Source organism: Actinomadura sp. NTSP31 (assembly GCF_041951385.1).
GTDB classification, from domain to species: domain Bacteria; phylum Actinomycetota; class Actinomycetes; order Streptosporangiales; family Streptosporangiaceae; genus Spirillospora; species Spirillospora napierensis.
The window spans coordinates 1-53,953 of record NZ_JBGNUT010000017.1 but is presented as its reverse complement, the minus strand read 5'-3'; the positions used below and the strand labels follow the sequence as shown (position 1 = coordinate 53,953).

The 53,953-nt window shown below is 73.4% G+C and carries 59 protein-coding genes, 2 tRNA genes and 1 other RNA gene (1 of these 62 cut by a window edge); 31 read left to right on the top strand and 31 right to left on the bottom strand.

Annotation, left to right across the window (positions count from 1 at the left end):
- Positions 1-344, bottom strand: partial view of a GlxA family transcriptional regulator gene (locus tag ACA514_RS27285; protein ID WP_375044085.1) — the 5' portion only. 634 nt of this gene lie to the left of the window's left edge; 344 of the gene's 978 nt are visible here — the first part of the coding sequence; the start codon lies at positions 342-344; its stop codon lies beyond the left edge, outside the window.
- Between the two features lie 119 nt (positions 345-463).
- Between ACA514_RS27285 and ACA514_RS27280 the strand changes: the two genes are divergently transcribed.
- On the top strand, positions 464-1,366 hold the full coding sequence (locus tag ACA514_RS27280; protein ID WP_375044084.1) for a helix-turn-helix domain-containing protein: 903 nt from the start codon (positions 464-466) through the stop codon (positions 1,364-1,366).
- A 1-nt stretch (position 1,367) separates the two neighbouring features.
- Here ACA514_RS27280 and ACA514_RS27275 read toward each other — a convergent pair whose 3' ends face one another.
- On the bottom strand, positions 1,368-2,480 hold the full coding sequence (locus ACA514_RS27275; RefSeq protein ID WP_375044083.1) for a pyridoxal-phosphate dependent enzyme: 1,113 nt from the start codon (positions 2,478-2,480) through the stop codon (positions 1,368-1,370).
- A gap of 88 nt (positions 2,481-2,568) precedes the next feature.
- On the opposite strand from ACA514_RS27275, the gene ACA514_RS27270 reads away from it, so the two are divergent.
- The 7 genes from ACA514_RS27270 (at position 2,569) to ACA514_RS27240 (ending at position 9,058) form a co-directional block, all read left to right on the top strand.
- Positions 2,569-3,468: a LysR family transcriptional regulator gene (locus tag ACA514_RS27270; RefSeq protein WP_375044082.1), complete on the top strand. Its 900-nt coding sequence runs from the start codon at positions 2,569-2,571 to the stop codon at positions 3,466-3,468.
- Between the two features lie 308 nt (positions 3,469-3,776).
- Complete coding sequence (locus tag ACA514_RS27265) at positions 3,777-4,052, top strand: hypothetical protein (RefSeq protein ID WP_375044081.1); 276 nt, start codon at positions 3,777-3,779, stop codon at positions 4,050-4,052.
- A 64-nt stretch (positions 4,053-4,116) separates the two neighbouring features.
- Positions 4,117-4,284, top strand: coding sequence for a hypothetical protein (locus tag ACA514_RS27260; protein ID WP_375044080.1), 168 nt, complete (start codon positions 4,117-4,119; stop codon positions 4,282-4,284).
- Between the two features lie 52 nt (positions 4,285-4,336).
- Complete coding sequence (locus ACA514_RS27255) at positions 4,337-5,098, top strand: MerR family transcriptional regulator (RefSeq protein ID WP_375044079.1); 762 nt, start codon at positions 4,337-4,339, stop codon at positions 5,096-5,098.
- A 70-nt stretch (positions 5,099-5,168) separates the two neighbouring features.
- A complete protein-coding gene (locus ACA514_RS27250; protein WP_375044078.1) occupies positions 5,169-6,077 on the top strand; it encodes a serine hydrolase in 909 nt (302 codons plus the stop codon).
- A gap of 50 nt (positions 6,078-6,127) precedes the next feature.
- Entirely contained in the window at positions 6,128-7,891 is a 1,764-nt protein-coding gene (locus ACA514_RS27245) for a prolyl oligopeptidase family serine peptidase (RefSeq protein WP_375044077.1), read from the top strand.
- A 456-nt stretch (positions 7,892-8,347) separates the two neighbouring features.
- A complete protein-coding gene (locus tag ACA514_RS27240; protein WP_375044076.1) occupies positions 8,348-9,058 on the top strand; it encodes a hypothetical protein in 711 nt (236 codons plus the stop codon).
- Here the strand turns inward: ACA514_RS27240 and ACA514_RS27235 are convergent.
- The 3 genes from ACA514_RS27235 to ACA514_RS27225 form a co-directional block, all read right to left on the bottom strand.
- Entirely contained in the window at positions 9,055-9,723 is a 669-nt protein-coding gene (locus ACA514_RS27235) for a TetR family transcriptional regulator (RefSeq protein WP_344262786.1), read from the bottom strand. The two genes, ACA514_RS27240 and ACA514_RS27235, sit on opposite strands and share 4 nt — an antisense overlap.
- 52 nt (positions 9,724-9,775) lie before the next feature.
- Positions 9,776-10,867, bottom strand: a complete 1,092-nt coding sequence (locus tag ACA514_RS27230) for an aspartate-semialdehyde dehydrogenase (RefSeq protein WP_375044075.1) — start codon at positions 10,865-10,867, stop codon at positions 9,776-9,778.
- A gap of 260 nt (positions 10,868-11,127) precedes the next feature.
- The gene (locus tag ACA514_RS27225) at positions 11,128-12,402 is read right to left on the bottom strand and encodes an aspartate kinase (protein ID WP_344262782.1); all 1,275 of its coding nucleotides are present in this window, start codon (positions 12,400-12,402) and stop codon (positions 11,128-11,130) included.
- Positions 12,403-12,596: 194 nt separating this feature from the next.
- On the opposite strand from ACA514_RS27225, the gene ACA514_RS27220 reads away from it, so the two are divergent.
- Entirely contained in the window at positions 12,597-13,412 is an 816-nt protein-coding gene (locus ACA514_RS27220; protein WP_375044074.1) for an alpha/beta fold hydrolase, read from the top strand.
- Here ACA514_RS27220 and ACA514_RS27215 read toward each other — a convergent pair.
- The 3 genes from ACA514_RS27215 to ACA514_RS27205 all read right to left on the bottom strand — a co-directional run bounded on the left by ACA514_RS27215 (position 13,402) and on the right by ACA514_RS27205 (position 18,073).
- The gene (locus ACA514_RS27215; protein WP_375044073.1) at positions 13,402-14,304 is read right to left on the bottom strand and encodes a TIGR03620 family F420-dependent LLM class oxidoreductase; all 903 of its coding nucleotides are present in this window, start codon (positions 14,302-14,304) and stop codon (positions 13,402-13,404) included. The two genes, ACA514_RS27220 and ACA514_RS27215, sit on opposite strands and share 11 nt — an antisense overlap.
- A 102-nt stretch (positions 14,305-14,406) precedes the next feature.
- Positions 14,407-14,748: an ArsR/SmtB family transcription factor gene (locus ACA514_RS27210; protein WP_375044072.1), complete on the bottom strand. Its 342-nt coding sequence runs from the start codon at positions 14,746-14,748 to the stop codon at positions 14,407-14,409.
- Positions 14,749-14,794: 46 nt separating this feature from the next.
- Positions 14,795-18,073, bottom strand: a complete 3,279-nt coding sequence (locus ACA514_RS27205; RefSeq protein ID WP_375044071.1) for a DUF4132 domain-containing protein — start codon at positions 18,071-18,073, stop codon at positions 14,795-14,797.
- Positions 18,074-18,177: 104 nt separating this feature from the next.
- On the opposite strand from ACA514_RS27205, the gene ACA514_RS27200 reads away from it, so the two are divergent.
- Positions 18,178-18,747 carry a YciI family protein gene (locus ACA514_RS27200; RefSeq protein ID WP_375044070.1) on the top strand — a complete coding sequence of 190 codons (570 nt, stop codon included), beginning with the start codon at positions 18,178-18,180 and terminating at the stop codon, positions 18,745-18,747.
- 3 nt (positions 18,748-18,750) lie between these two features.
- Here ACA514_RS27200 and ACA514_RS27195 read toward each other — a convergent pair whose 3' ends face one another.
- Genes ACA514_RS27195 through ACA514_RS27185 form a run of 3 tightly spaced genes read right to left on the bottom strand, consistent with a single transcriptional unit; the run spans position 18,751 to position 20,308 of the window.
- Entirely contained in the window at positions 18,751-19,299 is a 549-nt protein-coding gene (locus ACA514_RS27195) for a DUF5063 domain-containing protein (protein ID WP_375044069.1), read from the bottom strand.
- Complete coding sequence (gene recR / locus ACA514_RS27190; protein ID WP_375044068.1) at positions 19,292-19,891, bottom strand: recombination mediator RecR; 600 nt, start codon at positions 19,889-19,891, stop codon at positions 19,292-19,294. The genes ACA514_RS27195 and recR overlap by 8 nt, the downstream gene beginning before the upstream one ends.
- A gap of 36 nt (positions 19,892-19,927) precedes the next feature.
- Positions 19,928-20,308 carry a YbaB/EbfC family nucleoid-associated protein gene (locus ACA514_RS27185; protein ID WP_375044220.1) on the bottom strand — a complete coding sequence of 127 codons (381 nt, stop codon included), beginning with the start codon at positions 20,306-20,308 and terminating at the stop codon, positions 19,928-19,930.
- Between the two features lie 343 nt (positions 20,309-20,651).
- Here ACA514_RS27185 and ACA514_RS27180 point away from each other — a divergent pair, with 343 nt between their 5' ends.
- The 5 genes from ACA514_RS27180 (at position 20,652) to hemC (ending at position 23,827) form a co-directional block, all read left to right on the top strand.
- Positions 20,652-21,131, top strand: a complete 480-nt coding sequence (locus ACA514_RS27180; protein WP_375044067.1) for a GntR family transcriptional regulator — start codon at positions 20,652-20,654, stop codon at positions 21,129-21,131.
- 45 nt (positions 21,132-21,176) lie between these two features.
- Positions 21,177-21,848: a GntR family transcriptional regulator gene (locus tag ACA514_RS27175; RefSeq protein WP_375044066.1), complete on the top strand. Its 672-nt coding sequence runs from the start codon at positions 21,177-21,179 to the stop codon at positions 21,846-21,848.
- 148 nt (positions 21,849-21,996) lie between these two features.
- Entirely contained in the window at positions 21,997-22,440 is a 444-nt protein-coding gene (locus ACA514_RS27170; RefSeq protein WP_375044065.1) for an ATP-binding protein, read from the top strand.
- 35 nt (positions 22,441-22,475) lie between these two features.
- Complete coding sequence (locus ACA514_RS27165) at positions 22,476-22,880, top strand: hypothetical protein (protein WP_375044064.1); 405 nt, start codon at positions 22,476-22,478, stop codon at positions 22,878-22,880.
- A complete protein-coding gene (gene hemC, locus ACA514_RS27160) occupies positions 22,769-23,827 on the top strand; it encodes a hydroxymethylbilane synthase (RefSeq protein ID WP_375044063.1) in 1,059 nt (352 codons plus the stop codon). Before ACA514_RS27165 ends, hemC begins: the two co-directional genes overlap by 112 nt.
- A gap of 7 nt (positions 23,828-23,834) precedes the next feature.
- On the opposite strand, the gene ACA514_RS27155 is transcribed toward hemC, so the two are convergent.
- Together ACA514_RS27155 and ffs are read right to left on the bottom strand one after the other, a co-directional pair.
- Positions 23,835-26,012, bottom strand: a complete 2,178-nt coding sequence (locus ACA514_RS27155; RefSeq protein ID WP_375044062.1) for a DNA polymerase III subunit gamma and tau — start codon at positions 26,010-26,012, stop codon at positions 23,835-23,837.
- Between the two features lie 55 nt (positions 26,013-26,067).
- Positions 26,068-26,163, bottom strand: an RNA gene (gene ffs / locus ACA514_RS27150) — signal recognition particle sRNA small type.
- A gap of 58 nt (positions 26,164-26,221) precedes the next feature.
- Between ffs and ACA514_RS27145 the strand changes: the two genes are divergently transcribed.
- Positions 26,222-26,566 (top strand): DUF952 domain-containing protein, encoded by a 345-nt coding sequence (locus ACA514_RS27145; RefSeq protein ID WP_375044061.1) that lies wholly within the window; start codon positions 26,222-26,224, stop codon positions 26,564-26,566.
- Between the two features lie 10 nt (positions 26,567-26,576).
- Positions 26,577-26,664, top strand: a tRNA-Ser gene (locus ACA514_RS27140).
- Positions 26,665-27,016: 352 nt separating this feature from the next.
- Here ACA514_RS27140 and ACA514_RS27135 read toward each other — a convergent pair.
- On the bottom strand, positions 27,017-27,208 hold the full coding sequence (locus ACA514_RS27135) for a DUF1059 domain-containing protein (RefSeq protein WP_375044060.1): 192 nt from the start codon (positions 27,206-27,208) through the stop codon (positions 27,017-27,019).
- Between the two features lie 139 nt (positions 27,209-27,347).
- Between ACA514_RS27135 and ACA514_RS27130 the strand changes: the two genes are divergently transcribed.
- A complete protein-coding gene (locus ACA514_RS27130) occupies positions 27,348-28,115 on the top strand; it encodes a LuxR C-terminal-related transcriptional regulator (protein WP_375044059.1) in 768 nt (255 codons plus the stop codon).
- 97 nt (positions 28,116-28,212) lie between these two features.
- The gene (locus ACA514_RS27125; protein WP_375044058.1) at positions 28,213-28,524 is read left to right on the top strand and encodes a type II toxin-antitoxin system VapB family antitoxin; all 312 of its coding nucleotides are present in this window, start codon (positions 28,213-28,215) and stop codon (positions 28,522-28,524) included.
- 10 nt (positions 28,525-28,534) lie between these two features.
- Here the strand turns inward: ACA514_RS27125 and ACA514_RS27120 are convergent, their stop codons facing one another.
- The 7 genes from ACA514_RS27120 to upp all read right to left on the bottom strand — a co-directional run bounded on the left by ACA514_RS27120 (position 28,535) and on the right by upp (position 35,118).
- A complete protein-coding gene (locus tag ACA514_RS27120; protein ID WP_375044057.1) occupies positions 28,535-29,809 on the bottom strand; it encodes a CynX/NimT family MFS transporter in 1,275 nt (424 codons plus the stop codon).
- A 130-nt stretch (positions 29,810-29,939) separates the two neighbouring features.
- Positions 29,940-30,656 (bottom strand): FadR/GntR family transcriptional regulator, encoded by a 717-nt coding sequence (locus ACA514_RS27115; RefSeq protein WP_375044056.1) that lies wholly within the window; start codon positions 30,654-30,656, stop codon positions 29,940-29,942.
- A gap of 138 nt (positions 30,657-30,794) precedes the next feature.
- Positions 30,795-32,267: a helix-turn-helix domain-containing protein gene (locus tag ACA514_RS27110; RefSeq protein ID WP_375044055.1), complete on the bottom strand. Its 1,473-nt coding sequence runs from the start codon at positions 32,265-32,267 to the stop codon at positions 30,795-30,797.
- A 230-nt stretch (positions 32,268-32,497) separates the two neighbouring features.
- Positions 32,498-33,289, bottom strand: coding sequence for an endonuclease/exonuclease/phosphatase family protein (locus ACA514_RS27105; protein ID WP_375044054.1), 792 nt, complete (start codon positions 33,287-33,289; stop codon positions 32,498-32,500).
- 53 nt (positions 33,290-33,342) lie between these two features.
- Positions 33,343-33,873, bottom strand: a complete 531-nt coding sequence (locus ACA514_RS27100) for a PH domain-containing protein (RefSeq protein WP_285913316.1) — start codon at positions 33,871-33,873, stop codon at positions 33,343-33,345.
- Positions 33,874-34,027: 154 nt separating this feature from the next.
- The gene (locus ACA514_RS27095) at positions 34,028-34,288 is read right to left on the bottom strand and encodes a hypothetical protein (RefSeq protein WP_344262748.1); all 261 of its coding nucleotides are present in this window, start codon (positions 34,286-34,288) and stop codon (positions 34,028-34,030) included.
- 191 nt (positions 34,289-34,479) lie between these two features.
- On the bottom strand, positions 34,480-35,118 hold the full coding sequence (upp, locus tag ACA514_RS27090; protein ID WP_375044053.1) for a uracil phosphoribosyltransferase: 639 nt from the start codon (positions 35,116-35,118) through the stop codon (positions 34,480-34,482).
- 85 nt (positions 35,119-35,203) lie between these two features.
- On the opposite strand from upp, the gene ACA514_RS27085 reads away from it, so the two are divergent.
- The gene (locus tag ACA514_RS27085) at positions 35,204-35,563 is read left to right on the top strand and encodes a hypothetical protein (RefSeq protein ID WP_375044052.1); all 360 of its coding nucleotides are present in this window, start codon (positions 35,204-35,206) and stop codon (positions 35,561-35,563) included.
- Positions 35,564-35,758: 195 nt separating this feature from the next.
- Entirely contained in the window at positions 35,759-36,244 is a 486-nt protein-coding gene (locus tag ACA514_RS27080) for a tRNA adenosine deaminase-associated protein (RefSeq protein ID WP_375044051.1), read from the top strand.
- A 27-nt stretch (positions 36,245-36,271) separates the two neighbouring features.
- Here ACA514_RS27080 and ACA514_RS27075 read toward each other — a convergent pair whose 3' ends face one another.
- Positions 36,272-37,570: an alkaline phosphatase family protein gene (locus ACA514_RS27075; protein ID WP_375044050.1), complete on the bottom strand. Its 1,299-nt coding sequence runs from the start codon at positions 37,568-37,570 to the stop codon at positions 36,272-36,274.
- A gap of 179 nt (positions 37,571-37,749) precedes the next feature.
- Positions 37,750-37,956, bottom strand: a complete 207-nt coding sequence (locus ACA514_RS27070; RefSeq protein ID WP_375044049.1) for an Arc family DNA-binding protein — start codon at positions 37,954-37,956, stop codon at positions 37,750-37,752.
- A 17-nt stretch (positions 37,957-37,973) separates the two neighbouring features.
- On the opposite strand from ACA514_RS27070, the gene ACA514_RS27065 reads away from it, so the two are divergent.
- The 4 genes from ACA514_RS27065 (at position 37,974) to ACA514_RS27050 (ending at position 40,261) form a co-directional block, all read left to right on the top strand.
- Positions 37,974-39,185 (top strand): RNA-guided endonuclease InsQ/TnpB family protein, encoded by a 1,212-nt coding sequence (locus ACA514_RS27065; protein WP_375044048.1) that lies wholly within the window; start codon positions 37,974-37,976, stop codon positions 39,183-39,185.
- A gap of 77 nt (positions 39,186-39,262) precedes the next feature.
- A complete protein-coding gene (locus tag ACA514_RS27060; RefSeq protein WP_375044047.1) occupies positions 39,263-39,700 on the top strand; it encodes a hypothetical protein in 438 nt (145 codons plus the stop codon).
- A gap of 25 nt (positions 39,701-39,725) precedes the next feature.
- A complete protein-coding gene (gene tadA, locus ACA514_RS27055; protein ID WP_375044219.1) occupies positions 39,726-40,163 on the top strand; it encodes a tRNA adenosine(34) deaminase TadA in 438 nt (145 codons plus the stop codon).
- A gap of 10 nt (positions 40,164-40,173) precedes the next feature.
- A tRNA-Ser gene (locus ACA514_RS27050) sits at positions 40,174-40,261 on the top strand.
- A gap of 73 nt (positions 40,262-40,334) precedes the next feature.
- Here ACA514_RS27050 and ACA514_RS27045 read toward each other — a convergent pair.
- The 4 genes from ACA514_RS27045 to ACA514_RS27030 form a co-directional block, all read right to left on the bottom strand.
- Positions 40,335-41,216 (bottom strand): EamA family transporter, encoded by an 882-nt coding sequence (locus tag ACA514_RS27045; protein ID WP_375044046.1) that lies wholly within the window; start codon positions 41,214-41,216, stop codon positions 40,335-40,337.
- Entirely contained in the window at positions 41,216-41,881 is a 666-nt protein-coding gene (locus ACA514_RS27040) for a B3/4 domain-containing protein (RefSeq protein WP_375044045.1), read from the bottom strand. The genes ACA514_RS27045 and ACA514_RS27040 overlap by 1 nt, the downstream gene beginning before the upstream one ends.
- A 144-nt stretch (positions 41,882-42,025) precedes the next feature.
- The gene (locus ACA514_RS27035; RefSeq protein ID WP_375044044.1) at positions 42,026-43,021 is read right to left on the bottom strand and encodes an RNA polymerase sigma-70 factor; all 996 of its coding nucleotides are present in this window, start codon (positions 43,019-43,021) and stop codon (positions 42,026-42,028) included.
- 106 nt (positions 43,022-43,127) lie between these two features.
- Positions 43,128-43,565: a MarR family winged helix-turn-helix transcriptional regulator gene (locus ACA514_RS27030; protein ID WP_375044043.1), complete on the bottom strand. Its 438-nt coding sequence runs from the start codon at positions 43,563-43,565 to the stop codon at positions 43,128-43,130.
- 87 nt (positions 43,566-43,652) lie between these two features.
- On the opposite strand from ACA514_RS27030, the gene ACA514_RS27025 reads away from it, so the two are divergent.
- Both ACA514_RS27025 and ACA514_RS27020 read left to right on the top strand, forming a co-directional pair.
- Positions 43,653-44,864, top strand: a complete 1,212-nt coding sequence (locus ACA514_RS27025; protein ID WP_375044042.1) for a hypothetical protein — start codon at positions 43,653-43,655, stop codon at positions 44,862-44,864.
- 93 nt (positions 44,865-44,957) lie between these two features.
- Positions 44,958-45,410 (top strand): iron chaperone, encoded by a 453-nt coding sequence (locus ACA514_RS27020; protein WP_375044041.1) that lies wholly within the window; start codon positions 44,958-44,960, stop codon positions 45,408-45,410.
- A gap of 31 nt (positions 45,411-45,441) precedes the next feature.
- Here the strand turns inward: ACA514_RS27020 and ACA514_RS27015 are convergent, their stop codons facing one another.
- Positions 45,442-48,240, bottom strand: coding sequence for a LuxR C-terminal-related transcriptional regulator (locus ACA514_RS27015; RefSeq protein WP_375044040.1), 2,799 nt, complete (start codon positions 48,238-48,240; stop codon positions 45,442-45,444).
- A gap of 128 nt (positions 48,241-48,368) precedes the next feature.
- Here ACA514_RS27015 and ACA514_RS27010 point away from each other — a divergent pair, with 128 nt between their 5' ends.
- From ACA514_RS27010 to ACA514_RS27000, 3 genes are all read left to right on the top strand, one after another.
- Complete coding sequence (locus tag ACA514_RS27010) at positions 48,369-48,821, top strand: pyridoxamine 5'-phosphate oxidase family protein (RefSeq protein ID WP_375044039.1); 453 nt, start codon at positions 48,369-48,371, stop codon at positions 48,819-48,821.
- 99 nt (positions 48,822-48,920) lie between these two features.
- Positions 48,921-49,484 (top strand): helix-turn-helix domain-containing protein, encoded by a 564-nt coding sequence (locus ACA514_RS27005; protein ID WP_375044038.1) that lies wholly within the window; start codon positions 48,921-48,923, stop codon positions 49,482-49,484.
- 125 nt (positions 49,485-49,609) lie between these two features.
- Positions 49,610-50,023 (top strand): nuclear transport factor 2 family protein, encoded by a 414-nt coding sequence (locus ACA514_RS27000; RefSeq protein ID WP_375044037.1) that lies wholly within the window; start codon positions 49,610-49,612, stop codon positions 50,021-50,023.
- A 34-nt stretch (positions 50,024-50,057) separates the two neighbouring features.
- Here ACA514_RS27000 and dnaN read toward each other — a convergent pair whose 3' ends face one another.
- The 3 genes from dnaN to ACA514_RS26985 all read right to left on the bottom strand — a co-directional run bounded on the left by dnaN (position 50,058) and on the right by ACA514_RS26985 (position 53,339).
- On the bottom strand, positions 50,058-51,209 hold the full coding sequence (gene dnaN, locus ACA514_RS26995) for a DNA polymerase III subunit beta (RefSeq protein ID WP_375044036.1): 1,152 nt from the start codon (positions 51,207-51,209) through the stop codon (positions 50,058-50,060).
- A gap of 133 nt (positions 51,210-51,342) precedes the next feature.
- A complete protein-coding gene (locus tag ACA514_RS26990) occupies positions 51,343-51,852 on the bottom strand; it encodes a methylated-DNA--[protein]-cysteine S-methyltransferase (RefSeq protein WP_375044035.1) in 510 nt (169 codons plus the stop codon).
- 14 nt (positions 51,853-51,866) lie between these two features.
- The gene (locus ACA514_RS26985) at positions 51,867-53,339 is read right to left on the bottom strand and encodes an AlkA N-terminal domain-containing protein (RefSeq protein ID WP_375044034.1); all 1,473 of its coding nucleotides are present in this window, start codon (positions 53,337-53,339) and stop codon (positions 51,867-51,869) included.
- A 187-nt stretch (positions 53,340-53,526) separates the two neighbouring features.
- Between ACA514_RS26985 and ACA514_RS26980 the strand changes: the two genes are divergently transcribed.
- Positions 53,527-53,889: a nuclear transport factor 2 family protein gene (locus tag ACA514_RS26980; RefSeq protein ID WP_375044033.1), complete on the top strand. Its 363-nt coding sequence runs from the start codon at positions 53,527-53,529 to the stop codon at positions 53,887-53,889.
- Positions 53,890-53,953: the final 64 nt, after the last annotated feature.

Sequence of the window (53,953 nt, the reverse complement as noted above, 5' to 3'; positions counted from 1 at the left end):
GCGAGCAGGTAGGACGCGGTGCAGATCGACACGATGCGGGTGCCGGGGCGCAGCCGGGCGAGCGCGGCGGCGACCGGCGGCGGGCACCAGTCGCGGTCCTCGACGGGGCCGCATCCGAACGGCGGGACGACCAGCGTGCCGGCGGTCCCGATGATGTCGCAGCCGTGCTCGACGGCGATCTGGAAGTCGGCGCTGGTGCGCACCGGACGCCCGTCGATCCCGCAGGTCAGCACCTCGTAGAGCGGGTCGCCACCGGGTGCGGTGGCCGAGCCGAAGATCCGCACGGGGATGCTCAGCTCGAAGGGGTACACGCCGTCGAGGGCGAGGACGACGACACGGTGCATGGCCGGAGTCTTTCACGCGGCGCGATGTGGCCGGAATGAGACTCTCGATGCCACTGCACGTGCATCTGCAAGTGCCGCTACTATCCCGGGGCAGGTCCCCCACCCCCCGAGGAGCGGCGTTGAGCGCAGGGCAGGATCCGGGGGCGGTACGGCCGGCGGACGGGGCCGTGCGGGGACCGGCGGCGCGCCGCATGCTGGTCGGCGCCCGCCTCCGCGACCTGCGCGAACGCAGCGGGCTGAGCCGCGAGCGGGCCGGCTACGCGATCCGCGGCAGCGCGTCGAAGATCAGCCGGATGGAGCTCGGCCGCACCTCGTTCGCCCGCCGCGACGTCGCCGACCTGCTCACCCTCTACGGGCTCCCGGACGGCCCGGAGCGCGAGGAGCTGATCCGGCTCGCGCAGGAGGCCAACGAGCGCGCCTGGTGGCACCGGCACGGCGAGCTGATCCCGGCCTGGACGCACCGGTTCCTCGACCTGGAGGAGACCGCCCGGCAGGTGCGGACCTACGAGCCGTGCCAGATCCCCGAGCTGCTGCAGACCGAGGAGTACACGCGCGCCAGCCTGGCGATCCGGGACGGGATCCGGGAGGGCGACCGGCGCATCGAGATCGACGAGCGGGCCGCCGTCCGCCGGCTGCGCCGCCGGCTGTTCGCGGACGACCCGGGCCGGGCCCTGACCGCCGTGCTGGACGAGGCCGCGCTGCGCCGCTTCGTCGGCGGGCCCGAGCTGATCCGCGGCCAGCTCGACCATCTGGCGGCGCTCGCCGGCTCCGGCCGCGTGGAGTTGCGGATCATCCCGGTCGGCGGGCGCCCGTTCCCCCTCGCGCACGGGTTCACGATCCTGAGCTTCGCGAGGCGGGCCCTACCCGACGTCGTCTACGTCGAGTACCTCACCACCGCGCTCTACCTGGACAAGCCCGCCGACGTCGCCGCCTACGCCGACGCCTGGGACCGCCTGGCCGCGGCGGCGCTGCCGCCGGACACCGGCCACTCCCTGCTCTGCGACCTGCGCGAACACCTCTGATTCAGGCCGTCGCCGGGTTCGCGGCCGCACCCTCGGTGCTCAGCAGGACGACGGTGTCCGCGGGTCCGAGGGCCAGGCCGGGCAGGGCGGCGCGCACGCCCGCCAGGGACGCGGCGCCGCACGGGCCCGCGGGAACGCCCAGGGCCGCCAGCTCGCGGGCGGCGACCGCGGCGTCCTCGTCCGCGACGCAGACGGCGGCGTCCACGCCGGAGCGCAGATAAGGCCAGGCCGGCGCGGACGGCGTGGCGCAGTTCAGGCCCGCCATGGCCGTCGTCCCCGTCTCGATGGTGACCGGCCGGTCACCAGCGAGGCTCGCCAGCACGCACGGCGCCGCGTCCGGCTCCACGGACAGCAGGGTCGGCGCGGACCCGCCGGACCGGTAGTGGATCACGGCGGCCTGGGCCAGCGACCCGACCCCCACCGGGACCGCCACGACGGCGGGCGGGCCGGCGCCGGCCGAGCGGAGCTGCCGGTCGATCTCGGTGAACAGGGTCGAGTAGCCCTCCACGATCCAGCCGGGCACGCGTTCGTACCCGGGCCAGCCCGTGTCCTGGACGAGCAGCGCCGACCCATCCGATGCGGAGTGTTCGGCGGCTCGCCGCACCGCTTCGTCATAGGACGCGGCGACGCGGACGACCCGCGCGCCTTCGGCCTCGATCGCGGCGAGCGCGGCGGGATGGACGCCGTCCGGGACGTAGACGTCCGCCGCGGCGCCGAGCATCCGGGCCATCGCGGCGACGGCCCGCCCGTGGTTCCCGTCCGTCGCGGTGACCAGCCGGAACGCCACGGCGTGCGCCCGGAGCACGCCGACCGGGTCCCCGGCCGGGACGGGGATGCCGAGGCGGTCGCACAGCGCCCGGCAGACGCCCCACGACGCGCCGAGGATCTTGAACGCGGGCAGCCCGAGGCGCGACGACTCGTCCTTCACGAACACCCGGCCGGCGCCGAGACCGGCGGCGAGGGCGGGCATCTCGACCAGCGGCGTCGGGGCGTACCCGGGCAGCGACGCGTGGAAGGCGGCGACCTCGCGCGGGGCGGGCGGGCACCTCCACTCCCTGGCGGCGGGACGCGAGAACCAGGAGGCCCGGGAGGCGGGATAGGCGGGAGCGACCATGCGGCCACGCTTCCGCAGCGGACATCCATCGGTCCAGCGAATGTTTCCGAGCGATAATCATCGGCAGAACCGACGAACGGAGCCCGCCATGCTCGATCTGCACCGGCTCCGCCTGCTGCGCGAACTCAAGCACCGCGGGACGCTCGCCGCCGTCGCCGAGGCCCTGTCCTACAGCCCGTCCTCGATCTCGCAGCAGCTGTCCGTCCTGGAGAGGGAGGCCGGGGTGCGGCTGCTGGAACCGGTCGGGCGCCGCGTCCGGCTGACCGCGCAGGCCGAGATCCTCGTCGCGCACACCGAGGCCGTGCTGGAACGCCTCGAACGCGCAGAAGCCGACCTCGCCGCGTCCCTGCGCGACATCACCGGGGTGCTCCGCGTCGCCGCGTTCCAGACCGCCGCGCTCGCCCTCGTCCCCGACGCCCTCACCGCGCTCCGCGACGCCCACCCCGCCCTGCGCGTCGAGGTCGCGCAGCGGGAGCCGGAGAGCGCGCTGCCCGCGCTGCTCGCCCGCGACTTCGACGTGGTCGTCACCGAGGAGTACCCGGGCGAGCCGCACCCCCGGCCCTCCGGCGTCGAGTACGAGGAGCTGGGCGCGGACGAGATCCGGCTCGCCCTGCCCGCCGCCGTCCCGCCGGGCACGCCGCTGCCCGATCTCGCGGACGTGCCGTGGGTGATGGAGCCCGCCGGGACCGCCGCCCGCGCCTGGGCGACCCGGCTGTGCCGCGACGCCGGCTTCGAACCCGACGTCCGGTTCGAGTCCAGCGACCTGCTGCTGCACCTGCGGCTCGTCGAGGGCGGGCACGCCGCCGCGCTGCTCCCCGGGCTCGTGTGGGCGGGCGGCCCGCCGACGGTCGCGCTGGCGCCGCTGCCCGCCGGGCGGCGCGTCCGGCGGCTGTTCACCGCCACCCGGCGCGGCGGCGGCGCGCATCCCGCCGTCCGCGCCTTCAGGAACGCGCTCGCGGGGGGTACGAGACCCGCGAAAGCGGACTAGCCTGGAACGAGTGAAGAACGTGTCGCGCCACGGGAGGCCTGTGGCCCATGGGGGCCGCGGTGCAGAGCTCGCCGAGCTGCTGCTCGAAGCCGCCCGTGCGCTCGGCGGCAAGGGCCTGGACGCGGCCCCTGCCACGCCGGCCCGCTGAGACTTCCCGCAACCCCGATCTCCGGAACGCTCCACCTACGGGAGTTCCAGGGGTGACCCCCACCTTCGGATGGGTGTTCTCCCCGATGGCGATGAGTCCGTCCCTGCGGCAGAGTCATATCAGACGGCAGGGGACGAACTTCCTCGCAGGAAGAAGGCACATGATGTCGAAGACGCCGCCCAATCCCTCTCTGACCACCACCGATCTCGCCGAGATCCTCTTCAGCTCCGGCCTGCAGGCCTCCGACCATCCGAGCGCCGACCGGGTCCGGACCGCCATCGAGGCCCTGTCGCGCACCTGCGGGGGCGACCCGTCCGCCTGCGCCGCGCGCGTCGCCCAGGAGGCCGGCGACCACCCCGACACCTTCGCGGTCCGGATGCGGTGGGCGCTCGACAGCGTCCACGACGCCTACGGCGACCTCACGACCGCGGCCTGACCGTCCCGCCGAGGGTTGACCGGACGCCCGTCCGGGAACCGCACCGGCAACAGGGAGGGATCCGATGCGCTCGACAGCGACGCGTTCGCGCTTCACCGAAAGGCGGGAGGACATCGTCCCCCGCACGCTCCGCGACCTGATCGCCGCCGACGCCGCGCGGCCGGGCGACGCGGCCGGCGAGGGCCGCCGTCGCCGCAGACGCCGCGCCACGGCCGTCCGCCGCGTCACCTAGCGGCGCCCGGGCCCGGGGCCGGTCGCGTGTCGTAGCGAACTATGCTTCTGCCGTGACCGAACAGCCGGCGGACGAGCAGGGCGCCCCCTCCGCGGGCGCGGGCCGCGAGTACCGGATCGGCGAGCTCGCACGCGCCGCCGATGTCCCCGTCCGGACCCTGCGCTACTACCAGGAACGCAAGCTGCTGCCCCCGCCGCGGCGCGCGGGCCGCATCGGCCTGTACTCCGAGGACCACCTCGCCCGCCTCCGCATGATCGGCAACCTGCTGGAGCGGGGCCACACGCTGGAGGGCATCCGCGAGCTGCTGTCGGCGTGGGAGCAGGGCCGCGACATCGGCACCGTCCTCGGCGTGGAGAAGGTGGCCACGGCCCCCTGGTCCAACGAGGTCCCCGTCACGATGACGCTGGACGAGCTGGCCGAGCTGTTCCCCGGCGAGGTCGGCCCGGAGTCCGTCGAGCGGGCGCTGTCGTCCGGGGTCATCGAGATGGACGGCGACCGCGTCACGCACTGGAGCCGCCGCCAGCTGGAGGCGACCGTCACGCTGGTGCGCGCGGGGGTGCCGCTCGCGGAGGTGCTGTCGGCCGGGCGGAAGCTCCAGGAGAGCATGGACGAGCTGGCCGCGATGTTCGTCGGGCTGATCGCCGACCACGTCATCGGCGACGTCCAGGACCAGGACCTCGGCGACCTCACCGAGACCCTCGCCCGGCTGCGGCCCGGCGCCCAGGTCACCGTGGAGGCCGGCTTCGCCCGCGCCATGGACCGGCAGGTCCGCGCCGCGATCGACCAGCTCCTCGGCCGCTTCACCACGCCGTAGCGACGGTTCGTGAGCGATTCGTCGCGTGTCGTGACGATGATGCGACCCTGTTGATCATTACGGTGGGCGGATGCCCGCCGCCCCGCCGCGCGTTCTGGCCGCCGCCGCCCTCGCCGCCTGTGCGGTGCTGCCCGCCGCGCCCGCCGGGGCTTCGGAGGCGCCGGTGTGCAGCTCGACGAAGCATCCGGTGCTCGCCAAGCGGCTCGGCCACCGGATCGCGAACGCGCTGAAGGGCCGCACCGGCACCGAATCGGTCGCCGTGTACGACAGGAAGCGCGGTCTCCGCTGCGGTGTCCTCGCCGGGCGGCACTACGACTCGGCGAGCGTCGTGAAGGCGACCGTCCTCGCCGCCCTCCTGCGCTCAGCGGCCGAAGAGCACCGGCAGCTGAGCGCGGCCGAGGAGGACCTCGCCACCAAGATGATCACCCGGTCGGACAACCGGGCCGCGTCCGCGCTGTGGCGGACCGTCGGCCGCGCCCGCCTGGCCCGCTTCCTGAAACGGGCCGGGATGGCGCACACCACGCTCGACCCCGCCGGCCACTGGGGGCTCACCCAGATCACCGCCGCCGACCAGATCACGCTGCTGCGCCGCCTCACCGCGCACAACCGGCTGCTCACCGACGACGCCCGCGCCTACGAGCTGGACCTCATGCACCAGGTGATGCCGTCGCAGCGCTGGGGGACCACCGCCGGCACGCCCGCCGGCGTCACCTGGCACGTCAAGAACGGCTGGCTGCCCCGGCACGGCAAGGACTGGCGCGTGCACAGCATCGGCGCGTTCACCGGCCACGGCGGGAACTACCTGATCGCCGTCCTCACCCAGGGCACCCCGACCATGGCGTACGGCGTCGGGACCATCGAGCGCGTCGCCCGCGCCGTGCACGGCGACCTCGCCCCCGGCACCCGCGCGTCCGTCCCCGGCGGCCTGCCGGACGGCGCGGCGGAGACCTCCGACGGCTCCGTCCCGGCCGGCACCTGAGGGCCGCGCGGATGGACGACCGGCCCGCGAGCGGCGGCGATACTGGGGGAATGGCCGACGACGAACGCTGGAAGGCGCGGTTCCGCGCCGCCCGGATCACCCTTCCCCGCTGGGCGCGCGACGCCCCGAACCGCAGCATCTACCGGTCCAACGCCACCGGCACCTGGGAGATCTACGCCTGGGACCGCGAGACCGGCGACCGCCGGCAGGTGACCGACCGGCCCAACGGCACGTGGATGGGCACCGTCGACCCCACCGGCGCATCGGTCTGGTGGTTCGCCGACACCGACGGCGACGAGTTCGGCGTCTGGCGGCGCGTCCCGTTCGGCGGCGGCGAGGACGCCCCCGCCGTCCCCGGCCTGGAGCCGTCCTACCCGGGCGGGCTGGCCCTCGGCGCGAGCGGGCTCGCGGTGATCGGCCGCACCGGCGAGGACGGCAACACCGTCCACCTGTGCCGGCCCGGCTCCGCGCCGGAGGTCCTCTACCACCACGCGGAGGACGCGCACGTCGCCGCCCTCACCCGGGACGAGTCGCTCATCGCGATCGGGCACAGCGAGCACGGCGACAGCCGCCACATGGCGCTGCGCGTCGTCCGCCCGGACGGCTCCACCGTCGCCGACCTGTGGGACGGCCCCGGCAAGGGCGTCTACGGCATGGGGTTCGCGCCCGTCCACGGCGACACCCGCCTGCTCGTCGGGCACGAGCGCCGGGGCCGCGACGAGACCCTCATCTGGGACCCGGTCGCCGGCACCGAGCAGGAGATCGTCCTCGACCTGCCCGGCGAGATCGGCGCCGGCTGGTACCCCGACGGCTCCGCGCTGCTGATCTCCCACAACCACGAGGCCCGCGACGAGCTGTACCGCTACGACCTCGGCGACGGCTCGCTCACCCGCGTCGACACGCCGCGCGGCGTCATCGGCGGCGCCGACGTCCGGCCGGACGGCACGATCGAGTTCTCCTGGTCGTCGGCCGCCGAACCGCCGGTGATCCGCTCCACGTCCGGCGCGGTCGTGCTCACCCCGCCCGGGCCGGCCGCCCCGCCGTCCGTCCCCGTCGGGGACGCCTGGGTCGACGGCCCCGGCGGGCGCATCCACGCGCTGGTCAGCAAGCCGGACGGCGACCGCCCCTACCCGACCGTGTTCGACGTCCACGGCGGCCCGACCGCGCAGGACGACGACTCGTTCGCCCCGGCCGCCGCCGCGTGGGTCGACCACGGCTTCGCCGTCGTCCGGGTCAACTACCGCGGCTCCACCGGCTACGGCTCGCAGTGGAGGGACGCCATCGAGGGACGGGTCGGGCTCACCGAGCTGGAGGACATCAAGGCCGTCCGCGACTGGGCCGTCTCCAGCGGCCTCGCCGACCCGGACCGGCTCGTGCTGACCGGCGGCTCGTGGGGCGGGTACCTCACCCTCCTCGGCATCGGCACCCAGCCGGACGACTGGAGCGTGGCGGTCGCCTCCGTCCCCGTGGCCGACTACGTCGCCGCCTACGAGGACGAGATGGAGGGCCTCCAGGCGTTCGACCGCTCGCTGTTCGGCGGCTCCCCCGCCGAGGTCCCCGGCCGGTACCGCGAGTCGTCGCCGATCACCTACGTCGAGAAGGTGAAGGCGCCGGTGCTGATCCTGGCCGGCGAGAACGACCCGCGCTGCCCCATCCGGCAGATCGACAACTACCTCGCCCGCCTCGGCGAGCTGGGCCTCCCGCACGAGACGTACCGCTACGACGCGGGCCACGGCTCCCTCGTCGTCGAGGAACGCATCACCCAGATGTCGGCCGAGATGGACTTTGCCCGGAAACATCTGGGTATGGCATAACCCAGTCGCGGGGGCGGGCGTCGCCCCGCCCGCCCCCGCGTTGACGAGATCCCGTTTACAAGATCGAAGTCCCGGGCATCCCTCCGATCGGCCGCCACCAGGCGTGCCAGCATGCGAGCCGGTCACCGACCGGCGGCCCCCCGGCGCGGCGGCGCGCCCGACCGCCGCTCTCCGCGCGGAGAGCCGAACCGGGGGGATCGCATGAACCGGCCGCACACCGTCCGCACGTCCACGCCCGCATCCGTTTCTACGCCGGCGTCCGCGCCGCCTTGCCCGCACGCGCGCCGAAAACCCGCGTCCGCCGCGCTGACCACCCTGCTCGCGACCACCGTCGCGCTCGTCGTGACCGCCCCGCCCCCGGCCCGCGCGGCCACGCCGCCGGCCGGCCCGCCCCCCGTCTCCACGCCCCCGCCCCCGGAGCCGGGACGACATCCCGATCCACTCACTCCGCCCGGCGTGAACGTGCCGGGAACGCTGGCGGGCCTCGCGCCGTCCGCTGCGGACGCCCTCCTGCCCACCGGCGCGCCCACCCCCGGACGCCCGCCGGCCGCCGCGAAGCCGCCGGACGGCCCGGCGGCGGCATCGTCCGGCCACATCACGCCCGCACCGGCGGGGGCACCTCACTCCGCGTCGACGCCGACCCCGCCCACGTCCACCACCTCGGAGAACCCGACCGCGCCCGCGGCCATGGGCGGCGAAACGGACGCACGCCTCCCGACGACCGACGCGACCGCCGGGGTCCTCACGGGGGCGGTGCTGCCGGAACTGCCCAACTCGATGCGGCTGCAACAGGAGGCCGCGGCCGGCCTGCTGGAGGCCGGCGGGATCAAGTGGCGGTCGACCGGGCACTGCTCGGACCGCACGCGGACCACCTGCACGTCCTTCGACGGCCTTCGCTGGGGAACGTTGAAGGGACTGCTCGGCTTCCGGGCCGAGAGCGGCTGCCCGATCACGGTGACCGGCGGCACGGAGCGCGGGCACTCGGGCGGCCCCCGCAGCCACGGCACCGGGTACAAGCTCGACATCGCGACGAGCCGGTGCGTGGACGCGGCGATCAGGCGCTACCCGTACCAGGGGGTGCGGGGCGACGGGGCGCGGCTGTACCGGTCACCGGACGGCACCGTGTTCGCCCGCGAGAAGGACCACTGGGACATCACGTTCCGCTAGGCGCGGACCTCGCGGATGATGCCGACGAGCTCGCGGGTGACCGACTTGAAGCCGGGCAGGCGGGACATGGACACCATCCGGTTGACCAGCGGGACCGTCCGCTCGACGAGCAGGTACGTCTTGCGGCAGCCGGGCGAGCTGTCGTGCACCCAGTACAGCACGATGCCCATCGAGTAGATCCACAGCAGCTCGGGCAGCTCCTTGCGGAACTCCTTGTCGATCTTGAGGTCGGAGCCCTCGACGACCTCGCGGTAGATCGCGACCGCGGAGTCGCGGGCGGGGCCGGACTCGGCGCTGAACGGGTTGAGCGGGCTGGTGGGCTCGGCGGCGAACTTGAAGAACTTCCCGGCGAACTCGTGGTAGGGGACCATCGTGTCGACGCGGGCCTTCAGGACGCCGAGGAGGCGGGGCGCGAACGCGGTCTCGGCGTCGAGGACGGCGCGGCAGGCGGCGAGGTGCTCGTCCTGCAGCTCGTCGTAGTACGCCTGGATCAGTTCTTCCTTGGACCCGTAGTAGTAGTAGGCGTTGCCGACCGAGACCCCGGCCTCCTTGGCGATCGCGCGCATCGTCGTCGCCTCGTAGCCGCGCTCCCGGAACAGCCGCAGCGCGGTCTGGACGATCAGGGCACGCGTCTGCTCGGACTTCACCGCCTTCGTCTCGGTCACGCATGCCACCCTACGGCCCCGATCGGACGTCCCGCAGATGCCGTGATCGCCGTCAGGGGACGAGTTCGGCGGCGACGAGCTCGGCGATCTGGGCGGTGTTGAGCGCGGCGCCCTTGCGCAGGTTGTCGCCGCACAGGAACAGGTCGAGCCCGCGCGGGTCGTCGAGGGAGCGGCGGACCCGGCCCGCCCAGGTCGGGTCGGTGCCGACGGCGTCGGACGGGGTCGGGAACTCCAGCCTCTCCGGGTCGTCGCAGAGCACGACGCCGGGCGAGCGCGCCAGCACGTCCTGCGCCTCGCGCTGGTCGACGCGCTCGCCGAACACCGCGTGCACGGCCACCGAGTGCGCGGTGACGACCGGGACCCGCACGCAGGTCGCCGCCACCTTCAGCTCCGGCAGGCCGAGGACCTTGCGGCACTCGTCCCGGATGCGCAGCTCCTCCGAGCCCCAGCCGTCCGCGCCGGGGCCGCCGGTCCACGGGACGACGTTGAGCGCGAGCGGCGCGGGGAACGGGCCGAGGTCGCCGACCACGCCGCGCACGTCCCCGGCGCGGTGGCCGAGCGCGCGGTCGCCGCCGACCTTCTCCAGCTGCGCATACAGGGTGTCGACGCCGTCCCGGCCGGCGCCGGACGCGGCCTGGTAGGACGCGACGACCAGTTCGCGCAGCCCGTACCGCTCGTGCAGCGCGCCGAGCGCCACGATCATCGCCAGGGTGGTGCAGCCGGGGCCGGCGAGGACGCCGCGCGGCCGGTCGCGGACCAGGCCCGGGTTCACCTCCGGGACGATCAGCGGGACGTCCCGCCGCGCCCGGAACGCCGGGGAGGCGTCCACGGCGACGGCGCCGCGCGAGACGGCGACCGGCGCCCATTCGGCGGCGGCGCGGGCCGGGACGGCGAACATCGCGATGTCGGCGCCGTCGAACACCTCGGGGGTGAGCGCGACGACCTCGGTGTCCTCGCCGCGCACCCGGAGCGTCCGGCCGGCCGAGCCGGGCGTCGCGGCCAGCCGGATCTCCCCGTACACGTCGCGGCGGGTCGACAGCAGGTCCAGCAGCACGGCGCCGACCGCTCCGGTGGCGCCGGCCACGGCCAGCGTGGGCGCCCGCCGCCCGTAGCGCCCGGTCCTCGGCCCGGCGGTCGAGCCCATGTCGCCCTCACCCTCTCGTCGGTCGGGTCGTCCGCTGCGCGCGCCCCCGCCCTGTGTGAACTTCCGCGGGGCGCGGCCGGTTCCCGCACGAGGGTGCCACGGCCCGGCGCGCGCGACTGCGGCACGCGCCTCAGAAGCGCGGCGGGCAGGACGACAGGCAGGGCGGAAACGGCGGCGCGGGCCGCACGGACGTTCCGTGCGGCCCGCGGCCGGGTGTCGGGAAGGGCCGGGTCAGCGGCCCGGGGTCGGGAAGGGCCGGGTCAGCGGCCGGTGCCGCCGTAGACGACCGCCTCGACCTGGTCCACGTCGAGGTCGAAGGCGTGGTGCGCGGCGGCGACCGCGGTGTCCACGTCGTCCTGGGCGACCACGACGGAGATCCGGATCTCCGAGGTGGAGATCATCTCGATGTTCACCCCGGCGTCGGCGATCGCGGCGAAGAACGTCGCGGTCACGCCCGGGTGCGAGCGCATCCCGGCGCCGATCAGCGACACCTTGCCGATCCGGTCGTCGTAGCGCAGCGACTCGAACCCGATCCGCTCCTTCAGCTTGTTCAGCGCGGTCAGCGCGGACTGCCCGTCGCTGGCCGGCAGCGTGAACGAGATGTCGGTGCGGCCGGTGGACGCCGCCGACACGTTCTGCACGATCATGTCGATGTTGATCTCGGCCTCGGACAGCACCGTGAAGATCGTCGCCGCCTCACCGACCTTGTCGGGCACCCCGACCACGGTGATCTTGGCTTCGCTCCGGTCGTGCGCGACCCCGGAGATGATCGCCTGCTCCATGTCCTGTCCTTCGATCTCGCTGCTGTCGACGACCCACGTCCCCTCCTTCTGGGAGAACGAGGACCGCACGTGGATCGGGATGTTGTACCGGCGCGCGTACTCCACGCAGCGCAGGTGCAGGATCTTCGCGCCGGTCGCCGCCATCTCCAGCATCTCCTCGTAGGAGATCTTGGGGATCTTGCGGGCGGCCGGGACGATGCGCGGGTCGGCGGTGAAGACGCCGTCGACGTCGGAGTAGATCTCGCAGACGTCGGCGTCCAGCGCCGCCGCGAGGGCCACCGCCGTGGTGTCGGAGCCGCCGCGGCCGAGCGTGGTGATGTCCTTGGTGCCCTGCGAGACGCCCTGGAAGCCGGCCACGATGCAGACCGCGTTCTCGTCGAGCGCGCTGCGGATCCGCCCCGGCGTCACGTCGATGATCTTGGCTTTCCCGTGCGTGCCGTCGGTGATGACCCCCGCCTGGGAGCCGGTGAACGAGCGGGCCTCGTGGCCCAGGTTCGCGATGGCCATGGCCAGCAGCGCCATCGACATCCGCTCGCCCGCGGTGAGCAGCATGTCCAGCTCGCGGGCCGGCGGGAGGGGGCTGACCTGCTTGGCCATATCGATGAGGTCATCCGTCGTGTCGCCCATGGCGGAGACCACGACGACGACGTCGTTCCCCGCCTTCTTCGTCGCGACGATGCGCTGGGCGACCCGCTTGACGCACTCGGCGTCTGCGACGGAGGAGCCACCGTACTTCTGCACGACAAGGGCCACGGGTGGGCGCTCCTCGGATCGGGGTCAGGCGTTCTGCCCGACGAGTCTACCGAGGAGGCGCCAATGGATTACGAGCAGGTAACTGCGCACGGGCCTCCCCGCCCCATGTCACGGGCCGCATTACCTCCGAGGTCATCGATCAGCGCCGGGCCCCGCTGCCAGGATCGTCACGACGCCGACGGCAAGGAGCCGAGATGTTCTTCGAGACCCACGACGGAACCCGCCTCTCCTACGAGGACTACGGGCAGGGCCGCCCGATCGTCTTCGTCAACAGCGCCATGCTGAACACCGGCATGTGGGAGTACCAGATCCCGTTCTTCGCCGAGCGCGGCTACCGCTGCCTGACCTTCGACCGGCGCGGGCACGGCCGGTCGGACCGGCCGTCCACCGGCTACGACATCGACTCCCTCGCCGACGACCTCGCCGCGTTCCTGGAGCACCTCGACCTGCGCGAGGTCATCCTCGTCGGCCACTCGACCGGCGGCACCGAGATCGCCCGCTACCTCGCCCGGCACGGCGAGGACCGCGTCGCCCGCGTCGCGTTCCTCTCCGCGATCCTGCCGTACCTCCGGCAGACCGAGGACAACCCCGAGGGGATCCCGCAGGAGCTGTTCGACGGCATGATCGCGATGATCCGCGCGGACCGGCCGAAGTGGCTCGCCATGCAGTCGCAGCTGTTCTTCGCCACCCAGCTCGGCAACGACGTCCACCCCGCCACGATCGACTGGATGAACCGGATGTGCCTCGACGCGACCCACTGGGCCGTCCTGGAGGTGCAGAAGACGATCTACTACGCCGACAACCGGGAGGCGCTGCGGAACATCACCGTGCCGTGCCTGGTGGTCCACGGCGACGCCGACTTCTCCGCGCCCGTGGAGGTCACCGGCCGCCGCACCGCCGCGCTGGTGCCCGGCGCCGTCTACAAGGAGTACCCCGCCGCCGGGCACGGGCTGTTCGTCAGCCACAAGGACCGGCTGAACGACGACCTGCTGGAGTTCTTCAAGTCCTGACCGCGGCCGTCTCGGGCAGGAGCGCCTCGGCCAGGCGGCGCCAGTGCGGCATCGTCCGGCCGGGCTCCGTGCCGATGACCTGGACGCCGACATGGTCGGCGCCGGCGTCCAGGTGGGCGTGCAGCTTGGCGGCGATGGTGTCGAGGTCGCCCCAGACCACCAGGTCGTCGACGAGGCGGTCGCTGCCGCGGCCGTTGTCGACGTCGGCCTCGGTGTAGCCGAGGCGGAGGAACTTGGCGACGTTGTACTTCTCCGTGAAGTAGCCGTGCAGGTGCTCGCGGGCGATCTCGCGGGCCCTGCCCGGGTCGCTCTCGAAGAGGACCGCCTGTTCCACCCCCAGGAACGGGCCGTCGCCGAGCACCTCCCGCGCCTGCACCGTGTGCCGCACCGTCACGTGGTACGTGTGGGCGCCCGCGGCGCGGTCGCGCCCCACCGCCAGCATCTTCGGCCCGTACGCCGCCACGATGCGCCGGACCGGCGTCCGCGGCGCGGGGTTCGCGGTGGTCGTCGCGTCCATCTCGTCGAGGTAGTCGGTCACCACGCGCAGCGGCGACGCGCCGGGCTGCTGCGGCTCCCCGCCGAGGCCGAGGCCGAGCACATGGCGGCCGGGGTAGGCGTCGGCCAGCAGCACCGCCGCGCCCTGGGTCCAGCGCGGTCCCCGGGCCGGAATCTTCGCGATGCCGTTGACGACCTTGATGCGCTCGGTGGACGCCAGCAGGAACCCGGCGTGGGTCAGGGCCTCGCGGCCGTCCCGTTCCGGGATCCAGATCGCCGGCCAGCCGAGTTCCTCCAGCTCCTGGACGGTCTCGCGGATCGCGGCCGCCGGCTGCTCCTCGAAGTCGAACGTCCAGATCCCGAAGCGTCCGAGGTCCGTTCCGTCGATGGCGCCCATGCCGTCCTCCCGGTCGGTCGTTCATGTCGATGATTCGAAGTATCGCAGAATCTCGATATGAAGCGCAAGCGGCGGGCGTCCTTCCGGCGGCGAGGGCGGCCGCTAGAGCGAGCGGCCGAGCGCGGCGACGAACCAGGCGATGCGTTCCTCGTCGCGCTTGTAGTGCGTCCACTTCCCGACCCGGGTGGACCGGACGAGCCCGGCGCGCTCCAGCGCGGCCATGTACGCCGAGACCGTCGACTGCGCGAGCCCGACCTTGGCCTGGATGTGGCTGACGCAGATGCCGACCTCGACCGGGTCGGCGATCGCCTCCTCGACCGGGAAATGGCGCTCCGGCTCCCGCAGCCACCGCAGCAGCTGGAGGCGCACCGGGTTGGCCAGCGCCTTCATGACGTCCAGCAGCTCGGCTGCGACGTCCTCGGAGGGATCGGCGTGGGTCGTCATGGTGCCACCGAGTCTACCCGGACGTTTCGCAGAACCTCGATATGAGTCAGGACGCGGCGCCCGCCAGCTCCGCCAGCACCTCCGATGCGGACACCGGGTCCAGGTCGCCGATCGGCCGCCGCCCCTCGCGGGCGCACCAGTCGCCGGTCTCCGGGCGGTCGTCCACCCAGATGACCTCCAGCCGCTGCACATCGGCGAAGTCCATGCCGATGGCGATCCCGGGGTTCAGGTGGACGTTGACGTACAGGCCACCCGGTACCGCCCGGTACATGCTGTGCTGGATGCCGGCGTCCATGGGACTCCCCCGCCGCCAGCCGCGCCGTTCCAGGGCGAGCACGTCCGCCGGGCCGACGGCGGCGCCCTCGAACCGCGCCAGCCGCCGGGCGGCGCGCTCGGCCTCGGTCAGCGTGTGCATCGCGCGCCCGAGCTGCGGGAACGGCTGCAGGATCGCGTAGTCGGCGAACAGCACCGACCACTCCTCCACCGCGTCGCCGAGCTCCAGCGGGTGCGGGATGCCGACGCGCGCCGACTCCGGAAGGGCGAGCGTGTCGTCGGAGGCGTCGGCGAACGTCCGGTCCTCCGCCACCCGGAACGCCGTCGCCTTCCCGCCGTCCTCGGCGATCCACACCAGCCGCCGCGCGATGTGCCAGACCAGAGGATGCTCCACGAACAGGCGGCGGAACTCCGCGACCGTCCAGCGCCGCCGCGTCACCATCGCCGTCTCCAGGCGATGGATCTGGTCGGCGGCGACCGTACGCACGTCCTTCTTCAACTCCGCGAACCGCTTGTACGCGGCGGGCGCCAGCTCCGGGTCGTCCTTCGCGCCGGGCTTGGGCAGGGCCTTGCGGCGGGTGCCGTCCTCGTCCGCCACCTGCGGCCTGAGCTGCTCGTCGAATCCGACGGTGAAGCGGCGCGGCCCGTAGTCCAGGACGAGCCCGCCGCCCGCGTCCAGGCCGAAGTCGGGGACCAGCCGGTCGCCCAGTTGCTCCGGCGTCAGCCCCAGCCCGTCGGCGACCTCCTTGATCTTGTCCTGCGCGCGCGCCTTGAGGCCCTTGAACTTCACCTTCTGCGCGATGCCGTGCAAGTGCATCAGCGCCACGTCCGTGCCGATCGCCGCGAGGACGTCCAGGCCAGCGACCGCCTTGGCGTGGCCGCCTTCCCCCGGCCACGCGCGGATCAGCGGCGTCAGCCTCCGGACGGTGCCGTCGTCGCCGAGCCAGCCGAGTTGCGCCAGCGCCCAGCCGTCCTTCGCCGGCGCCTCGCCCCGCTGCCACTGCTCGAACAGCGCCCACGCGAACTCCGCCAGCGACTCCGGATCGCACGCGTCCCTGACGATCCCGACGCCCGCGTACACCTCGTCCGGCGTGGACATCGCCAGCATCGTCAGCAGATGCCGGACGGCCGTGACGGGCAGCGCGTCATCGCGTTCGCGAAGCCTGATCTGCGGCAGCGACTCCGGGACGGCCCACTCGCCCACCACCGGAATGCGTTTCGGCAGGAGCTCCAGCGGATCCACCATGACGACCGCTCGCAGGGCGTCCGCGGCCTCGTCGCCGTGCGCGCGCGCCGCCGCCTTGATGACCTCGTCACCGCCGTGCTTCTCGGCCAGCAGCCGCAACGCGCCCTCGGCCTCTCTCCGCGCGGGGCCGGGTTTGCCCAACGCGGCCGGGACCAGCAGCGGCACCGCGTCCACGCCGTGCCGGTCGAACCAGGCGAGCGCGGTCTTGCGGCCCCGCTTCGGCTTGGCCAGCGACGTGGCCATCAACCGCGCCAATGCCGCGTCCAGGAACGGCAGCGCCCGGTCGGCCAGCCCCGCCGGATCGGCCTCCGCGACGCGCAGCGCGACCGGCAGCGCGTCCACCCCGAACCGGGCCACGACCGGCCGCAGCCACATCTCGGCCTCCCACAGCTGCGGCTTCCAGGCCGCCAGCCACGGCCGGACCTTCTCCACCGGCCCGTACGTGAGGACACCGAACCCGTACCCGTAGGCGCGTCCCTCGCGGAACTCCTCGACCAGCGCGTCCCAGTCGTCACCGGCCGGGACCCGGTGCCGCTCGTCGGTCTTCGCCCACTCCTCCTGCTCGCCCGGCTCCCACCGCATCGCGGTCCCGGCGGGCGGCACGAGGCCCTCGACGACGACGGGCTTCGCCGCCTTGGCGTCCCGCAGCCACGGCGGATCGGCCAGCGGACCCGGCAGCGCGTCCACCGGAGCGTCCCGCAGCCCTCCGTCGTCCGCCACCGCCACACCGGCCGCCGCCGCCAACTCGGGATGGGACCGCACGTGCCCCGCCAGCAGGTCGGCGAGATGCGGCGCGTCCGCGACGGCCGGCTCCAGCAGCCGCAGCGCCCGCGCGGGGAACCGCTTCATCGCCGCGAGCAGCCCGGGTCGCACATGCTTCTTGTCTGCACGGTCGAGCAGCGCCTGGAACGCCTCGTCGCCCGGCACAATCGCGAGCATCTCCACGATGAGCTTCCGGAGGTCGGTGTCCCACTCGTTCGCGTCGAACGCCCCCGCTAACAGCGGCACGGCCGCCGCACCCATCCCGTCCAGCATCGTCACCAGGCACGATCGGTTCCACATGAACAGGAAGGCGAGCCCGTACGTGCCGAGTGCCTCCACATGGTGCGGCGACCCCAGCGCGCAGTGCAGCATCCACAGGAAGACCGCCTCATGGTGCAGGTCGGGCGGCGCGGCGCAGCATTCGTCCACCCAGTCGAGCCGCGACGGCACCAGGAACGACACCGCCGTCCGCTGCGTCGCCGTACGCCGGCACCGCGCGAGACCGTCCACCGCCTCCGCGTACTCGGCCTCGTCGGCGACGGCCAGCAGCCCCCGCAGCCGCGCACCGATCCTCCACGCCGGCGTCACCGCGACGGATCTGCCGTACCGCCCCTCCGCCCCCGCGACCCGGACGCCGGGAAGACCCCAGTTGAGCCCGCTCAGCTCGGCGAACGCGCACGCCGCGAACGGCAGCCCGTGCTCGGTCGCCCACGCGTCCGCCAGCGGCGCCGCGAGCTTCTCGACGGTGCGCTCCCACTGCGCGTCCTCGATCAGCAGCGCCGCGACCACGGCGGCCCCCAGCGGACTCACGGCACCGGCCAGGTGCTCCTTCGCCGCGGCGGCCAGCTCCGGGTCGACATCGTCCCGCTCACCGACCGGCCGGTTCGCCTCCAGCGCGCGGGCCCGCTCCCGCACGTCCTCGGCGGCACCCCGGTCCACCTTGATCGCCGGTCCCGGCCGCCCGCCGCGCCGCGGGAACATCCGGCGCCGCCACGCATCCGGAACGACCAGGGCGCCCTCGTCCGAACCGGGAAGATCATCCATACCGCCCCACCGTAGGGCAGCCCTACGACACCCGCCGCCCCTTCCACCCCGCCCGCGCCGCCGTCACCGCGCTGATCATGTCCACGCGGGGAGGCGGACCGATCATGGTCGGGCAGACTGACGGCATGGAGTTCCTGTGCTACCACCGCGACCGGCCCGGCTCCCTGCCGCTGCGCGAGGAGCTGGGGGAGGCGCACTGGTCGTACATGGACCGGTTCGCGGCGCGGATGATCGCCCGCGGCCCGACCTTCGCCGCCGACGGCGAGACCCCCACCGGCAGCCTGCACATCGTCGACCTGCCGGACCCCGCCGCCGCCCGCGCGTTCGCCTTCGACGAGCCCAATTACCAGGCCGGCGTGTACCGGGACGTGCTGCTGCGCCGCTGGCGCAACACGCTGGGACGCACCATGTGGGACTTCCCCGGCGGCCGCACCGGCGGCGACCGGTACCTGGTCCTCGGCCTCGGCGCCGGAGAGGCGGCCGACCTGGCGACGCCGTCCGCCGCCGACACGCTGATCGCCTACGGGCCGCTGCTGTCCGACGACGGCACCGGCTGGCTCGGCACGGCCGCCCTCATCCAGGCGCCGGACCCGGACGCGGCACGCGCCGTCCTGACCCAGGACCGGTACGCCGCCATCGACGTCCACCCCTGGGAGTTCGGCGGACGGCGGTGACCGCTACTGGGCGACCGCCGCCTCCTGCGCGACGGCCAGGCGGTCGTTGGCGACGTAGGCGTGCAGGGCGCGCAGCGACGCGCCCGCATGGTTGCCCCAGTGGTTGAAGTAGGAGTACTGCCACCACCACAGGGCCTCGAGAGGACGGTCCTGGTTGTAGTGGCGCAGCCCGTGGACGAGGTCGCTGGCGACGTCGACCAGGTCGTCCGACAGGCGGTAGGCCGTGGGCTCGGTGTCCTTGTACGGGTCGAACACCTCGACGTACTCGTCCAGGTCGCCGAGCCGCTCGGAAAGGCCCGTGCGGACCGCGTCGAGATCGGGGTCGTCGCCGATCTCCGGCTCCCAGTTGTCCGGCAGGATCACGTCGGCGCTGGCGCCGAGCTGCGCGCCCGCCAGGATGACCTGCGAGACCTCCAGCAGCAGCAGCGGGATCGTGTGGGTCCCGCCGTCGCCGCGCGCCACGGCCTCCAGGCCGTTCAGGTAGTTGTCGACATGGCACGCGACCCGTTCGGCGAGCGCGTTCCAGTCCTGCGGGCTGTTGGCGTCAGACATCGAGCAGCCTCCGTCCTTCGAATGCGCGTCCCAGGGTCACCTCGTCGGCGTACTCCAGGTCACCGCCGACCGGCAGGCCGCTGGCGAGCCGGGTGACGGTGAGGCCCATGGGCTTGACCAGGCGGGCGAGGTAGGTCGCGGTCGCCTCGCCCTCCAGGTTCGGGTCGGTCGCGAGGATCAGCTCGGTCACCGCGCCGTCCGCGAGCCGCTGCATCAGCTCGCGGATCCGCAGGTCGTCCGGGCCGACGCCCTCGATCGGGCTGATCGCGCCGCCGAGCACGTGGTAGCGGCCGCGGAACTCCCGGGTCTTCTCGATCGCGACGACGTCCTTGGACTCCTCGACCACGCAGATGACCGCTGGGTCGCGGCGCGCGTCGCGGCAGATCCGGCACTCCTCCTCCTCCGCGACGTTCCCGCACGTCTTGCAGAAGCGGACCTTGTCCTTGACCTCCTTGAGCGCCTTGCCGAGGCGCTCGACGTCGGCCGGATCGGCGGCGAGGAGGTGGAAGGCGATCCGCTGCGCGCTCTTGGGGCCGACGCCGGGCAGCCTGCCCAGCTCGTCGATGAGGTTCTGGACCACCCCTTCGTACAACGGACCACTCCTTTCGTCTTGACGGTCGTGCGCCGGTCAGCCGCCCAGGCCGGGGAAGCCGCCGGGAATGCCGCCGCCCGGGGCGCCACCGCCGCCGAGGCCGGGAAGGCCGCCTCCGCCGCCGAGCCCCGCGGCGAGCGGGCCCATCTTCTCCTGCTGCAGCTCGGCCGCCTCCCGGGCCGCGTCGCGGATCGCGGCGAGCACCAGGTCGGCGATGGTCTCGGCGGTGTCGGCCGGGTCGTCGGCGTCGATCGCCTTCGGGTCGATCGCCAGCCCCGTGACCTCGCCCTGGCCGTTGACCGTCGCGGTGACGAGCCCGCCGCCGGCGGTGCCCTTCACCTCCGCCTCCGCCAGCTCGCGCTGCGCGGCGAACAGCTGCTCCTGCATGGCCTGCGCCTGCTGCAGCAGCTCCTGCATGTTCAACTGACCACCGGGTTCCACGGTGCACCCCTCTTCTCGGCCCCGCGGGAGGCCTGCTCTCTCGCGACCGCGCCGACCACCGGACGTCCGTCCCCCGAGACTACGGGGTCCCACCGAGATCCCGTAAGTGCGGCCCACCCCATGTCCCCACTCCGCCCAACAGCCGCCGACCGTCGTCCATGTTGGCGGACATGGCGGTCGCCGCCCGCGTCCGCCGGCAGGCCGCCCAGCGGATCACCACGCGACCATAATGGTTATCGCGAGAAGTGCTGTGGGAGGGTGGAGTGTTATGTGGACCGTGAGTTCGTTGCCTTACCTGTCCCCCCGGCAAGAAGGTGAGGTGGACGCGTGGACGGAGGAGGCCTCACAGGCCGGCCGGGTCGGCACGCAGCGGTTGCGGGACGTTTCGGTGGAGGCTCCGCCCCCGGACGTGGCGTCGGCGTTGGCTCTCCCGCCGGAAGGCTCGGCGGTGGTACGGCGCAGGACGATGCTCCTTGACGGCCGACCTGTGGAGCTGACCGATTCGTGGTACCCGGCGGAGATCGCAGAGGGAACGGCGCTGGCCACCCCGGGGAAGATCAAGGGCGGAGCCGTCACGGTGCTGGCGGGCATGGGCTACCCGGTGCACGAGGCCCGCGAGGACATCGTGTTCCGTGGCGCTACGGCCGATGAGGCCGCCGAGCTGGGATCGTCGGCGGGGACGCCGGTGATCGTCCTGTCGCGCACCTGCCTGAACGCTGACGGTGTGGCATTCGAGACGTCGGTCATGGTGATGATCGCCGAAGGGCGCCACCTGCGCTACCGGCTGATCGCGAGCTGACGGATGTCGACACGGCGAGCGGACGACCGTCCCCCGTATGAGCAGATGGCGGCCGACATGCGGGCAAGGATCATGGCCGGGGACCTGACCCCTGGAACGCAGTTGCCCTCCACGGCTCATCTGGTCACGGAGTTCGGCGTCTCGAACACGACCGTGCAGAAGGCCCTGGCGGTGCTCAAGGCCGAGGGCTACCTGACGAGCCGTCAGGGCAAGGGCGTCTACGTCCGTGACCGGCAGCCGTTCCGGGTGGAAGTCGGGGCCTACTTCCCTCCGGCCCCTGGCGGTTACTCCTACGAACTCCTCGAAGTCGGGGAGGTTCCGGCGCCGAACGAAGTCGCGGGTGCGCTCGGCATCGACGCCGGAGACAGGGTCCTGCTGCGCCGGCGTCTGCTGCGCCACGGCGGTCGGCCGGTAGAGGTGGAGTGGTCGTACTACCCGTTCGAATTGGCGAGCGGTACCGAGCTTGCGAGATCGCAGAGGATCCCCGGCGGCGCTCCCCGCGTCCTGGCCGACCTGGGATACGAACTCCAGCACCTTGCGGATGCGGTGTCCTCCCGCATGCCGACGAGCGAAGAGATCGAGCTCCTGGCGCTGCCGGACGTCCCGGTGATCCGGCAGTTCAGGGTCGCCTACTCCCACGGTGATCGGCCGGTGGAGGTTTCGGTGCTGGTCAAGGGCTCCCACCTGTACGAACTGGTCTACCGCCTTCCCGTCTGATCCGCCGGACCGAAGCGATCGTCACACTTCGCAACCGAATACTCACGGGTAACGCTTGTTGGCTTATCGCGATAAGCATTAAGGTTGCGAGCCAGGGCGACCGGAGGTGATCAGAGTGGTTCCGTTCGATGCGGCACCGGAGGGTCCGGTGACGGCCGACGTGATGGGCGCCGCGGGTCTCCTGGACGAGACGGTGTTGGCGGCTCCGGCGGCGGTCGGGGTGGTTCGGGCTTCGTTGCGGGCGCAGCTGGCTTGCTGGGGTCTCTCGTGCCGCGCCGGTGACGTGGACCTGATCGCGGGTGAACTGCTGGCGAACGCCGCGCGGTACGCGCCGTATCGGGAGATGCGGGTGACGTTCAGCCTCGGGCCGGACGGCATGCGGCTCAGCGTGTGGGACAGCTCGGACGCTCTGCCCGTCGTCAAGCCGCTGGGGCCGGTGGACGTCTCGGCGGACGCGGCGGCGCTCGACGCCGGTCACGACGACGGTACGGGCGGCTGGGGGTTGCCGATCGTGGAGGCGCTGTCGCTGCGGTGCGGAGTGGAGCGGACCCGTCCGCGCGGGAAGTGGGTGTGGGCGTTGATCGCATGCTGATCCGGCACAGGCGGTCAACGACGACAGGGGACGGCATGACGCAGGTGCGGCTGCCGGTCGGACGGCTGGAGCGCTGCGTGTCGTGGTGGCGGACCCGGCGGGAACGCGACGCGGCGGCGCGGCACCTCGACCGGTTGGCGCTGGCGACGGGGCCGCTGGGATTCCGGTCGGTGAAGGTGTATCCGCAGCAGGGTTCGCTGTTGCCGTTCCCGCTGTTGCTGGTCTACGCCCGGGGCAGGCGTGAGGACGCCTCGGTACTAGCGGCGGCGAGAGTGGTTCACGGCAGGTGGGCGTTCTTCGACGCCGGCCGTGGCACGTTCGTTGCTCCGTGCCGGGATGCGGTGGCGGCGGCTGGACGCGTGGACGCAATACTCAAACACCAGATGTATCCCGGCACGTTTCCGGGGGGTCAGGCGGCACTGTGGGAGGGGCGAATGTGACGGGTGATCGTGAACCTGAGGGTGCGGGTGGGGTGCTGCGGTTGGGGACGCGGACTTCGCCGTTGGCGATGGTGCAGGCTCGCGGTGTGGCGGCCCGGTTGCGGGAACTGGCGGACGTGGCCGTCGAGGTGGTCGGTATCCAAACCGGCGGGGACCGCCACCAGGGGCACCTGGGCGAGTTGGGCGGCAAGGGCGCGTTCATGCGGGAGATCGACCGGGCGCTGCTGGCCGGCGAGGTCGATATCGCGGTGCACTGCCTCAAGGACGTGCCCGGCGACGTCCCCCGGCCGGACGGGCTGGCGTTCGCCGCGTACGTCGCGCGTGACGACGTCGCCGACCTGATGCTGTTCCCGAAGGCGGGCAAGGTGCAATGCCTGGCCGATCTCGCTTCGGAGGCGCGGGTGGGGACTTCGGCGGTGCGGCGGCGCGCCCAGCTCGGACGGATCCGGCCCGATCTGCGGATCGAGTACCTGCGCGGGAACGTGAACTCGCGGTTGGAACGGCTCGACGCCGGCGAGTTCGACGCCATCGTGCTGGCGCGGGCGGGCCTGACGCGGCTGGGGATCGAGCGGCCAGGCGAGGCACTCGACATCCTTCCCGCCATCGGGTCGGGAGTGCTGGCGGTTGACTGCCGCCGCGCCGATTCCGAGGTCGTGGAACTGGTGCGGCTCCTGGATCACCCAGAGACCCGGCGGTGCGTCAGCGCGGAACGCACGATGCTGCACGGCCTTCAAGGACACTGCAACAGTCCGATCGCGGGGCACGCCCGGATCGAGCGGGACGGGCGACTGAGCCTGCGCGGAATGGTGTTCACCCAGGACGGCTCGCGGTTCGTCCACTCGGAGGAGCGGTCACCGGTGGAGAAGGGCGAGGATCTCGGCGCCCGCGTGGCCGGCGATCTCCTGCGCAAGGGCGCCCGCGACCTGATCGGGAGCGTTCCGCACTGACCGGGCCTCAGGAATTGTCGATCTCGCGGATGATCTGACCGCCCAGTTCCCGCTGGATGAGCGCCATGCCGCTCATCTCCGCCTCGAGGCCGTCGGCGTCGGCGTCGCCCTCCGGGTCCACCTCGTCGCTCTCGTCCATCGGGGACGGCTCGGGAGGCGGCGGCGGCTCGTCGGGCGGGGGCGGCAGCGGCCCCGGGTCGCCCGCCCCACCGCCGAACGCGGCCCCGCGGGGCGTGTCCCCGCCGGACGCCGGGCGGGGAACGGGGTTCGAGGCCGCGCCGCGCTGCGGCGCCGCCCGGTCCGCCGGCGCGCTCTGGCCCGGTCCACCGCCGTTCCCGCCGGACGAGCCGAACCCGGGGGCCGGGGACGAACCGCTCGTGGCGGACGACCCGAAGCCGCCGGAAGGAGCACCACCGCCGAACCCGCCGCCGGCGTTGGACCGTCCACCTCCCGGTGCCGGGCCGGGTCCGGGGCCGCCCTGGCCCCGTCCGCCGCCCGCGCCGCCGGACACGGTCTCGATCCGCCAGTCGACGCCCATCCGCTCGCGGAGCACCTCGCTGAGGATCACGTCGCGGTTGCCGTTGACGAACCCGAGGCGGTTCCCCTCGGCCTCGAACGCGAGCGTGAGGACGCGTCCATCGAGCGACGCCGGCCGCACCCCGGACATGATGACCATCCAGGTCGCGCGGCTCTTCTGCTTGACGGCCTCGATGATGTCCGGCCAGTACCGCTGCACCGCCGACACATCCACCCCGCCGCCGGGCGACGCCGCGGGTTCGGGGGCCTTCTCCTGGGGCGGCGGAGGGCTCGGCCGAGTCGCGGCCGGGGCCGGACGCTCGGGGGCCGGCGGAGCGGCGGGCCGTTCCGCCGGACGGGCCGCCTGTTCCGCAGGCCGCGGAGAAGGCTCAGCCGGAGCCGGAGCCGGAGCCGGGGTCGGCGCCGGTGCTGGGGCCGGAGCGGGAGCTGGGGGCGTGAACGCTTGAGCCATCCCGTCACCGGCGGGCGGCCCGGCCGGTAGACCGCCCTGGGCGGCCTGGCGTTCGAGACGGTCGAGGCGGGCGAACATGGACGCCTCGTCCTCGTAGGCGCCCGGCAGCAGGATCCGCGCGCAGATCAGCTCCAGGAGCAGCCGCGGCGACGTGGCGCCGCGCATCTCCGTGAGGCCGGTGTGCAGCAGGTCCGCCGCCCGGGTCAGCTCCCCCGGGCCCATCGAGGACGCCTGGCGCCGCATCTGCTCCAGCTCGTCCGGCGGGACGTTCAGCAGCCCCGAACCGCCCGCCTCCGGGACGTTCGACAGGATCACCAGGTCGCGGATGCGTTCCAGCAGGTCGGCGGTGAACCGGCGGGGCTCCTGGCCGCTCTCGATCACCCGGTCGACGGCGGCGAACACGGCGGCCCCGTCGCGGGCGGCGAACGCGGCGATGACCTCGTCCAGCAGCGTCGAGTCGGTGTAGCCGAGCAGCGAGACGGCCCGCGCGTAGGTGATGCCCCGCTCGTCCGACCCGGCCAGCAGCTGGTCGAGGATCGACAGCGTGTCGCGGGCGGACCCGGCGCCCGCCCGCACCGCCAGCGGCAGCGCGGACGCCTCGTACGGCACGTCCTCCGACGTGAGGATCTCCTCGACGAGTTCCGTCAGCACGCCCGGCGGGATCAGCCGGAACGGGTAGTGGTGCGTCCGGGACCGGATCGTCCCGATGACCTTCTCGGGCTCGGTGGTCGCGAACACGAACTTCAGGTGCGGCGGCGGTTCCTCGACGAGCTTCAGCAGCGCGTTGAAGCCCTCCCGGGTGACCATGTGCGCCTCGTCGATGATGTACACCTTGAAGCGCGCCGACACGGGCGCGAAGAACGCGCGTTCGCGCAGGTCGCGGGCGTCGTCGACGCCGCCGTGCGAGGCGGCGTCGATCTCGATCACGTCGATGTGGCCGGACCCGGACGGGCCGAGCGCGACGCACGAGTCGCACTTGCCGCACGGGTCGGGCGTCGGCCCCTGCTCGCAGTTCAGCGAGCGGGCCAGGATGCGGGCGCTGGAGGTCTTGCCGCAGCCCCGCGGGCCGCTGAACAGGTACGCGTGGTTGATCCGGCCGTTGCGCAGCGCTTGCTGGAGGGGCTCGGCGACGTGCTCCTGCCCCTTCAGCTCGGCGAACGTCGCTGGCCGGTACTTGCGGTACAGAGCCAGACTCATCGGGGGTCCGCCCTCCCTCGAGAAGCAGAGCGTCAGAAGCGCGATGGTGCTTTAAGCAAGGGACCCCCCGCACACCCGCCAGAGCCTGCTTATCCTTGCTGCCTTCCGGCCCTGGGGAGGTTCACAGGGTGACGCCGTGCGAGGGGTCTGCACAGAGTCTATGGCATGCGCGGCCAGGGTCGGCACGGTTGCCGCGTACTCTCCGCCCCATGACGGACGCCACGCAGCAGACGCTCCTGCACATCGCCGAACGTCGCCACTGGGAATCCGCGTGGGACTCGGGTGTGTCGTACACCATGTCGACGCTCGGCCGGACGCTCGACGAGGAGGGTTTCGTCCACTGCTCGTCCGATATGGACCAGGTGGAGGGCGTCCTCGGGCGTTTCTACTCGGCCGTCCCCCGCTCCGATCTGGTCCTGCTGGTCATCGACGTGTCGCGACTGGACGCGCCGGTCCGCCACGAGCAGGTCGGCGACGGGGTCTTCCCGCACGTCTACGGTCCGATCCCGGTCTCCGCCGTAATCGGTGTCAGGTCAGTGCCCGAGAACCGGTAGGCTTTCCTGCGGAGGATTCGCCTAGTGGCCTAGGGCGCACGCTTGGAAAGCGTGTTGGGTTCACGCCCTCGCGAGTTCGAATCTCGCATCCTCCGCCACTGGACCAAGGTCCCGGTCGCTCGGCGGCCGGGACCTTCGTCGTTCCGGGCCCCGCGTCCTACTCCACAGATGTAGTTCCGTCGGCGTGAGTTGCTTCGGGGTAGTTCCGCCGCCGTAGTTCCCGCGGTGCGATTCCACCGCTGTGGTTCGGGGCCCGTCGAAGGTCTCACGGAGTCGAATCACCCGGCCGCCGGCCGCGTCGTGCCTGGTAGCTGTGGGGGAACGCGTTGGACGGCGCAGTACATGACGGGGCAGACCGTCATGGCGGACGGCGGCGCCGTCAAGCTCCGCCAGGACAGGCGAAACGCGGCCCGAGCGGAATCCGGCTCAGGCCGCGTCGGGCGCACCCGCTCAGGCGTGCTGCGGTACCTCGTCCTTCAGGCCCTGGCGGATCTCGTCGCGCAGTTCAGGAGTGTCGGCGTGCCCGTGGACGGACGCCGCGTGCTCGGCGGCGGCCCGGACGACCTCCTGCTCCTCACCGGCGATGGTCAGGGTGCAGTTCATCTCGCTCGGGTAGTCCCTGCAGTCGGCGACTTTGCGCATGTCGGAACCTCCTCCCTCGCTTCCAGTCTGGATCGGCGGGCGCCCGCGACGCATACGGGAAATCCCGTATGGCCGCTCGGCGCCGGGCCCGCCGTCCGCCGCCTTGCCGCCCTCTGACCAGGGAACTTAGAGTGAGGAGATGACCGGCTGCGGGGAGGCCGGGCTGCGCCGGACGCTCGCGGTCGCCGACCTCCTGATCGACGCCGACGACGAGCGGACGCTGCTCCCGGAGCTGCTTCCGCTGCTGCTGAGCGCGCTGCCCGGGGACAGTCTCGTGTGGTCCGGGCACCCGGCCGGACGGCCGTTCACGGTCCCGGACGGCCTGCTCGGCCGCGGCGCGCTGGAGGCGTTCGCCCGCGACAAGGCCGCCGATCCGCTGGTGGCCCGGATGGCGACCGGCCCCGGCACACCCCTGCTCCGCTCGGACGTGCAGTCGCGCGCCGAGTACCACGCGCTCGCCGCCTACGCGGACGTGTACCGCCCGCTCGGCATCGAGCACCAGCTCGCGATGGCGTTCCCCGCCGGTTGCACGGTGGACGGGCCGCGCCGCGTTTGCCTGGCGGTCAACCGGGCGCGCGGGGACTTCGGCGACGCCGACCGGGCCACCGCCGAGCTCCTGCGCCCCCGGCTCGTCCGGGCGATGAGACGGCTCGCGCCGGCCGGCCGGGAGCGGGTCACCCGCCGGGAGGCCGCGGTGCTGGACCTGCTCGCCCGCGGCCTGACCGACCGGCAGATCGCGCGGCGGCTGGCCATCAGCCCGCGGACCGTCGAGAAGCATCTGGAGCACGCCTATCCGAAGCTCCGGGTCCACGGCCGGGTGGACGCGGCGACCACCTGGCTCTCCCTCTCCGGAGGCGGCCCGAAAGGACGGCCCGGGCCCCTTGCGGACCCTCCGGAACGGGCGTGACGGCAGTTACTCACGGGGCCTCTGAGCTGCGGCGTAACTGGTTTACCAATCGGTGGAATCCGGTGAACGCGGTAGTCGGGCGACGTAGACTCTGGGCGTGATCTTCAAGGCGGTGGGTGACGGAAGGCCCTATCCCGAGCACGGCCTGTCGTCCCGGGACTGGGCCAAGCTCCCCCCTCGCCAGGTCCGCCTCGACCAGCTCGTCAGCACCAAGAGGGAGCTGGACCTCCAGTCGCTGCTGGCCAAGGACTCCACGTTCTACGGCGACCTGTTCCCGCACGTCGTCCAGTGGAAGGGCGAGCTCTACCTGGAGGACGGCCTGCACCGCGCGCTCCGGGCGGCGCTGCACCAGCGGACCGTCTTACACGCCCGCGTCCTCGACCTGGACGCCGTCGACATGACCGGCTGAACCCGGCGCCTCAGCGCGTCCGGGCGGGTTCGCCGGCGGGCACGCTCTTCGGTTCGACGAGGCGGATGTCGCGGCGCGCCGCCGGGACGACGTATCCGGGCCGCGCGGCGAGCAGCCCGAACACCAGCTCCGGCGCGACGAGGGCGAGGACGAGCGTCAGCGGGACGTGCCAGCCGCCCGTCGCGCTGTGCAGCACGCCCATGGCGAGCGGCCCGAACCCGGCGAGCAGGTAGCCGCCGGTCTGCGCCATGCCGGACAGCCGCGCCGCGACGGCCGCGCTCGGCGAGCGCAGGCTGAGCAGGGTGTAGGCGAGCGGGAAGGCGCTGCCGGTGCCGACGCCGAGCAGCACGACCCAGGCCCAGCCGGCGGCGGGCGCCAGCATCAGGCCGCCGATGCCGGCGACCATGGTGAGCACGACGCCGGCGACGACGGCCCGCTGGTCGCGCAGCCGCGCGGCGACGACGGGGACGGCGAAGCCGAGCGGGATGCCGACGATCATCATCGTGGAGACCATCATCCCGGCGGTGGCGTCGGCGTACCCGGCGTCCTGCATGATCTCCGGCAGCCACGACATCAGCACGTAGAACATCAGCGACGCCAGGCCCATGAAGACCGCGACGTACCAGGCGACGGGCGAGCGCAGCAGCGAGCCCTCCGCGGGCGCGGCGGCCGGGGCCGCGGGTGCGGGCGCGGGCGCGGGGGAGCGGCGGCCGAGCACCGCGAGCGGCCCCCACGCGAGCGCCGCGACCAGCGACGGGACGGCCCAGACGGCGAGCGCGAGGCGCCAGCCGCCCGCGCCGTCCAGCGGGACGGCGAGGCCCGCGGCGACGGCGCCGCTGGCGGCCATCAGCATCATCGCGAGCCCGGTCAGGGACCCGACGCGGCGCGGGAACGCGCGCTTGATGACCGCCGGCATGAGGACGTTCCCCATCGCGATCCCCGCGCCCGCCAGGACCGTTCCAACGAACAGCGACACCGGCGACGCGACGACCCGCAGCAGGATCCCGGCGGTGATCAGCACCAGCGAGCCGGCGATGGCGGTCTCGGCGCCGACCCGGCGCGCGAGCACCGGCGCCAGCGACGCGAAGGCGCCCAGGCACAGGACGGGCAGGGTGGTCAGGACGCCGACCTCGACCCCGGACAGGCCGAACGCGTCCCGCAGGTCGCCGAGCAGCGGGGAGATCCCGGTGATGGCGGCCCGCAGGTTGATCGTCAGCAGCACCAGGCCGACGAGCGACCAGGCGGTCAGGGCACGGGGAAGGGGGGACGTTGCCGAGGTGTTCATTTCGCCTTCGTCATGCGCCCGCGGGCGCGTCGAACCGGATGGGGGACGGCGCGGGCCGGAAGGCCCGGTCACGCCGGAGATCGTTGATGGGGGCGCGGCGAACCGCGTGATGCCGGACGCGTCGCCGCCGCTACGGCTCGCGCGCGTCCGCGACGCCGGGGGCCTCCTCGGCCTTCCACGGCCCGGTGGAGGCGAGGATCTGGTCCAGGCAGGCGTGCGTGGCCCGGGCGGCGGCGTCGGCGTCGCCCGCCCGCACGGCCTCCGCGATGGGGCCGTGCGGGACGTCCGCGTGTTCGAGCAGGGTGCCCGCCGCGCCGATGCTGGCGCGCAGGGCCGTGCTGAAGTCGCGGTACAGGTCGGCGAGGACCCGGTTGTGGGTCGCCTCCACGACGGCGGTGTGGAACGCCAGGTCGGCCTCGACGAACGCGGCGTGCTCGCCGGCCGCCCATGCCTCGTTCCGGCGGTCGAGGGCGGCGGTGATGGCGGCGATGTCGGCGTCCGTGCGGCGCGCTGCGGCGAGCCGGGCGGCCTCGACCTCCAGGCCGCGCCGCACCTCCAGGGTCTCCACCAGTTCGGCCGTCTCCAGGCGCCGCCGGACGGCGCCGGACAGCTCGCTGGTGGCCCGCACGTAGGTGCCGTCGCCCTGCCGGCTGTCGAGCAGGCCCGCGTGGGTGAGGGCGCGGACGGCCTCGCGGACGGTGTTGCGGCCGACGCCGAGGGTCTCCGACAGCACCGGCTCCGGCGGGATCTTCGCGCCGACCGGCCAGGAACCGCCGGTGATCTCGTCCCTGAGCTGCTCGATCACCTGGTCGACGAGCGACGAGCGGCGGGCGGTGCGCAGCGTCATGGTCCCTCCTCGAGCCAGGGCGCCGACATCCGGTCAGCCAGTCATCCCATGTTTGTGATCCCAATGGTACGACAGCCGCACGGACGCGTTTATTCCGGAACGCCCGTAGCCCGCGCGGAACGCGGAAGGGACAGGCGGTCAGACCCGTCCGAGGTCGTGGTTCGCCTCCTGGGACGGCGCGGCGTGCAGGCCCGCGGCCTCCAGCGCCTGCCGGTACGCGCCGGCCGCCGCCTCGGCGTCCTGGACCAGCTCGAACAGCTCCCCGAGCTCCCGGAGCAGGTGCGCGGCGGGGCGCCCGGCCGGCAGCGTCCTCAGCTGGTCCGACGCGGCGCGCAGCACGACCTGGGCGGCCGGGCGGTCGCCCTGCGCCACCCGGGCGCGGGCGAGGACGAGCCGGGCGAGCACGGTCTTCTGGGTGCGCGCGACGATGTCGATGCTGGGATGCGGCGTGATGGGGTGCGTCCGCGCCGGGGCGGGCGCCACCAGGGCCATGCCCGTGTCGAGGAACTCCTCCAGCTCGGCGATGGCCTCGTCCAGCTCGCCCACGAGGACCAGCGCGCGCGCCTTGGCGATGGTGCTCTCGGTGGCCTCGGCCCCTTCGAGCGCGCTCGTCCTGCCGAGCAGCACCAGGGCCTCGCGTGCGGCCTCGCGGCTGCCCTCGGCCCGCGGCTTCTCGATGCCGGGCGCGCCGTCGGCGGACGGGACGACCTCCGCCACCGGGGAAGGCGCCGGCTGCGAGAACGGCATGACGCCCCTCAGCAGCGCCTTGGCGGCGGCGAGGTCGAGACGCGCCCGCGCCTGCACGGGCGTCGCGTCGGTGCGGGCGGCCAGCGCCTGGTCGGCGAAGTACAGCGAGTCGCCGATCGTCCCCTCGTCGAGCGCGCGGATGCTGGCCCGCTGGTAGTGGACGCTCGCCGGCTCGTCCTGCCCGGGGCCCTCCGGGTGCAGGAGCCGCCTGCCCACCTCGTGCGCGCGCACGGGCTCGGAGCGGTCGACGTAGGCGAGCAGCAGGATCCGGCCCGCCTCGGTGTACTCCTGCCCCGCGGTGAGCCCGAGCCTGCCGAGCCGGTCCATCGCGCGCTCACCCAGCGCGATCGCCTGCCCGAGGTCGCCGACCGCGTGGTAGCAGCGGGCCAGCGCGATCACCGGCGGCAGCCAGCTCGCCCGTCCCGGATCGCGTTCGGCCTGCTCGCGCAGCTCCTCGAAGAGGGCGATCGCCTGGTCGGTGCGGCCCAGCTCCTCCAGGGCGCGGGCGCGGCCCCAGCGGGCGCGGGACGTCAGGTCCGGGTCGTCGCTGCGGGCGATCACCTCGTCGAAGCCGGACTCGGCGGTGCCCGGGTCGCCCGCCAGCAGCGCGAGGTGCGCGTGGCGCTCCCGCACCTCCAGATGGGCGCGCTGCTCGGGCTCGACGCCCTCGGCGAGGTACTCCGGCGTGCAGCCGAGCCGTTCGGCCAGCATGCGCAGGACGGTCGGCGTCGGAGTCCGCTTGCCGGACTCGATCAATGAGATGTAGCTGTCGGAAAGGTCGTGACCGGCGAGCTGTGCCTGCGACAGGCGTCTGGTGAGCCGCAGGTTGCGGACACGTTCGCCGACATTGCCTGGACCCGGCATGTGGACTCACTTAGCGGAAGTAATCAGGCGGCTGGGGTGCCGACATGATTGCACATTGCGGGTTATCGCACATCGAGAGTAATGAAGCGGGACCCCCCGGACCGTCGCGGCACCTGTCGCCTCCGACGTTATCCGACGATCCCCGCAAGATCGCCGATTACGCCGAGATTGCTCTGCTCCCGGCGCTTCCGAGGTAAGGGGCCCGGCCCACGAGGGTAGAGGAGGCGGGGCTAGCGGGGCTCGAGGTCGGCGATGAGGCCGTAGTGGTCGCTCGGCTGGACGCCGCCGGCGGGCCCGTCGAACACGCGGGCGCAGTCGCGCACCGCCAGGGTGGGGCCGCCGTGCAGGCCGCAGCGCACCAGGATGTGGTCGATGCGGCGGAACGGCCAGTCGCCGTCCACCATCAACGGGTTGTCCGGCGTATAGGTGTCGCCCGGTTCGTCCGGATGCACGCGCTCCCAGCAGTCCCGGTAGCAGACGCTCATGCCGTGCAGGGACTGCCGGCCCGTCCAGAAGCGCATGCTGGCCGCCTCCGGCGCGGCGTCCATGTCCCCCGCGACGACCACGTGCACGGGTCCCTCGCTCAGGTGCTCCTCTAGGGCGCGCGCGGCGGCCACCGCCTGGAGCTCCCTTTCGAGCTCGTACTGCAACTGCCAGCTGGGGAAGTGGTTCACGAACATGACGCGGCCGATCGGATCGGGCGCGCGGACGTCCGCGACGAGGGTGGTGCACGCGAAACCGGCCGTGCGCGGCGTGACGTTCAGGTCGACTTCCCACGCCGCCGCCACCGGCCACCGGCTGCCGATCGAGATCCCCTGCCCGTCGGGATCGCGGTCCGCCTGCTGCACCACCTGGTACTCCGGGCCCAGCAGGTCCGCCGCCTGGTCGTAGGACGCGGTCTCGATCGACTCCTGGAAGGCGACGAGGTCGGGACGCAGGGCGCGGACGCCGTCGGCGATCATCCGCCGCCGCTCGGCCCACCGCCCCCGCGCTCCCCACAGGTTCAGCGTCAGGACGCGCATGCCCGGCCCGCTACCCGGCGGGCGAGGCCGCTAACACCCCGCGGACACCGGGATCAGTCGTCCGCGGTCGCGTTCTTGTTCGGGAAGATCATCTCGCAGACCTCGAGATAGAGCTGCTCGGGGTAGGGGAGGTACGGCACGGCCGACAGGGCCTGGTCCTGGCCGGCGGACTCCAGGACGAACTCGCCGTAGCCGAGCATCCGGCCCGCGATCGTCCGCTTGAAGCTCATGTCCGTGACCTTCGCCAGCGGCATCATCGCGACCTTGCGGGTGATCAGCCCGGTGGTCAGCAGCATCCGCTGGTTGGTGATCACGAAGTAGTCGACCGACCACTCCGCGACCCGCCAGACGAACCAGGCGAGCAGGATCAGCCACGCCCACCAGATCCAGCTGATCACGGTGCCCGCCTGGCTGGCGACGGTGTTGCTCAGCACCCCCGCGATGATCAGGCCGCCGAGCACCAGCCCGACCGGGACCATCAGCACCGCCGGATGCCGGCGCACCGTGATCACCTGGTTCTCGTGCGGGAGCAGGTACTTGTTCACCGAGGCCGGGGCCGAGTCCCCCGGGGTGACCAGCCTCATCGCGGCCTCGGTGCGCGGCGGCGCGCGCCGGCCGGGCGGACGGGAGCCGCCGCGGCCCTCGTCTTGTGCTTGCGTGCGGGCACGGCTGCCTCCCGGAACGTCCCACGGACCCCGGTTCAGTCTCGCACAGCCGCAACCCCCGGCAAAGCAAGGCCTATGGCGCGTTGTCGAGAGAGGAACGGCGCGCCCGGCGGCGTTTCTCCGCCGCCACCGTGGCGAGCACCTCCAGGTGCCGCCGCGCGATCCGCTCCACGAGATCCGGGGTCGCTCCCCCGCACACCTCGTCCGCGCCGTGCCGCGCGGCGGACACGCACCGTTCCACCGTGTCGGTCTGGTGCACCCCTTCGAACTCCTCGGTGAGCCGCTCGCCGATCGCGGCGTAGCGCGGCAGGTCGCCATCCCCTTGGTGAGTCATCGCGACTCCCCCTAGACCTCGCTCCCACCGCCCGGTCCGAAACGGTCCCCTGTGCCGGGGCGGCGGAGGGGAACGCGCACTGACGTTCCGTAGCGCGTTCGTACCCCTTGCCACCCGGAACGAACATCCGGAACGAACCGCACACCCGTATCGCCGCTGCTAGACGGCCCGCACCGCCGGACGCCCGCCGGTCAGACGACGCCGTAGAGGCGGTCGCCGGCGTCGCCGAGGCCCGGCACGATGAAGCCCTGCTCGTTGAGGTGCGAGTCGACCGCGGCCGTCACGACCCTGATGGGCGCGGACGTCCCCGCGAACGCCTCCTCCAGGTACTTCAGGCCCTCGGGCGCGGCGAGCAGGCAGAGGGCCGTCACGTCGTCGGCGCCGCGATCGAACAGCAGCTTGATCGCGGCGGCGAGGGTCCCGCCGGTGGCGAGCATCGGGTCCAGGACGTAGCACTGCCGGCCGGACAGGTCGTCGGGGAGCCGGGTCGCATACGTCTGCGCCTGCAGGGTGCCCTCGTCCCGGACCATCCCGAGGAAGCCGACCTCGGCCGTCGGCAGCAGCCGCGTCATCCCGTCCAGCATCCCGAGACCCGCCCGCAGGATCGGCACCACGAGCGGCTTCGGGCTGGCCAGCTGGACCCCGTCGGCCTCCACCAGCGGCGTGCGCACCGTGGCCGCGGCGACGCGCACGTCACGGGTGGCCTCGTAGGCCAGCAGGGTCACCAGCTCGTCCGCCAGGCGGCGGAACGTGGGGGAGTCGGTGCCGACGTCCCGCAGCGTGGTGAGCTTGTGCGCGACGAGCGGATGGTCGACGGCGAGGGTCTGCATGCGCACACGGTAGCCCAACGCCCGCCCGTCGCGGCCGGGCCCGCAATCTTGGATAGGACGCCACTGAGCTGGGCACCATGGCGATATGAGCAGCGACAGCGATCAGTGGCCGGCGGGGGCGCGCGAACCCGCGCCCGAGCGGCCCGGGCCGGCCACCGGCCCTCCGGAGAGCGCGCCGCCGGCTCCCGACTCCCTCGTCCCCCCGCCCGAGCCCGTGCCGCTCCCCGTGGACGCCGACGACGTCGAGGAGGCGGTGACCGAAGTCACAGCCGGCGGGCCGGGCGACGTCCCGCCCGAGGTGGTGCGGGAGCGGCTGCGCCGCCGCGCGATCTTCCTGCGGGAGCTGGCGGAGGCGCGGGAGCTGCGCCGCCGCGTGACGCCGCACAGGTCGCGGCGTGCCCGGATCCACGCGGCGCTGCGGCGCCGCACCTTCCGGATCAACTGACCGTCCGGGCCGGGCGGCCGCCCCCTTGGCGGGGCGATGATGCGGATCGAGTAGGTTCGTGCCCTTGGGTACCGGAAAGCGGCGCTGACTCCTCGTTTCACACGGCGGTGCGGCGCCGAGTTTGGCGGTGGGGCACGCGAGGGCGCGCCGCATCTGCGACCATGCCCAGGCAGGAACCGCGCCGGTGGGGTGGAAATGACGGATGTGGACGCGACGGACTTCGCCGTCGTGGTGTACCGGGAGGACGACCGCTGGGAGGCCGAGATCCTTCCGGTGGCGCTGACCGAGGACCTGGCGGGGCTGATCCATGCCCTGCGCCAGCAGCCCAGCCTGGGCGGGACGATCGGGCTGGTCTCGGTGGGCGACGACTTCTTCGTGGCGATCCGGCTGCTCGGCGACGAGGTGATGGTGTTCCTGTCGGACGTCACCGCCTCGGTCGACTGGCCGCTGGCCGGCCAGGTGCTGGAGTACCTGGACATCCCGATCCCCGAGGACGAGGAGCTCGACCAGGTGCTGCCGGTCGGCGACATGTCGATCTTCACCGACCTCGGGCTGGACGAGATGGAGCTCGGCGCGATCTCCGGCGACCTGGAGCTCTACCCGGACGAGATGCTGCTCAGCATCGCCGGCCGCGTCGGCTTCGCCCCCGCCTTCGAACGCGCCCTCGACGCGGTGTCCTAATTCATCGCCCTCGGCGGCCGGGCCTCGCTACTTGAAGCCGTGGGTCAGGGCGTAGGCGTTGAGTTCGGCCCAGTCGTCGCCGGTGTGGCTGTGCTGCGGGTCGATGCAGCCGAGCGTGAACGGGCGCGGGACGTCGTAGTGCGGCGCCTTCAGCCTGGGCGCGCTCTCGAAGTCCAGGACCTCGGCGATGTTGCGGGCCGCCGCGTCCCGCACCGACAGCGGTTCGAGGCCCCAGCGCCACTCGATCGCCTTGAGGACGGACGTGTGGTCGTACACCTCGTGGGCGACGGCGCCGCGCCGGGCGCGCGGTGAGATCAGCAGGCACGGGACGCGGAAGCCGCGCAGGCCGGTGCCGAGGTCGGGGCGCGGGTCGGGGCCGGCGGGCGGCGGGACGTGGTCGAAGAACCCGCCCCACTCGTCGTAGTTGATCACCAGCAGGGTGCGGGCCCAGTCCGGCGAGTCGACGACCGCCGTGTAGACCTTGTTGAGGAAGGCCTGGCCGTACCGGATGTCGGCGAGCGGGTGCTCGTCCTCCGACAGGCCGGGCAGCGCCTCGCCGACGAATCCGGGCTCGACGAAGCTCACCGCGGGCAGCCGCCCGTTCTTCGCGTCGCTGTAGAACTCGGAGACGTGCCGGCTGATGTCGAGGTGCTTCAGGCCCCACAGCGCGGTGAACGGGACGTCGCTGAAGTAGTAGCGGGCGGGGATCTTCGCGGCCTTCAGCCGGTCCCAGACGGTGGTGAGCTCGGAGAAGGCGAAGGTGTTGGAGATCCGGTCGGTCTGCCCGGCGTGCTGGAAGATCCGGTTGGGGAACGTCGAGGACATGACGGCGGCGAAGTAGCGGTCGCAGAGCGTCCAGTCGAGCGCGGCGTGCCCGTGGAAGCCGAGGTCGGGCCCCTTGAAGTAGCCGATGGAGAACACGTCGTTCTCCCCCGCGCGGAGCCATCCGTCGCACTTGCCGTCGTTGTACTCGGTGCGTCCGCCCGCGTACGAGTGGTCGGGGTCGCTGAAGCCGCACCCGTAGGGGACCTTCAGGTGGTGGGTGTCGTGGGCGTTGCCCTGCGCGTCGGTGAAGGTGAGGCCCGCCTGGCGGCCGTCCGCGCCGGGCACCCAGCCCATGTAGTGGTCGAACGACCGGTTCTCCATCATCACCACGACGATGTGGTCGATGCCGGAGTCCCCGGGGTCGGGGAGCGCCGAGACGGGCGCCCGGACGGACGTCGCCGCGTCGGCCGCCGTCCCGCCCGCCCCGCTCGCCGCGATCAGCGCCGCGGCCCCCGCCGTCCCCGCGAGGAACCCGCGCCGCGTCAGCTCGTCCTTGCCCATGGTTCTCCTCCCGCCGCACGCCGGTGAGAAGTATCACGACGGTTGGGACGCCAGGGGAAGAACCGGAGCGGGCCACCATGGGACAAAACCCGAAATTTCCTCATGACCGAAAGGGCATGAGAGCGGTGACCGGAGCGAACCCGTGCGTCAGCCTCGTTCTCCGGTGCAGGCCTCGGCCTTCAGACCGAGGATGAACCCGGACCCTCGCGGAACGACCCCGGGGATACCGGTCCGCGCCCCGGCGGAACGGCAATGCCCCCGGCGGGTCCGAGGACGGCCTCCAGCAGATGAAGGATCTCGGAGTTGAGAGAGCGGCGGTCGGCGGACGCCTGCTCGACCAGCCGAGCGTGGAGTGTCTCGGGAAGTCGCAGCGATATTCTGACCATGGCACTACGGTGGCATCATGATGACGCCGGCGGAAGCCCGGGAAGGGACCCGGGCCGCCCGGTATGCCTACCGGCTGCGGCTGTCGTCGACCGCCGAGCGGAACCTGCTGGCCGAGTGGGATCGCTGCCGGTGGGTGTGGAACGAGTGCGTCGCCCAGTCCAGAGCCGCGCGTCAGGCCGGCGTGGCATGCGGACCCGCGCGGCTGGACAAGATGCTGACCGGGTGGCGCGCGGTGCGGCCCTGGCTGCGCGCGGGCGCCTCGGTGGCGCAGCAGCAGACCGTCCGGGACTTCGCCAAATCCCGCGCCAAGGCCCTCGCCGACATCAAGAACCGGGTGCCGTCCGACCGGCGGGCCGGGATGCCCTGCTTCAAGAAACAGGCTCTGGCCGCGCCGAGTTTGAACTACACCCGCCGAGGATTTCGAGTGCGGGACGGGCGCCTGCACCTGGCAGGCGGGATCGCGTTGACGGTGGTGTGGTCGCGCCGCCTGCCCGCCGATCCGTCCTCGGTGCGGATCCACCGCGACTGCCTCGGCCATTGGTACGCCTCATTCGTCGTCCCTGCACAGACGGAGCCGCTGCCCGCCACCGGCCGCGTCATCGGGATCGACTGGGGCGTGACCGAGACCGCAACGACTACCAGCGATGCTTACGATCTGCCGCACACCGGACACGGCCGCAAGGCCGCCGCGCGGCTGGCGCGCTACCAGCGGCAGATGGCCCGACGCCGCGCCCCCAAGGGCAAGGCCCGGTCCAAGGGGTACCGCAAAGCCCGGCGGCAGGCCGCCAAAGCCTGCAAGAAGGTCGCGCGGCAACGGCAGGACGACGCCCGCAAATGGGCCAAGAAGATCGTCCGTGACCATGACGCCGTGGCGGTCGAGGACTTCCGCCCCCGGTTCCTCGCCAAGTCGAGCATGGCCCGCAAGGCCGCCGACGCCGCGATCGGCGAGACCAAGAAGGCCCTGATCGAGATGGGCCGCAAACACGCCCGGGACGTTCGACTGGTGAACCCGGCGCACACCACCATGGACTGCGGCGAATGCGGGGCGAGAGCCAAGCACCGCTTGCCGCTTTCCGAACGCACCTACACCTGCATCGCGTGCGGAACCTCCCGTTCCAGGGACAAGAATTCCGCCCGAGTGATGCTTGTCCGGGCGGGTCTGGCCCCGGACGGCGCTGATGGCACAAGACCTCCCGCCCGCCCGGGCGTGAGGCTGCCTGAGCCGTGAATCCCAGCACGTCCCACGAAGGAAGGGGAGTTCGACAATCCTTTCCCTTCGGGGTGGGGAGCAGTCAAAATGGGCGTGTGTCCTACTTCGCCGCCGTGTTCGCGCGGAGCCCGCAGGGCTGGGTCGGGGCCGAGGCCGTGCTCGCCGAGGCCGAGCACGTCGACGACGTCGCCGACCTGATGCGGGAGGCCGCCGTCGAGTCCTACGGCGATCCGGTCGTGCTGCTGATCGAGCAGGACGACGACTGGTTCGCGGTCGTCCGGCTGGACGGCGACGGCGAGCCCCGCGCCTACGTCTCCACCGTCCGCGAGGACGGGCTCGGCGCGCTGTTCCACCAGCTCGTCGGGGAGGTCCCGGACGGCGACTCCGGCGGCGACCCCGCCCTGCTGGACGATTTCGGGATCGGTGCCGGGCAGCTCACCGACCTCGGCGAGCGCGCCCTGCCCGGGGACGCGCTGCTGACCGTCGCCGAACGCGTCGGGTTCGGCGAGGAGTTCGACCGCCTCCGTGACTGACCCGGACGAGGAGTACGGCGCGGCGATGCGGCTCGCGCTGGACGAGGCGCGCGCCGCCGCCCGCGACGGGGAGATCCCCGTCGGCGCCGTCGTCCTGGACGGCTCGGGTGCGGTGATCGGCGCTGGCCGCAACGACCGGGAGCGCAGTGCCGACCCCACCGGGCACGCCGAGATCGTCGCGATGCGGGCCGCCGCGGTGTCGCTGGGGGAATGGCGGCTGTCCGGCTGCACGCTCGTCGTGACGCTGGAGCCGTGCACGATGTGCGCGGGAGCGTCCGTCCAGGCCCGTGTCGACCGGGTCGTGTACGGCGCGGTCGACCTGAAGGCGGGGGCGGTCGGGTCGCTGTGGGACGTCGTCCGGGACCGCCGCCTCAACCACCGGCCCGAGGTGCTCGCGGGCGTGCTGGCGGAGGAGTGCGGCGCGGTGCTCTCCGAGTTCTTCGCACGCCGCAGAGTCCGGTAGGCTTCCCCGCGGTGGTGTCGCCTAGTGGACGAGGGCGCACGCCTCGAAAGCGTGTGAAGGGCAACCTTCCGTGGGTTCGAATCCCACCACCACCGCCACAGGAAAGGCCGCCGACCATCCGTCGGCGGCCCTTTTTCGTTTCCTGCGCCGGTGCCTCGGCCCCCGGGTGCCTCAGCCGACGGTCACGAGGGCCACGCCCGCCACGGCCACGCCCATGCCGACGCGCTGCACGGCGCGGAGGCGCTCGCTGTAGGCGATCCGGGCCAGCAGCACCGTGATGGCCGGGTAGAGGGACGTCAGCACGGTGACGAGGCTCAGCAGGCCGTCCTGGACGGCGAGGTAGTACAGGGCGTTCGCGCCGGAGTCGAGCACGCCGGACAGCAGCGCGAGGCCGATCAGCGCCTTTCCGGTCACCCGCGGCCCCCGGTCGCCGCCCCGGAACCGCACGGCGATCAGCAGGGCCGTGAACACCACGGTCAGCGTGCCGACGCGGGCGGCGGCGATCGGCCAGAGCCCGGCACCGTCCCCGGCGGCCTTCAGCAGGATGAAGAAGACGCCGAAGCAGGTGCCGGACACCAGCGCCATCAGCGGGCCGCTGTCCAGCGGGCGGCGGAGCGGGGAGGCGCCGCCGGACGGCTCGGCCTCCTCGCCCTTCTCCATGCTGACCAGGGCGATCGCGACGAGGCACAGCAGGACGCCCAGCACGGCCGTCTCGTCCAGCCGCTCGCCGCGCAGCACGCCGACGCCTACCGGCAGCACCGCCGAGGCCAGCGCCGACACCGGCGCGACCACGTTCATCGGGCCGCGGGCGAGCGCCCGGTAGAAGGTGATCAGGCCGACGCCGCCGCAGAGGCCGCCCAGGAAACCCCACATCAGCGAGGTGGGCGCGGGAACGCCGCCCACGACCACCGCGGCGCCGGCGACGACCAGCAGCCCCATCGGGGCGGACAGCACCAGGGTCTTCAGCGCGGTGGAGCGGCGCGACACCGCGCCGCCGAGGAAGTCGGCGACGCCGAACGCGAGGGCGGTGACGAGCGCGAGAGCGGTGACCATCACTCCCCGCCGATCAGCCGGCTCTCGATCCGGACGTCCGGGGAGATGGTCCGGAGCCGGGCGGCGAGGTCGTCGCCGGCGTCGCGGAGCCGGTCGAGCGGGTAGGGGGCGAGGCGCTCCAGCAGGAACAGCCCGTTCTTGGTCGTCTCGGTGAGGCGGGTGCGGACGCACTGCCGCCAGTTCCAGCGGCGGCAGGTGACGCCGGCGTCGTCGCGCCAGACGACCTCGCCGGGCGCCGGGTGCTCCACGGCCGGCTCGCCGCCGGCGACCACGTCGAACGGCTCGTCGCCGGTGGCCCTGACCAGGTGGGCGGGGCCCTGGTAGGCATCGAGGTCCTCGCCGCCGATGGGCAGCGCGTAGGCGATGCTGACGGCGTTGTAGGCGTCGACGACCTTGTTGATGGAGGGGAGGGCGTCGGCGCGGCGCAGCAGGGCGTCCACGGAGGGCCGGGTCCGCTTCGGCTTCGCGCCGAACGCCCGGTACGCCTCGCGCCACGCCTCCACGTGCGGGTCGTCGGCGTCGGCGGCACCGGCGGCCTCCTGCAGCCAGCCCTCGGACACCGCGTCGCTCGGCCCGTTCCGCAGTCCCTCGGCCGTCATGACGAGGACGGCGAAGTCGGGACGCAGTTCCCGTACGGCCTCGTCCACGGTGATCTGCTCCAGCATCGCCTGCTCCCCCTCCAGTCGGTCATTTCACTGAACTAAAGGGTTCAGCATACCGACCGACGGGTACCGCCGCCAAAGGGAATCCCCCATCCCAACACGGGCGGGCGGCCGTTTGTTCTCACCCGGCCCCGGCGCGGCCCGGAATCAGCGGCGCAGGAGCGTCTCCCGCTCCATGCGCGACAGCTTCTCGGGGTTCCGGACGGCGTAGAGCCCCGCGATGAGGCCGTCCTCGAGGTGCACCGCGATGACGGTGTCGATCTCGCCGTCGAGCCGGAAGATCAGCGCCGGGTAGCCGTTGACCTGGGTCGCCTCCAGCGATCCCGCGGCGCCGAACCTGCGCAGCCCGGCCGCCAGCGGCGCGACCTCGTCCACCCCCCGGATCGGCACCAGCGCGGCCTGGGCGACCCCGCCGCCGTCACCCAGGAAGACGACGTCGGGCGCGAGGATGTCGAACAGGCGCTGCAGATCGCCGGTCTCGACCGCGCGCCGGAACGCCTCCAGCGCGCTGCGGGTCTCGGCGGCGGAGACGGCCCCGCGCGGGCGCCGCGCGGCGACGTGGGCCCGCGCCCGGTGGACGATCTGGCGGACCGCGGCCTGGCTCTTGCCGACGGCCTCGGCGATCTCGTCGTAGCCGAGGTCGAACACCTCGCGCAGGACGAACACCGCCCGCTCGGTCGGCGCGAGCGTCTCCAGCACCAGCAGCATCGCCATCGAGACGCTGTCGGCCAGCGCGACGTCCTCGGCCACGTCGGGGGAGGTGAGCAGCGGCTCGGGCAGCCACGGGCCGACGTAGGACTCCTTGCGGCGGCGCAGCGTGCGCAGCCGGCCGAGCGCCTGCCGGGTGGTGATCCGGACCAGGTAGGCCCGCTGGTCGCGGACGGCGCCGAGCTCGACGCCCGTCCACCGCAGCCAGGTCTCCTGCAGCACGTCCTCGGCGTCGGCGGCCGAGCCGAGCATCTCGTAGGCGACGGTGAAAAGCAGGTTGCGGTGGGCGACGAACGCCTCGGTGGCGGCGTCGGCGCGGCCGCCGGGGGCGTCCGGTCCGGTCGTGTCCGGTCCGGTCGTGTCCGGTCCGGTCGTGTCCGGTCCGGTCGTGTCCGGTCCGGTCGTGCCCGCCTCCGGTTTGCTGGATTCGCTCATGGCCCGCTCCCGCCTGGTCGTCCGTGACTCTCCCACGCCCACCAGATGCCTGCCGCCACCGTTCTGTGACACCTGCGGCCGGTGACGCACGTCACGGTGCCGGGCGTCACTCCGGGTCGGGGAGCGTGCGGACCAGGTCGAGCAGGCGCCGGACGTCCGGCAGGACGTGGACGAGGCCGGCTTCGGCGACCGCGGCGGCCGCCCGGTCGAAGAAGGGCTGCCGGGCCTCGACGATGCGCCGGACGAGTTCCCGGCCGGCCGGGGTGAGGGTGAGCTCGGCCCGCCGCCGGTCGCGGGCCGAGGGGCGGCGCTCGACCCACCCGGCCGCGGCGAGGCGGTCGGTGAGGCGGCTGGGATGGCCGGGGTCGGCGGGCATCCGGGCGCCGAGGTCGGCGATGGAGACGGGCTCCTCGTCGGCGATGACCAGCAGCGCCTCGGCCTGGACGGCGGTGACGCCGAGCGGGCGCAGCAGGTGGTTGAACCGCCGCTCGATCTCCCGCTGCGCGGTCTTCACGGCCATCACCAGTTCGAGTACGGGCTCCACGGGAGGAGTCTATTGCTTCTGTGTCATGACATACATATGCTCGGCCTCAGGCGAGATATGTGTCATGACACGGAAATGGGGCCGTCGATGCGCAGGATCAGGTTCTCCCGGACGCCGGCGTTCGACTTCGAAGCGCTCCGCGGGCTGTGGACGGCGGCCTACGACGGCGGCGAATTCGGGGAGGTCGCCGCCGCCATGGCACGGGTCCGCAGGGGCGACTTCGAGTCCTGGTACCGGGAGTGGTCGGCGATGGCGGGCACCGTCGCGGCGCGCGGGCACGCGTACGGCGAGCCGGTATCGCGGGGCACGTCGCTGCTGCGGGCCGCCAACTACCTGCGGCAGGCCGAGTTCTTCCTGGATCCCGCTGATCCGCGGCGCGCCGAGACCGCCGCGGCGGGCCGGGACCTGTTCGACGCCGGCCTGGCCGGCATCGGAGTCGACGCCTCCCGCGTCCACATCCCCTACGACGGCGCGCGACTGGAGGCGCTGCTCCTGCGGCCTGCGGACCCCGACGACGCCCGCACGGTGATGGTCGTGCAGGGCGGCTTCGACTCCACGCTGGAGGAGCTGTACTTCATGTTCGGCGCCGCGGCGGTGCGGCGCGGCCACTGGGTGCTGATGTTCACCGGCCCCGGGCAGGGCGCGGCGCTGCGCGAGCACGGCCTGCCCTTCACCGCCGACTGGGAGCGTCCCACGCGGGCGGTGATCGACTGGCTGAGCGGCGTCGTCGAACCCCGGCTCCTCGTCGGCGTCGGCATCAGCTTCGGCGGCCACCTGGTGGCCAGGGCCGCCGCGTCCGAACCGCGCTACGACGGCATCGTCCTCTACGACTACTTCCCCGGCATGCTCACCGCGTTCCTGCACAACGTGCCCCGGCCGGTGCGCGGCGCGTTCCAGCGCATGCCGTGGTGGATGCGGCGCGCCGTCCCCCTGTACGGCAGGTTCGACGCCCAGGCCCGGTGGGGCGTCGGCAACGCGCTGTGGACGTTCGGCGCCGGGACGCTCCCCGGCCTGATCGACGCGATGCGGCCCTTCGACGACCGCGCGTGGGCCGGCGACATCACCGCCGACGCGCTCGTCCTGCTCGCCGAGCGGGAGCACTTCTACGACCCCGCGCTCGGCCGCGACTTCGCCGCCCGGCTCACCGGCGCCCGCTCGGTGCGGGTGCACACCTTCACCGAGGCCGACGGCGGGCATCGGCACTGCCAGAACGGCGCCCTCCAGCAGGCGCACGAAGTGATCTTCGACTGGGTCCACGGCCTGGCCCGCGCGGAACCGGCACCGAGCGCCTTTCCGTAGTGAGCACGGAGGCGGCCCGCACTCCTGCCGGGGAGACTGTGATCACGGCGATCGGCCCGGGCCGATCACGACCCGACTAACACAGGAGCGACCATGGCCGACGGCAAGAGCAGCACGTATGAGGGGTTCACGGCCGAGGAGCGGGCCGCGATGAAGGAGCACGCCCAGGAGCAGAAGAAGGCGGCGCGGCGCGGCTCGCGCGCCGACAAGGCGGCGGAGGCGGAGCAGGACGTGCTCGCGAAGATCGCCGAGATGGGGGACGCGGACCGGACCATGGCCGAGCGGGTCCACACCGTCGTCACCTCCGCCGCGCCGGTCCTCGCGCCGAAGCTCTGGTACGGGATGCCCGCGTACGCGCTGGACGGCAAGGTCGTCTGCTTCTTCCAGAGCGCGGCGAAGTTCAAGGCGCGCTACGCGACGCTCGGGTTCAACGACGCGGCGAAGCTGGACGACGGCTCCATGTGGGCGACCGCCTTCGCGCTGACCGAGGTGACGGACGAGGTGGAGGCGCGGATCGCCGCGCTGGTGAAGCAGGCCGTGAGCTGACGTCCGGCCACCGGGCGGGCGCGGCGCCCGGCTACCGGGCGGGGGCGGTGCCGAGGTCGGCGAGCGCGGCCTGTCCGGCGGCGGCGTGCTCGCCGCCGGCGAGCACCAGGGTGCGCGCCGCCTGGTACCGGCAGCCGGCCGCCCCGAACGCCGCGGCGGCGGCGAGCTGCCGCGGCAGGTCGCCGTCGAGCAGCGCCTCCGCCCGGTCCACCTGGGCGGAGGCGACCGGGTTGCCGGTGACCAGGGCGCGGGCGGCGGCGATCCGGTCGCGGGCGTCCGGGTGCCCGGCGAGCACCGCCGCCTCCGCCCTGAGCGCCGCGTACCAGTGCAGCCAGACCCAGCAGACCCACTTCCACACCTGGTCCGGCTCCGGCGCGACCCGTTCCAGCGCCGCGCCGGCCTCGCCGCGGTGCAGCAGGACCATGGTGTCGAAGACGGCGCCGTAGCCGAGGCGGTGGTCCGCTTCGGGTCCGGCCCGGCCGACGATCGCCAGCCAGGCCGCCCGGGCGTCCTCGTCGCCGCGCAGGCCGTGGACCATCGCGACCGACGCGGCGGCGGGGCCGAGCGACCGGGACCGCAGGCGCCCGCACTTCTCCCACGCGGCGAGGAACCGCACGCTGGTGGTGCGCACGTCGCCGACATTGCCGCTGAAGGCGTCCGCGACCAGCAGCCAGGACGTGGCGTGGTGGCCCGCCTCGGCGAGCAGCGGATGGTCCGCGAGCCGCCTGCCCCACCGGCGGGCCTCCGGCAGCTCGCCGACGCCGACGGCGGTTCCGGCGGCCATGGCGAGGGCGTCCATCAGCTCGTGCGTACCGGCGGGGGTGGACGGCTCGGCCCCCAGCAGGCCGATCCGGCGGCGCGCGGCTGCCGCGGCGGCGAAGGCGTCGCCGGCCCAGCTCTGGGCGCCGGAGAGCGCGTCGAGGGCGGCGGACTCCGTCACCGGGTCGCCCGTGCGGCGGGCCAGCTCGACCGCCCGTTCCGCCTGCTCGACCGTCTGCTGCACGGGGTTGTCCGGGTCGCCCTGGACCGCGCCGAACGCGTCCGCGAGCACCGCCGCCTCGGCCAGCGCGACGGCCGCCTCGGCGCCCGGCGCGTCGCCGGACAGCTCCCGCGCCTCCACGAGCATGGCCTTGACCTCGTCCGCGGGCGGGGTGGCCGCGAACGAGCTGGAGAACCGGTAGGCGACGGTCGCGGCGGTGGCCAGGTCGCGGCCGGCGCCGGCGGTGTCCCCGGCCCGGCGGGCGGCCTCGGCGGCGGCGCGGTGCAGTCGGTACATCTCGCCGTCGAGACTGCGGCACCCGGCCACGGCGGCGGCGTGCCGCAGCGCCACGGCGGCGGCGTCGGCGTCGGCGAGCCGGGCCGCCTGCTCGAACCGCTGCTGCGCCTCGCCGAGCAGGGTGCGGGCGAAGGCCAGCTCGGCCATGGACCAGGCGAGCCGGCAGGCGTCCGCGCGCCGCTCCGGCTGGTCGGCGGCCCAGGTGAGGGCGGCCCGCATGTCCTCCGCCACGGCGTCGAACCGGGCGCGCCAGTCCGCGCCGCCGGTCTCCCCGAGGGCCTCAGCGCTGGCCAGGCACCAGCGCAGATGCCGTGCCCGGACCCCGGTCAGCTCGCCGGCGCCGGTCAGCCGCTCCGTCCCGTACTGGCGGATCGTCTCCAGCGCGTGGTACCGGGTGCCGGCCTCGGACGGCGCGACGGCCAGCAGGCTCTGCTCGGCGAGCCTGCCGAGCCCGTCGACGACCGCCGCCGCGTCCAGCGGCCCGAACCCGGCGACCTCGATGGCCGCCTCGGGGGTGAACGGCGCGACGAACACCGACACCCGGTGCAGGAGCGCCTGGTCCGGCGGCTCCAGCAGGTCATGGCTCCAGTCCAGCACCGCCCGCACCGACCGGTGCCGGTCGTCGGCGCGGGACCCGCCGGTGAGGATCCGCAGCTGGTCGGACAGGCCGGCGGTGAGGCCGTCCAGCCCGAGCGTCGACCACCGCGCCGCCGCCAGCTCGATCGCCAGCGCCATGCCGCCGAGCCCCTCACAAACGGCCGCGACCTCCTCGCCCGCCGCCGGGCCGGGCGGCAGGCCGACCGCCGCCGCCCGGTCCATGAACAGGGCCACCGCCTCCGACTCGTCGCCGCCCTCCCGCGACAGCGGCGGGACGGGGAAGACCCGCTCGAACGGCACCATCAGCCGGGCCCGGCTCGTCACGAGCACCCGCAGCCGCGGGCACGCCGCCAGCAGCCGCTCCAGGAACGGCGCCGCCCCGTCGCGCACGTGCTCGCAGTTGTCCAGCACCAGCAGGGCCCGGTGGCCGGCGAGCGCGGCCAGCACCGCGTCGTCGATGCCGATGCCGGGCTGCTCGCCCACGCCGACCGCCGCCGCGACCGCCGACCCCACCCGGTCCGGCTCGGTGATCGGGACGAGGTCGACGAACCACACCCCGTCGGCGAACTCGCCGGGCGGGTCGTTCGCGATGTCCGCCGCCACCCGCAGCGCGAGGCGCGTCTTGCCGACGCCGCCCGGGCCGGCCACGGTCACCAGCCGGTGCGCCCGCACCGCCTCGGCCAGTTCCGCGCGCTCCCGCACCCGGCCGACGAACGAGGTCAGCGGCGCGGGCAGGGCGGGCGCCGAGCGCGACCGCTCGGCCCGCGCGACCTCCGCCGCGTGCCGGGCGAGCGCCCGCCGGTCCGGCAGCTGGAGCTTGCGCAGCAGCGCGGAGACGTGCGACTCCACGGTGCGCACGGAGATGACCAGGCGCGCGGCGATCTCCGCGTTGGTGAGGTGCTCCCCGACCAGCGCGAGCACCTCGGCTTCCCGGGCGGAGACCGCTGGGTTGTGCATCGGCTCATTATCCGTGTCGTTCTCCGTGATCAGCACGGAGGCGGCCCGCGGCCCGGCCGGGAGAGGCTCTGACCACGGCGATCGGCCCGGCCGATCGCGACCCGCGACCCGCGACCACAGGAGCGACCATGAGCACCGCACCCCGTCCCCGCGCCGAACGCCGCCGCGACACCGAGCACCGGCTCGCCCACGACGTCGACGTCTGGGTGGCCAGCGCCTCCGCCGACGGCGTCCCGTACCTCGTGCCGCTGTCCTTCGACTGGGACGGGGAGACGCTCCTCGCGGCCACCCCGGCGGACAGCCCCACCGGCCGGAACCTGGCCGCCACCCGGACCGTCCGGCTCGGGCTGGGCCCCACCCGCGACGTGTCGGTGATCGACGGCGAGGTCGAAGTCCTGGAGCTCGACGCGCTGCCGAAGGAGCGGGCCGACCGGTTCGCCGAGCACGCCGGCTTCGACCCGCGCGAGGCGGCCGGACCGTACCGGTGGTTCCGCATCACGCCGCGCCGTGTCCAGGCCTGGCGCGAGGCGAACGAGCTGGCGGGCCGCGAGCTGATGCGCGACGGCCACTGGCTGACCTGACCCGGGCGACTCGGCGGGCACCCCGCCGGGACTCCGCCGGTCACCGATGGTGGGATCGTGGGGGGACGTCGGGCAGGGCCGTGCGTGGGGGAGGTCGGGTTGAGCGGGCAGGAGGCGATCGGCGAGGCCGTCGCCAGGACCGTCCGGGCGCTGCGGGCCGGACACGGCTGGAGCCTGGACGAGCTGGCCGGGCGGTCCGGCGTCAGCAAGGGCGTCCTGGTCGGGCTGGAGCAGGGGCGCGGCAACCCCAACCTCGGCACGCTCATCCGGATCTCGGACGCGCTCGGCGTGCCGCTGACCCGCCTGGTGCAGGTGGAGGAGGAGCCGCCGGTGCGGGTGTTCCGCCCGGAACGGCACGTCGTGCTGTGGGAGGGCGAGAACGGCGGGACGGGGACGCTGCTAGCGGGCAGCGACCCGCGACCCTCCCTGGAGCTGTGGCGGTGGGAGCTGCGGCCCGGCGAGACCCGGGACAGCGACCCCCACGTCCCCGGTACCAAGGAGATCGTCTACGTGGAGAAGGGCACGCTGACCCTCCGCGTGGACGGGCGCACCGACCTCCTCGGGGCGGGGACGGCCGCCGTGTTCGTCGGGGACCGCCCGCACTCCTACGGCAACGCGGCCGCGAACGACCTGCGGTTCGTCCTCGCCGTCCTCGACCTCTGACCTGCTGCCCCCGCCCGAACGAGCGGGTCTCTCCGCCCCGCGGTCGTCCCGCATCGTTGGCACGGCCAACGACTTCCGGTATGGTTGGTGACGCCAATGTTGGACTCACCAATGAAGGGGACGCCATGCCCACGGACACTCTGATCGCCGACCGCATCGAGATCGCCGACCTGTTCACCCGCTTCGCGCTCCTGCTCGACGAGAGGCGGTGGGAGGACGCCGACACCGTCTTCAGTGACGATGTGGCGGTGCACTCGCCGCGCGGGGGCGACCTCCACGGCATCGACAAGGTCGTCGACTTCCTGCGGCAGAGCGAGGTCGAGGGGCAGCAGACCCAGCACACGACCACCGACCTTCTGGTGGACGTGGACGGCGACCGGGCGGCCGCCTCGGCGAACTCGATCGTGTTCTACTTCCGTGACGGCCAGGCCCCCCACTTCACGGGCGGCCTGCGACTCGCCGGCACCGCGGTGCGGACGCCGGCGGGCTGGCGACTCCGCGAAGTGCGGATCACGCCCGCCTGGACACGCGAGAACTGATCCTCCCGGGTAGCCGCAGCCGCCGGGGGCCCGCTCAGGAGGTCAGGCGGACGGGCATCGCGAGGTAGCGGAATCCGGTGTCGGAGGGGGCGTCGGGGTCGGGCTCCTCGCCGTCCTTGCGATCGGGGATGCCGGTGAGCAGGGCGGCCTTGGTGGGGCCGGCGCATTCCAGCCGGGCGTACTCGGTGTCGATGCCGGCCAGGCCGTCCAGCAGGTACTGCGGCGCGAACGCGATGTCGATGTCGTCGCCGGACAGCTCGGCGCCGACGCTCTCGTTGGCGCGGGCGGAGTCGCCGGACGCGGCGCGGATGCGGACCTCGCCGGCGGTGAAGGCGAGCCGGATCGGGGTGCCGCGCTCGGTGACCAGCGACGCCCGCTTGATCGCCTCGACGAACGGGGCGGTGCGGATCTCGGCGACCGACGTCCAGTCGCCGGTGAGCCGGGACCGGTAGTTGATGTACTGGTCGTCGAGCAGGCGGCTGGTCATGCTGCGGCCGCCGCCGGAGACGCCGATCAGGGTGTCGGCGGCGCCGGTGAGGTCGATGGCGACCTCGGCGCCCGGCCGGATGGCCTTGGCCGTGTCGGCGAGGGTGCGGGCGGGCACGACGACGCCGGCGGTGAAGCCGGCCTCGGCCGGGGACCAGGTCAGCTCGCGGGCGGCGATGCGGTACCGGTCGGTGCAGGCGAGCCACATGGTGTCGCCGTCGATGTCGATGCGGACGCCGGTGAGCATCGGCAGGGTGTCGTCCCGGCCGGCGGCCGGGACGACCTGGCCGACGGCGGCGGCGAACAGGTCGCCGGGGACGGTGCCGGCGCGGGCGGGCGGCTCGGGGAGCGTCGGGTAGTCCTCGACGGGCAGCGTGAGCAGGCCGAACTCGGCGGGCCCGCAGCGCAGCACGACCTCGGCGCCCTTGGTGGTGAACTCCGCCGGCTGCGCGGGCAGGCTCCGGACGATCTCGGCGAGCAGCCGGCCGGGGACGAGGGCGCGGCCGGGTTCGGCGACGTCGGCGTCGATCCGCGCGCGGGCCGACACCTCGTAGTCGAATCCGGCGAGGGCCAGCCCGCCGTCGGCGGTGGCCTCGACGAGCATGCCGGCCAGGACGGGCAGCGCCGGGCGCGCGGGCAGCGTCCGCGCCGCCCACGCCACGGCCTCGGCGAGCGTCTGACGGTCGACTCGGAACTCCACCTTGGTCTGCCTCTCCCGATTCCGCGTCCCTCTTCAAGCACGGTAACCGCCGGCACTGACAATTCGCGCTTCCCCCGGTCGGGAAAGGCCCGGCCCGCCGTCCGCGCACGGTGTCTTCGGGCCCGGTGACGGGTCAGAACAGGACCTGCTCGGTGGTGCGGGTCTTGCGCTCGAAGTCGAGGAGGTAGCGCTTGCGGTCGAGTCCGCCGCCGTAGCCGGTGAGGCTTCCGGTGGATCCGACGACGCGGTGGCACGGGACGATGACGCCGACCGGGTTCTTGCCGTTGGCGAGGCCGACGGCACGGGACGCGCTGGGCTTGCCCAGCTCGACGGCCAGCTCACCGTAGGTGATGGTCTCGCCGTAGGGGATCTCTCGCAGCGCGGCCCAGACGCGTCCTTGGAACGGGGTGCCGCGCAGGTTGAGCGGCAGGTCGAAGTCGGTCAGGTCCCCCGCGAAGTAGGCGGCGAGCTGCTCGGCGGCGGCGGCGAAGGGCGCGGCGTCCGGGTTCCCGGGGACGCCGAAGGTCTCCTGAGGCGGACGGTGCCGCTGGTTCACCATGTAGAGGCCGGACAAGGCGCCGTCTACGGCCACCAGGGTGAGCGGCCCGACGGGACTGTCCACGACGACGTGCGTCGGTTCCATGGGATGTCTCCTGGTCAGTTTGCGGGGAGGAGGTTGATGGGGTGGTCGCTCGTCGCCCACAGGTACTGGACGGCGTAGGCGCGCCATGGGCGCCATTGTGCGGCGTGCTTGGTGAGGGCCGCAGGTGTGGCGGGCAGGCCCAGCGCCTTGGCGGCGGCCTTGATGCCGAGGTCGCCCGGTATGAACGCGTCGGGGTCCCCTAGGGCGCGCATCGCGATGGTCTCGACCGTCCAGGGGCCGAAGCCGGGGAGTGCGGCGAGACGCGAGCGGGCCTCTTCCCAGTCGCTCCCCACACCGAGGTCGATCTCGCCCTTGGCGAGCGCGTCGACGAGGGTGGTGAGCGTGGTGCGCCGGGTCTTGGGGAAGGCGAGCGCCTCGGGGTCCAGTTCCGCCAGCGCGGCCGGTGTGGGGAAGAGGTGGGTGAGGCCGCCTCCCGGGTCGGTGATGGGGTCGCCATAGGCGGTGACGAGGCGCGCCGCATGTGTGCGCGCCGCGGCCACGGACACCTGCTGTCCGAGGACGGCCCGGACGGCGAACTCCGGTGCGTCCATGGTGCGCGGCACACGGCGGCCGGGTGATTTGTCGACAAGCGCGGCCATGACGGGGTCCGCCCGAAGAAGGTCGTCCACGGCGACGGGATCGGCGTCGAGGTCGAGCATCCAGCGGCATCGGCTTATCGCGATGGTCAGGTCGCGCAGGTCGCTGAGCGTCAGCGTGCAGGCGACATGGTCGGGGCGCGGACTCAGCGCGGCGATGCCGTGCCCGTGGGGGAGCCGCATGGTGCGGCGGAACGCGCCGTCCCGCCACTCCTCGACGCCGGGGACGGCGGTGGCCGTCAGGTGTCCGAAGAGGTTGTCGGGGCACAGCGGCGCGCGGAACGGGAGCCGCAGCGACAGCGATCCCGACCCGGCGGGCGGGTGCCCCTTGGCGACGCGGTCCCGCAACTCGGTCGGGGTGAGCGCGAACACCTCCCGGACGGTGTCGTTGAACGCGCGGATGCTGGCGAATCCCGCCGCGAAGGCGATGTCGGCCATGGGAAGCGGTGTCGTCTCGATGAGGAGCCGCGCGGTCTGGGCTCGTTGCGCGCGTGCGAGGGCGAGCGGTCCCGCGCCGAGTTCGGCGTTGAGCTGCCGTTCGATCTGGCGGGTGCTGTAGCCGAGGCGTCCGGCGAGGCCGGGGACGCCTTCGCGGTCCACGACGCCGTCGGAGATGAGCCGCATAGCGCGCGCGACCACGTCCGCGCGGTGGTTCCATTCGGGGGAGCCGGGGCTCGTGTCGGGCCGGCAGCGCTTGCAGGCGCGGAAACCGGCCTGCTGCGCGGCGGCGGCGCTGGGGTAGAACCGCATGTTCGCGGGCTTCGGGGGCACGACCGGGCAGCTCGGACGGCAGTAGATCCCGGTGGTCACGACCCCGGTGAAGAACCATCCGTCGAAGCGGGCGTCCTTCGACCGGACCGCCCGCACGCACCTTTCCACGTCTTCGTGCATGCCTCCAGCATCACCGATGGTCAGGCATGTTCACTGGCGGAAAACCGACATCACCCTCGCGGGGCCCCGGCGGGTCGTCACCGGCATGACGTCGCAGGTAATCGATCTTCGCACGGAGGGTTGGCAGCGTAGGGGGCACCGGGACGGACGAACCCGGACGAACGACACGGACGAAAGGAGAACCGAGATGAGCGACGTTCAGCAGCGGGTCGAGCGCTACCTGGCCGCCTGGAACGAGACCGACCCCGCCGCCCGCCGCGCCGCGATCGACGCGCTGTGGACCGAGAACCCCGTCTACGTCGACCCGCTCGGCGTCGCCGAGGGCCGCGACGCGATCGACGCGTTCATCGCCGCCGCGCAGGGCCAGTTCCCCGGCCTGGTGTTCCGGGCCGCCGGCGCGGTCGACGCCCACCACGACGTGGCCCGCTTCACCTGGGAGCTCGGCCCCGAGGGCGGCGAGGCGATCGTGGTCGGCTTCGACGTGGCGACCTTCGACGGCGCCGGCCGCTTCGACCGCGTGACCGGCTTCCTCGACAAGGTGCCCGCCTGAAGGGACCAGGCCGCAGCGAAGAAGGCGATGTGCCGGGGCAGCCTGCGCCCGGCACATCGCCTTC

What these genes read in the sequence shown, in the direction of transcription:
- ACA514_RS27275 (WP_375044083.1), bottom strand. Translation starts at nt 2,480, where the DNA reads ATGGTCGCTCCCGCCTATCCCGCCTCCCGGGCCTCCTGGTTCTCGCGT.
- ACA514_RS27270 (WP_375044082.1), top strand. Translation starts at nt 2,569, where the DNA reads ATGCTCGATCTGCACCGGCTCCGCCTGCTGCGCGAACTCAAGCACCGC.
- ACA514_RS27265 (WP_375044081.1), top strand. Translation starts at nt 3,777, where the DNA reads ATGATGTCGAAGACGCCGCCCAATCCCTCTCTGACCACCACCGATCTC.
- ACA514_RS27260 (WP_375044080.1), top strand. Translation starts at nt 4,117, where the DNA reads ATGCGCTCGACAGCGACGCGTTCGCGCTTCACCGAAAGGCGGGAGGAC.
- ACA514_RS27250 (WP_375044078.1), top strand. Translation starts at nt 5,169, where the DNA reads ATGCCCGCCGCCCCGCCGCGCGTTCTGGCCGCCGCCGCCCTCGCCGCC.
- ACA514_RS27245 (WP_375044077.1), top strand. Translation starts at nt 6,128, where the DNA reads ATGGCCGACGACGAACGCTGGAAGGCGCGGTTCCGCGCCGCCCGGATC.
- ACA514_RS27230 (WP_375044075.1), bottom strand. Translation starts at nt 10,867, where the DNA reads ATGGGCTCGACCGCCGGGCCGAGGACCGGGCGCTACGGGCGGCGGGCG.
- ACA514_RS27220 (WP_375044074.1), top strand. Translation starts at nt 12,597, where the DNA reads ATGTTCTTCGAGACCCACGACGGAACCCGCCTCTCCTACGAGGACTAC.
- ACA514_RS27215 (WP_375044073.1), bottom strand. Translation starts at nt 14,304, where the DNA reads ATGGGCGCCATCGACGGAACGGACCTCGGACGCTTCGGGATCTGGACG.
- ACA514_RS27210 (WP_375044072.1), bottom strand. Translation starts at nt 14,748, where the DNA reads ATGACGACCCACGCCGATCCCTCCGAGGACGTCGCAGCCGAGCTGCTG.
- ACA514_RS27205 (WP_375044071.1), bottom strand. Translation starts at nt 18,073, where the DNA reads ATGGATGATCTTCCCGGTTCGGACGAGGGCGCCCTGGTCGTTCCGGAT.
- ACA514_RS27200 (WP_375044070.1), top strand. Translation starts at nt 18,178, where the DNA reads ATGGTCGGGCAGACTGACGGCATGGAGTTCCTGTGCTACCACCGCGAC.
- ACA514_RS27195 (WP_375044069.1), bottom strand. Translation starts at nt 19,299, where the DNA reads ATGTCTGACGCCAACAGCCCGCAGGACTGGAACGCGCTCGCCGAACGG.
- ACA514_RS27185 (WP_375044220.1), bottom strand. Translation starts at nt 20,308, where the DNA reads ATGCAGGAGCTGCTGCAGCAGGCGCAGGCCATGCAGGAGCAGCTGTTC.
- ACA514_RS27175 (WP_375044066.1), top strand. Translation starts at nt 21,177, where the DNA reads ATGGCGGCCGACATGCGGGCAAGGATCATGGCCGGGGACCTGACCCCT.
- ACA514_RS27165 (WP_375044064.1), top strand. Translation starts at nt 22,476, where the DNA reads ATGACGCAGGTGCGGCTGCCGGTCGGACGGCTGGAGCGCTGCGTGTCG.
- ACA514_RS27155 (WP_375044062.1), bottom strand. Translation starts at nt 26,012, where the DNA reads ATGAGTCTGGCTCTGTACCGCAAGTACCGGCCAGCGACGTTCGCCGAG.
- ACA514_RS27145 (WP_375044061.1), top strand. Translation starts at nt 26,222, where the DNA reads ATGACGGACGCCACGCAGCAGACGCTCCTGCACATCGCCGAACGTCGC.
- ACA514_RS27135 (WP_375044060.1), bottom strand. Translation starts at nt 27,208, where the DNA reads ATGCGCAAAGTCGCCGACTGCAGGGACTACCCGAGCGAGATGAACTGC.
- ACA514_RS27130 (WP_375044059.1), top strand. Translation starts at nt 27,348, where the DNA reads ATGACCGGCTGCGGGGAGGCCGGGCTGCGCCGGACGCTCGCGGTCGCC.
- ACA514_RS27120 (WP_375044057.1), bottom strand. Translation starts at nt 29,809, where the DNA reads ATGAACACCTCGGCAACGTCCCCCCTTCCCCGTGCCCTGACCGCCTGG.
- ACA514_RS27115 (WP_375044056.1), bottom strand. Translation starts at nt 30,656, where the DNA reads ATGACGCTGCGCACCGCCCGCCGCTCGTCGCTCGTCGACCAGGTGATC.
- ACA514_RS27110 (WP_375044055.1), bottom strand. Translation starts at nt 32,267, where the DNA reads ATGCCGGGTCCAGGCAATGTCGGCGAACGTGTCCGCAACCTGCGGCTC.
- ACA514_RS27105 (WP_375044054.1), bottom strand. Translation starts at nt 33,289, where the DNA reads ATGCGCGTCCTGACGCTGAACCTGTGGGGAGCGCGGGGGCGGTGGGCC.
- ACA514_RS27100 (WP_285913316.1), bottom strand. Translation starts at nt 33,873, where the DNA reads ATGAGGCTGGTCACCCCGGGGGACTCGGCCCCGGCCTCGGTGAACAAG.
- ACA514_RS27095 (WP_344262748.1), bottom strand. Translation starts at nt 34,288, where the DNA reads ATGACTCACCAAGGGGATGGCGACCTGCCGCGCTACGCCGCGATCGGC.
- upp (WP_375044053.1), bottom strand. Translation starts at nt 35,118, where the DNA reads ATGCAGACCCTCGCCGTCGACCATCCGCTCGTCGCGCACAAGCTCACC.
- ACA514_RS27085 (WP_375044052.1), top strand. Translation starts at nt 35,204, where the DNA reads ATGAGCAGCGACAGCGATCAGTGGCCGGCGGGGGCGCGCGAACCCGCG.
- ACA514_RS27080 (WP_375044051.1), top strand. Translation starts at nt 35,759, where the DNA reads ATGACGGATGTGGACGCGACGGACTTCGCCGTCGTGGTGTACCGGGAG.
- ACA514_RS27075 (WP_375044050.1), bottom strand. Translation starts at nt 37,570, where the DNA reads ATGGGCAAGGACGAGCTGACGCGGCGCGGGTTCCTCGCGGGGACGGCG.
- ACA514_RS27070 (WP_375044049.1), bottom strand. Translation starts at nt 37,956, where the DNA reads ATGGTCAGAATATCGCTGCGACTTCCCGAGACACTCCACGCTCGGCTG.
- ACA514_RS27065 (WP_375044048.1), top strand. Translation starts at nt 37,974, where the DNA reads ATGATGACGCCGGCGGAAGCCCGGGAAGGGACCCGGGCCGCCCGGTAT.
- tadA (WP_375044219.1), top strand. Translation starts at nt 39,726, where the DNA reads ATGCGGCTCGCGCTGGACGAGGCGCGCGCCGCCGCCCGCGACGGGGAG.
- ACA514_RS27045 (WP_375044046.1), bottom strand. Translation starts at nt 41,216, where the DNA reads ATGGTCACCGCTCTCGCGCTCGTCACCGCCCTCGCGTTCGGCGTCGCC.
- ACA514_RS27040 (WP_375044045.1), bottom strand. Translation starts at nt 41,881, where the DNA reads ATGCTGGAGCAGATCACCGTGGACGAGGCCGTACGGGAACTGCGTCCC.
- ACA514_RS27035 (WP_375044044.1), bottom strand. Translation starts at nt 43,021, where the DNA reads ATGAGCGAATCCAGCAAACCGGAGGCGGGCACGACCGGACCGGACACG.
- ACA514_RS27025 (WP_375044042.1), top strand. Translation starts at nt 43,653, where the DNA reads ATGCGCAGGATCAGGTTCTCCCGGACGCCGGCGTTCGACTTCGAAGCG.
- ACA514_RS27020 (WP_375044041.1), top strand. Translation starts at nt 44,958, where the DNA reads ATGGCCGACGGCAAGAGCAGCACGTATGAGGGGTTCACGGCCGAGGAG.
- ACA514_RS27015 (WP_375044040.1), bottom strand. Translation starts at nt 48,240, where the DNA reads ATGCACAACCCAGCGGTCTCCGCCCGGGAAGCCGAGGTGCTCGCGCTG.
- ACA514_RS27010 (WP_375044039.1), top strand. Translation starts at nt 48,369, where the DNA reads ATGAGCACCGCACCCCGTCCCCGCGCCGAACGCCGCCGCGACACCGAG.
- ACA514_RS27000 (WP_375044037.1), top strand. Translation starts at nt 49,610, where the DNA reads ATGCCCACGGACACTCTGATCGCCGACCGCATCGAGATCGCCGACCTG.
- ACA514_RS26990 (WP_375044035.1), bottom strand. Translation starts at nt 51,852, where the DNA reads ATGGAACCGACGCACGTCGTCGTGGACAGTCCCGTCGGGCCGCTCACC.
- ACA514_RS26985 (WP_375044034.1), bottom strand. Translation starts at nt 53,339, where the DNA reads ATGCACGAAGACGTGGAAAGGTGCGTGCGGGCGGTCCGGTCGAAGGAC.
- ACA514_RS26980 (WP_375044033.1), top strand. Translation starts at nt 53,527, where the DNA reads ATGAGCGACGTTCAGCAGCGGGTCGAGCGCTACCTGGCCGCCTGGAAC.